Annotated in this window: 58 protein-coding genes and 1 other annotated feature (2 of these 59 only partly in view); of the genes, 22 read left to right on the forward strand and 36 right to left on the reverse strand. The window is 45.1% G+C overall.

The window, feature by feature from the left end:
- Together BLL41_RS10140 and BLL41_RS10145 are read right to left on the reverse strand one after the other, a co-directional pair.
- Positions 1 to 75, reverse strand: the beginning of a protein-coding gene (locus BLL41_RS10140; protein ID WP_071577738.1) for a purine/pyrimidine permease. It extends 1,248 nt beyond the left edge of the window; 75 of the gene's 1,323 nt are visible here — the first part of the coding sequence; it begins with the start codon at positions 73 to 75; its stop codon lies off the left edge, out of view.
- 19 nt (positions 76 to 94) lie between these two features.
- The gene (locus BLL41_RS10145; protein ID WP_071577739.1) at positions 95 to 412 is read right to left on the reverse strand and encodes a YwdI family protein; all 318 of its coding nucleotides are present in this window, start codon (positions 410 to 412) and stop codon (positions 95 to 97) included.
- Between the two features lie 166 nt (positions 413 to 578).
- Here BLL41_RS10145 and BLL41_RS10150 point away from each other — a divergent pair, with 166 nt between their 5' ends.
- On the forward strand, positions 579 to 1,949 hold the full coding sequence (locus BLL41_RS10150) for an aldehyde dehydrogenase (protein ID WP_071577740.1): 1,371 nt from the start codon (positions 579 to 581) through the stop codon (positions 1,947 to 1,949).
- Positions 1,950 to 1,974: 25 nt separating this feature from the next.
- Here BLL41_RS10150 and BLL41_RS10155 read toward each other — a convergent pair whose 3' ends face one another.
- Together BLL41_RS10155 and BLL41_RS10160 are read right to left on the reverse strand one after the other, a co-directional pair.
- Entirely contained in the window at positions 1,975 to 2,652 is a 678-nt protein-coding gene (locus BLL41_RS10155; RefSeq protein ID WP_071577741.1) for a uracil-DNA glycosylase, read from the reverse strand.
- Between the two features lie 13 nt (positions 2,653 to 2,665).
- On the reverse strand, positions 2,666 to 3,472 hold the full coding sequence (locus tag BLL41_RS10160; protein WP_070548035.1) for a glycosyltransferase family 2 protein: 807 nt from the start codon (positions 3,470 to 3,472) through the stop codon (positions 2,666 to 2,668).
- 191 nt (positions 3,473 to 3,663) lie between these two features.
- Between BLL41_RS10160 and BLL41_RS10165 the strand changes: the two genes are divergently transcribed.
- The gene (locus BLL41_RS10165) at positions 3,664 to 4,479 is read left to right on the forward strand and encodes a bifunctional hydroxymethylpyrimidine kinase/phosphomethylpyrimidine kinase (RefSeq protein WP_071577742.1); all 816 of its coding nucleotides are present in this window, start codon (positions 3,664 to 3,666) and stop codon (positions 4,477 to 4,479) included.
- A gap of 88 nt (positions 4,480 to 4,567) precedes the next feature.
- Here the strand turns inward: BLL41_RS10165 and BLL41_RS10170 are convergent, their stop codons facing one another.
- The 3 genes from BLL41_RS10170 to scrA all read right to left on the reverse strand — a co-directional run bounded on the left by BLL41_RS10170 (position 4,568) and on the right by scrA (position 7,731).
- A complete protein-coding gene (locus tag BLL41_RS10170) occupies positions 4,568 to 4,816 on the reverse strand; it encodes a hypothetical protein (protein ID WP_071577743.1) in 249 nt (82 codons plus the stop codon).
- Between the two features lie 93 nt (positions 4,817 to 4,909).
- Positions 4,910 to 6,349 carry a sucrose-6-phosphate hydrolase gene (gene sacA / locus BLL41_RS10175; protein WP_071577744.1) on the reverse strand — a complete coding sequence of 480 codons (1,440 nt, stop codon included), beginning with the start codon at positions 6,347 to 6,349 and terminating at the stop codon, positions 4,910 to 4,912.
- Positions 6,346 to 7,731 (reverse strand): PTS system sucrose transporter subunit IIBC, encoded by a 1,386-nt coding sequence (gene scrA, locus BLL41_RS10180; protein WP_069838465.1) that lies wholly within the window; start codon positions 7,729 to 7,731, stop codon positions 6,346 to 6,348. The genes sacA and scrA overlap by 4 nt, the downstream gene beginning before the upstream one ends.
- Positions 7,732 to 8,032: 301 nt before the next feature.
- Between scrA and BLL41_RS10185 the strand changes: the two genes are divergently transcribed.
- The gene (locus tag BLL41_RS10185; protein WP_071577745.1) at positions 8,033 to 8,803 is read left to right on the forward strand and encodes a formate/nitrite transporter family protein; all 771 of its coding nucleotides are present in this window, start codon (positions 8,033 to 8,035) and stop codon (positions 8,801 to 8,803) included.
- Positions 8,804 to 8,841: 38 nt separating this feature from the next.
- Here the strand turns inward: BLL41_RS10185 and sacT are convergent, their stop codons facing one another.
- The gene (gene sacT / locus BLL41_RS10190; RefSeq protein ID WP_071577746.1) at positions 8,842 to 9,672 is read right to left on the reverse strand and encodes a sac operon transcriptional antiterminator SacT; all 831 of its coding nucleotides are present in this window, start codon (positions 9,670 to 9,672) and stop codon (positions 8,842 to 8,844) included.
- Positions 9,673 to 9,711: 39 nt separating this feature from the next.
- On the reverse strand, positions 9,712 to 10,014 hold the full coding sequence (locus BLL41_RS10195) for a hypothetical protein (protein ID WP_003222155.1): 303 nt from the start codon (positions 10,012 to 10,014) through the stop codon (positions 9,712 to 9,714).
- 530 nt (positions 10,015 to 10,544) lie between these two features.
- Here BLL41_RS10195 and vpr point away from each other — a divergent pair.
- Complete coding sequence (gene vpr / locus BLL41_RS10200; protein ID WP_071577747.1) at positions 10,545 to 12,965, forward strand: serine protease Vpr; 2,421 nt, start codon at positions 10,545 to 10,547, stop codon at positions 12,963 to 12,965.
- 37 nt (positions 12,966 to 13,002) lie between these two features.
- Here the strand turns inward: vpr and BLL41_RS10205 are convergent, their stop codons facing one another.
- The 4 genes from BLL41_RS10205 to BLL41_RS10220 all read right to left on the reverse strand — a co-directional run bounded on the left by BLL41_RS10205 (position 13,003) and on the right by BLL41_RS10220 (position 17,573).
- Positions 13,003 to 14,004, reverse strand: coding sequence for an LLM class flavin-dependent oxidoreductase (locus BLL41_RS10205; RefSeq protein ID WP_071577748.1), 1,002 nt, complete (start codon positions 14,002 to 14,004; stop codon positions 13,003 to 13,005).
- 174 nt (positions 14,005 to 14,178) lie between these two features.
- Positions 14,179 to 14,928 (reverse strand): oxygen-insensitive NADPH nitroreductase, encoded by a 750-nt coding sequence (nfsA, locus tag BLL41_RS10210; protein WP_071577749.1) that lies wholly within the window; start codon positions 14,926 to 14,928, stop codon positions 14,179 to 14,181.
- Between the two features lie 105 nt (positions 14,929 to 15,033).
- A complete protein-coding gene (locus BLL41_RS10215) occupies positions 15,034 to 16,218 on the reverse strand; it encodes an FtsW/RodA/SpoVE family cell cycle protein (protein WP_040081457.1) in 1,185 nt (394 codons plus the stop codon).
- Between the two features lie 209 nt (positions 16,219 to 16,427).
- The gene (locus BLL41_RS10220; RefSeq protein WP_071577750.1) at positions 16,428 to 17,573 is read right to left on the reverse strand and encodes a GNAT family N-acetyltransferase; all 1,146 of its coding nucleotides are present in this window, start codon (positions 17,571 to 17,573) and stop codon (positions 16,428 to 16,430) included.
- A gap of 229 nt (positions 17,574 to 17,802) precedes the next feature.
- Here BLL41_RS10220 and ywcE point away from each other — a divergent pair, with 229 nt between their 5' ends.
- Entirely contained in the window at positions 17,803 to 18,066 is a 264-nt protein-coding gene (gene ywcE, locus BLL41_RS10225; RefSeq protein ID WP_003227411.1) for a spore morphogenesis/germination protein YwcE, read from the forward strand.
- Positions 18,067 to 18,107: 41 nt separating this feature from the next.
- Here ywcE and qoxD read toward each other — a convergent pair whose 3' ends face one another.
- The 4 genes from qoxD to qoxA are packed head-to-tail and all read right to left on the reverse strand — an operon-like array spanning position 18,108 to position 22,054.
- Positions 18,108 to 18,482 carry a cytochrome aa3 quinol oxidase subunit IV gene (gene qoxD, locus BLL41_RS10230; protein ID WP_003227410.1) on the reverse strand — a complete coding sequence of 125 codons (375 nt, stop codon included), beginning with the start codon at positions 18,480 to 18,482 and terminating at the stop codon, positions 18,108 to 18,110.
- 1 nt (position 18,483) lies between these two features.
- A complete protein-coding gene (gene qoxC / locus BLL41_RS10235; RefSeq protein ID WP_003227409.1) occupies positions 18,484 to 19,098 on the reverse strand; it encodes a cytochrome aa3 quinol oxidase subunit III in 615 nt (204 codons plus the stop codon).
- 13 nt (positions 19,099 to 19,111) lie between these two features.
- Positions 19,112 to 21,061 carry a cytochrome aa3 quinol oxidase subunit I gene (gene qoxB, locus BLL41_RS10240; RefSeq protein ID WP_071577751.1) on the reverse strand — a complete coding sequence of 650 codons (1,950 nt, stop codon included), beginning with the start codon at positions 21,059 to 21,061 and terminating at the stop codon, positions 19,112 to 19,114.
- 27 nt (positions 21,062 to 21,088) lie between these two features.
- A complete protein-coding gene (gene qoxA, locus BLL41_RS10245) occupies positions 21,089 to 22,054 on the reverse strand; it encodes a cytochrome aa3 quinol oxidase subunit II (protein ID WP_010886637.1) in 966 nt (321 codons plus the stop codon).
- A 513-nt stretch (positions 22,055 to 22,567) separates the two neighbouring features.
- Here qoxA and BLL41_RS10250 point away from each other — a divergent pair.
- Entirely contained in the window at positions 22,568 to 22,813 is a 246-nt protein-coding gene (locus tag BLL41_RS10250; protein WP_009968363.1) for a GlsB/YeaQ/YmgE family stress response membrane protein, read from the forward strand.
- A gap of 70 nt (positions 22,814 to 22,883) precedes the next feature.
- On the opposite strand, the gene galT is transcribed toward BLL41_RS10250, so the two are convergent.
- The 4 genes from galT to slrC all read right to left on the reverse strand — a co-directional run bounded on the left by galT (position 22,884) and on the right by slrC (position 26,757).
- The gene (gene galT / locus BLL41_RS10255) at positions 22,884 to 24,425 is read right to left on the reverse strand and encodes a UDP-glucose--hexose-1-phosphate uridylyltransferase (RefSeq protein ID WP_071577752.1); all 1,542 of its coding nucleotides are present in this window, start codon (positions 24,423 to 24,425) and stop codon (positions 22,884 to 22,886) included.
- Positions 24,426 to 24,428: 3 nt separating this feature from the next.
- Entirely contained in the window at positions 24,429 to 25,601 is a 1,173-nt protein-coding gene (locus BLL41_RS10260; protein ID WP_071577753.1) for a galactokinase, read from the reverse strand.
- Positions 25,602 to 25,684: 83 nt separating this feature from the next.
- Positions 25,685 to 26,068: a GtrA family protein gene (locus tag BLL41_RS10265; protein WP_071577754.1), complete on the reverse strand. Its 384-nt coding sequence runs from the start codon at positions 26,066 to 26,068 to the stop codon at positions 25,685 to 25,687.
- 17 nt (positions 26,069 to 26,085) lie between these two features.
- Positions 26,086 to 26,757: a transcriptional regulator SlrC gene (gene slrC, locus BLL41_RS10270; protein ID WP_071577755.1), complete on the reverse strand. Its 672-nt coding sequence runs from the start codon at positions 26,755 to 26,757 to the stop codon at positions 26,086 to 26,088.
- Positions 26,758 to 27,110: 353 nt separating this feature from the next.
- On the opposite strand from slrC, the gene slrA reads away from it, so the two are divergent.
- From slrA to BLL41_RS10285, 3 genes are all read left to right on the forward strand, one after another.
- Positions 27,111 to 27,269: a transcriptional regulator SlrA gene (gene slrA, locus BLL41_RS10275; RefSeq protein WP_014478351.1), complete on the forward strand. Its 159-nt coding sequence runs from the start codon at positions 27,111 to 27,113 to the stop codon at positions 27,267 to 27,269.
- A 442-nt stretch (positions 27,270 to 27,711) separates the two neighbouring features.
- The gene (locus BLL41_RS10280) at positions 27,712 to 28,020 is read left to right on the forward strand and encodes a DUF485 domain-containing protein (RefSeq protein ID WP_071577756.1); all 309 of its coding nucleotides are present in this window, start codon (positions 27,712 to 27,714) and stop codon (positions 28,018 to 28,020) included.
- Positions 28,017 to 29,558 (forward strand): solute symporter family protein, encoded by a 1,542-nt coding sequence (locus tag BLL41_RS10285; RefSeq protein WP_071577757.1) that lies wholly within the window; start codon positions 28,017 to 28,019, stop codon positions 29,556 to 29,558. Before BLL41_RS10280 ends, BLL41_RS10285 begins: the two co-directional genes overlap by 4 nt.
- Positions 29,559 to 29,587: 29 nt before the next feature.
- Here BLL41_RS10285 and BLL41_RS10290 read toward each other — a convergent pair whose 3' ends face one another.
- From BLL41_RS10290 to cidR, 7 genes are all read right to left on the reverse strand, one after another.
- Positions 29,588 to 30,190 carry a DsbA family oxidoreductase gene (locus BLL41_RS10290; RefSeq protein WP_071577758.1) on the reverse strand — a complete coding sequence of 201 codons (603 nt, stop codon included), beginning with the start codon at positions 30,188 to 30,190 and terminating at the stop codon, positions 29,588 to 29,590.
- A 90-nt stretch (positions 30,191 to 30,280) separates the two neighbouring features.
- Positions 30,281 to 31,531: an iron uptake transporter deferrochelatase/peroxidase subunit gene (gene efeB, locus BLL41_RS10295; RefSeq protein WP_071577759.1), complete on the reverse strand. Its 1,251-nt coding sequence runs from the start codon at positions 31,529 to 31,531 to the stop codon at positions 30,281 to 30,283.
- Positions 31,532 to 31,549: 18 nt separating this feature from the next.
- On the reverse strand, positions 31,550 to 32,707 hold the full coding sequence (gene efeM, locus BLL41_RS10300) for an iron uptake system protein EfeO (RefSeq protein WP_071577760.1): 1,158 nt from the start codon (positions 32,705 to 32,707) through the stop codon (positions 31,550 to 31,552).
- Positions 32,704 to 34,149, reverse strand: coding sequence for a ferrous ion permease EfeU (gene efeU, locus BLL41_RS10305; RefSeq protein WP_071577761.1), 1,446 nt, complete (start codon positions 34,147 to 34,149; stop codon positions 32,704 to 32,706). The genes efeM and efeU overlap by 4 nt, the downstream gene beginning before the upstream one ends.
- A gap of 155 nt (positions 34,150 to 34,304) precedes the next feature.
- Complete coding sequence (gene thiE / locus BLL41_RS10315; RefSeq protein ID WP_071577763.1) at positions 34,305 to 34,973, reverse strand: thiamine phosphate synthase; 669 nt, start codon at positions 34,971 to 34,973, stop codon at positions 34,305 to 34,307.
- A complete protein-coding gene (gene thiM / locus BLL41_RS10320; protein ID WP_071577764.1) occupies positions 34,970 to 35,788 on the reverse strand; it encodes a hydroxyethylthiazole kinase in 819 nt (272 codons plus the stop codon). Before thiM ends, thiE begins: the two co-directional genes overlap by 4 nt.
- Positions 35,789 to 35,795: 7 nt before the next feature.
- Positions 35,796 to 36,701: a cidABC operon transcriptional activator CidR gene (gene cidR, locus BLL41_RS10325; RefSeq protein ID WP_003227377.1), complete on the reverse strand. Its 906-nt coding sequence runs from the start codon at positions 36,699 to 36,701 to the stop codon at positions 35,796 to 35,798.
- A gap of 105 nt (positions 36,702 to 36,806) precedes the next feature.
- On the opposite strand from cidR, the gene BLL41_RS10330 reads away from it, so the two are divergent.
- The 4 genes from BLL41_RS10330 to BLL41_RS10345 all read left to right on the forward strand — a co-directional run bounded on the left by BLL41_RS10330 (position 36,807) and on the right by BLL41_RS10345 (position 39,386).
- Positions 36,807 to 37,193 carry a CidA/LrgA family holin-like protein gene (locus tag BLL41_RS10330; protein ID WP_003227375.1) on the forward strand — a complete coding sequence of 129 codons (387 nt, stop codon included), beginning with the start codon at positions 36,807 to 36,809 and terminating at the stop codon, positions 37,191 to 37,193.
- Positions 37,175 to 37,852, forward strand: coding sequence for a CidB/LrgB family autolysis modulator (locus tag BLL41_RS10335; protein ID WP_019259828.1), 678 nt, complete (start codon positions 37,175 to 37,177; stop codon positions 37,850 to 37,852). Before BLL41_RS10330 ends, BLL41_RS10335 begins: the two co-directional genes overlap by 19 nt.
- 100 nt (positions 37,853 to 37,952) lie before the next feature.
- Positions 37,953 to 39,155 carry an MFS transporter gene (locus tag BLL41_RS10340; RefSeq protein WP_071577765.1) on the forward strand — a complete coding sequence of 401 codons (1,203 nt, stop codon included), beginning with the start codon at positions 37,953 to 37,955 and terminating at the stop codon, positions 39,153 to 39,155.
- Between the two features lie 33 nt (positions 39,156 to 39,188).
- Complete coding sequence (locus BLL41_RS10345; protein ID WP_015385004.1) at positions 39,189 to 39,386, forward strand: YwbE family protein; 198 nt, start codon at positions 39,189 to 39,191, stop codon at positions 39,384 to 39,386.
- A gap of 32 nt (positions 39,387 to 39,418) precedes the next feature.
- Here BLL41_RS10345 and BLL41_RS10350 read toward each other — a convergent pair whose 3' ends face one another.
- Positions 39,419 to 40,606: a class I SAM-dependent rRNA methyltransferase gene (locus BLL41_RS10350; RefSeq protein WP_071577766.1), complete on the reverse strand. Its 1,188-nt coding sequence runs from the start codon at positions 40,604 to 40,606 to the stop codon at positions 39,419 to 39,421.
- A 120-nt stretch (positions 40,607 to 40,726) separates the two neighbouring features.
- Between BLL41_RS10350 and glxA the strand changes: the two genes are divergently transcribed.
- The gene (glxA, locus tag BLL41_RS10355) at positions 40,727 to 41,107 is read left to right on the forward strand and encodes a glyoxalase GlxA (RefSeq protein WP_014665869.1); all 381 of its coding nucleotides are present in this window, start codon (positions 40,727 to 40,729) and stop codon (positions 41,105 to 41,107) included.
- Positions 41,108 to 41,143: 36 nt separating this feature from the next.
- Here the strand turns inward: glxA and BLL41_RS10360 are convergent, their stop codons facing one another.
- Complete coding sequence (locus tag BLL41_RS10360) at positions 41,144 to 41,821, reverse strand: DUF2711 domain-containing protein (RefSeq protein ID WP_071577767.1); 678 nt, start codon at positions 41,819 to 41,821, stop codon at positions 41,144 to 41,146.
- A gap of 70 nt (positions 41,822 to 41,891) precedes the next feature.
- Positions 41,892 to 43,232, reverse strand: coding sequence for a PTS cellobiose transporter subunit IIC (gene celB, locus BLL41_RS10365; RefSeq protein ID WP_071577768.1), 1,341 nt, complete (start codon positions 43,230 to 43,232; stop codon positions 41,892 to 41,894).
- A 228-nt stretch (positions 43,233 to 43,460) separates the two neighbouring features.
- Between celB and epr the strand changes: the two genes are divergently transcribed.
- From epr to sacY, 3 genes are all read left to right on the forward strand, one after another.
- A complete protein-coding gene (epr, locus tag BLL41_RS10370; RefSeq protein ID WP_071577769.1) occupies positions 43,461 to 45,398 on the forward strand; it encodes a minor protease Epr in 1,938 nt (645 codons plus the stop codon).
- 432 nt (positions 45,399 to 45,830) lie between these two features.
- On the forward strand, positions 45,831 to 47,210 hold the full coding sequence (sacX, locus tag BLL41_RS10380; RefSeq protein ID WP_071577771.1) for a SacY negative regulator SacX: 1,380 nt from the start codon (positions 45,831 to 45,833) through the stop codon (positions 47,208 to 47,210).
- 52 nt (positions 47,211 to 47,262) lie between these two features.
- Positions 47,263 to 48,105: a transcription antiterminator SacY gene (gene sacY, locus BLL41_RS10385; protein ID WP_071577846.1), complete on the forward strand. Its 843-nt coding sequence runs from the start codon at positions 47,263 to 47,265 to the stop codon at positions 48,103 to 48,105.
- A gap of 53 nt (positions 48,106 to 48,158) precedes the next feature.
- Here sacY and BLL41_RS10390 read toward each other — a convergent pair whose 3' ends face one another.
- Entirely contained in the window at positions 48,159 to 49,019 is an 861-nt protein-coding gene (locus BLL41_RS10390) for a glycosyltransferase family 8 protein (RefSeq protein WP_071577772.1), read from the reverse strand.
- Between the two features lie 109 nt (positions 49,020 to 49,128).
- Positions 49,129 to 49,842, reverse strand: a complete 714-nt coding sequence (locus BLL41_RS10395) for a YwaF family protein (RefSeq protein ID WP_071577773.1) — start codon at positions 49,840 to 49,842, stop codon at positions 49,129 to 49,131.
- 150 nt (positions 49,843 to 49,992) lie between these two features.
- Here BLL41_RS10395 and ywaE point away from each other — a divergent pair, with 150 nt between their 5' ends.
- The 3 genes from ywaE (at position 49,993) to ywaD (ending at position 53,525) form a co-directional block, all read left to right on the forward strand.
- On the forward strand, positions 49,993 to 50,508 hold the full coding sequence (ywaE, locus tag BLL41_RS10400; protein WP_071577774.1) for a tyrZ transcriptional regulator YwaE: 516 nt from the start codon (positions 49,993 to 49,995) through the stop codon (positions 50,506 to 50,508).
- Positions 50,503 to 50,718, forward strand: a binding site (T-box leader). It overlaps the preceding gene by 6 nt.
- Positions 50,719 to 50,759: 41 nt before the next feature.
- The gene (gene tyrS / locus BLL41_RS10405) at positions 50,760 to 52,001 is read left to right on the forward strand and encodes a tyrosine--tRNA ligase (protein WP_083427983.1); all 1,242 of its coding nucleotides are present in this window, start codon (positions 50,760 to 50,762) and stop codon (positions 51,999 to 52,001) included.
- A gap of 156 nt (positions 52,002 to 52,157) precedes the next feature.
- A complete protein-coding gene (gene ywaD, locus BLL41_RS10410; protein WP_071577776.1) occupies positions 52,158 to 53,525 on the forward strand; it encodes an aminopeptidase YwaD in 1,368 nt (455 codons plus the stop codon).
- A 30-nt stretch (positions 53,526 to 53,555) separates the two neighbouring features.
- On the opposite strand, the gene ywaC is transcribed toward ywaD, so the two are convergent.
- The 3 genes from ywaC to BLL41_RS22600 form a co-directional block, all read right to left on the reverse strand.
- The gene (gene ywaC, locus BLL41_RS10415; RefSeq protein ID WP_003244564.1) at positions 53,556 to 54,188 is read right to left on the reverse strand and encodes a GTP pyrophosphokinase YwaC; all 633 of its coding nucleotides are present in this window, start codon (positions 54,186 to 54,188) and stop codon (positions 53,556 to 53,558) included.
- A gap of 141 nt (positions 54,189 to 54,329) precedes the next feature.
- Positions 54,330 to 55,265, reverse strand: coding sequence for a 1,4-dihydroxy-2-naphthoate polyprenyltransferase (locus BLL41_RS10420; protein ID WP_071577777.1), 936 nt, complete (start codon positions 55,263 to 55,265; stop codon positions 54,330 to 54,332).
- Between the two features lie 159 nt (positions 55,266 to 55,424).
- Positions 55,425 to 55,553 (reverse strand): hypothetical protein, encoded by a 129-nt coding sequence (locus BLL41_RS22600; protein WP_071577778.1) that lies wholly within the window; start codon positions 55,551 to 55,553, stop codon positions 55,425 to 55,427.
- A 154-nt stretch (positions 55,554 to 55,707) separates the two neighbouring features.
- Here BLL41_RS22600 and BLL41_RS10430 point away from each other — a divergent pair, with 154 nt between their 5' ends.
- Together BLL41_RS10430 and dltA are read left to right on the forward strand one after the other, a co-directional pair.
- Entirely contained in the window at positions 55,708 to 55,857 is a 150-nt protein-coding gene (locus BLL41_RS10430; RefSeq protein WP_003227330.1) for a teichoic acid D-Ala incorporation-associated protein DltX, read from the forward strand.
- A 17-nt stretch (positions 55,858 to 55,874) separates the two neighbouring features.
- A protein-coding gene (dltA, locus tag BLL41_RS10435; protein ID WP_071577779.1) for a D-alanine--poly(phosphoribitol) ligase subunit DltA crosses the window boundary here: on the forward strand, positions 55,875 to 57,321 show its 5' portion. It continues 65 nt past the right edge of the window; the window shows 1,447 of its 1,512 coding nt (coding positions 1-1,447); its start codon is at positions 55,875 to 55,877; its stop codon lies beyond the right edge, outside the window.

Here is a 57,321-nt window from a genome sequence, read left to right on the forward strand (position 1 = left end):
AACCGCCACCGGAACAACAATCGCCGCAGCAATGATAAACGCTGTCCATTGCAGCGCGCCAAGAACCAATTTCACGTAAGCTCAACCTCTCTCTTTAAAAATCAAATAAAGACTCTCCGTTTCCGTCCTCTTCCTGCTTCTCTTTTTCTTGCTTTCGATATTTGTTTAACCCCGCGCTCCCCATCATTTTTTCCATCATCAGCTGGTCTGTCGATGGCGGCGCGGCAGGACTTGGCGCAATGCTCGGCTGTATGCGGGGCGCGCTCGCGGTCTCCGGCTGATCAAGCACGACATCACACAGTGAACGGACAACCGCTACATAACGCTTCAGCTCCTCATCCCGTTCAGCCGTTTTTGCTTTTTTCAGCTCTTCTTCCATCTTTTGAATCAAAGCAGATATATGAATGTTCATGAAGCACCCTCCAAAAAATAAATGTTATCTTCCTGCATTTTATCAAATTCCTGCCGCGAACGCAGAAATGAGTTTGTTATTTTTTCTGACAAACCTTGCGCAATTGACAAGCAGAAGAGTTTTTTCACATAATAAATCACCATACCTTACAAAAAGGAGAGACGGAATGAACAGCATCCCCTCTATCATCAGCAAGCACAAAGCCTATTTTGCAGCGAGACATACGAGACCGCTTGAATCGAGACTGAACATTTTGCAGAAGCTGAAACAAGCCGTCAAAACTCATGAAGCCGATCTCATAGCCGCTCTCTATCAGGATCTCCACAAATCTGAGCAAGAAGCGTACTCAACAGAAATCGGAATCATCTTGGAGGAAATCAGCTTTGTCATGAAACGGCTGAAAAAATGGTCCAAGCCTATACGAGTCAAAACGCCACTGACTCATCTAGGCTCCAAGAGCATCATCATCCCTGAGCCGTATGGAACCGTTTTGGTGATTGCGCCTTGGAACTATCCCTTACAGCTGGCGCTTTCCCCGTTGATTGGAGCCATTGCAGCGGGGAACACAGTCGTTCTCAAACCGTCAGAATATACGCCGGCTGTTTCCGCTGCACTTTCGAAACTCATCAGCAGCGTTTTTCCGACCGATTATGTCGCTATGGCAGAAGGCGGGCCCGACGTCAGCACGGCATTATTACAGCAGCCCTTTGACTACATTTTCTTTACAGGCAGCGTAGCCGTGGGAAAAGTCGTCATGGAGGCCGCCGCCAAACAATTAATTCCCGTAACCTTGGAGCTCGGCGGAAAAAGCCCCTGCATCGTCCATAAGGATGCTGACATACGGCTTGCCGCAAAACGCATCGTCTTCGGGAAATTTACAAATGCGGGACAAACCTGCATCGCACCAGATTATATATTTGTCCACGAGAACATCAAAACGAAGCTGGCAGAAGAAATGAAGCGTGCAATCAGAGAATTTTACGGCCCTCAGCCGGAACGGAATCCGCAGTACGGCAAAATCGTCAGTGAACGGCACTATCAGCGGCTGCTCAGCTTTCTGAATGATGGCATCCCGCTCACAGGCGGACAATCAGATCCTGATCACCACAAAATTGCGCCGACCATTCTCGAACAAGTGAGGGATGACTCTCCAGTGATGCAGGAGGAGATTTTCGGACCGATTCTTCCGCTCTTTACATACCGAGATATCGGGGAAGTCATTGAGAAAGTCCAATCGCGCCCGAAGCCGCTCGCCCTGTATCTCTTCACCACAAACAAAGAAACTGAGCGCGCTGTTTTAGAGAATCTGTCGTTTGGCGGAGGCTGTGTCAATGATACGTTAATGCATGTTGCGACGCCGTATTTGCCATTCGGCGGCGTCGGGGAAAGCGGCATCGGCAGCTATCACGGGTTTGACAGCTTTAACACATTCACGCACAAAAAAAGCGTCGTCAAACAAACGAACCGCTTCGATTTCGCATTTCGTTATCCTTCCTCCAAAAACGGGCTGCGAATGATTCGAAAAATACTCAAATAAAAAAGCGCAGATCACCTGCGCTTTTTTACAAATCCTTAATACACCAATCAATCGGCGCCTCTCCCATTTTCTCCAAATAGGCATTCGCCCGGGAAAACGGTCTGCTCCCGAAAAATCCGTTTCTCGCTGAAAACGGGCTGGGATGCGTCGATTCAATGATAAAATGCTTGGAGGTGTCGATCCGTTCTTTTTTCATTTGAGCATGCCGTCCCCACAAAATAAAGATAACCGGCCGCTCCCTTTCATTCAGCACGTCAATAATTCGGTCCGTCAGTCGCTCCCAGCCTTTTCCCTTATGGGAATTCGCCTGTCCGCGCCTTACTGTCAGCACAGTATTCAGCAAAAGAACCCCTTGCTTTGCCCAGCTGACAAGCGACCCGTGATTCGGGATGCTGCACCCGATGTCCTGCTGCAGTTCAAGAAAAATATTTTTTAACGAAGGCGGCTGCTTTACACCGGGTTTGACAGAGAAGCTTAAACCTTGAGCCTGTCCCGGCCCGTGATACGGATCTTGACCCAGAATGACGACCTTGACATCATCATATGATGTATAATGCAGCGCATTGAAAATATCCCGGCTGTCCGGATAAATCGTTTGCTCCGCATATTCCCGCTTCAGCATTTCTCTAAGCTCTTGATAATACGGTTTCTCAAACTCTTCCTTTAGCTGACTCCACCAGCTGTCTTGTAAAAGCTGTTTCAAGATTCAGGCCCCCTTACGAACGATGAAGTCTGGAATAGACAGGCTCGCCATCCCAAACCATTTCACTTTTTGCTTCCCGCCTCTTCATCTCAGGCTCTTCAAGCAGGACGGCAAAGTTTTTCGTCGGCAGCTCCCCGAGTCCGTGCTTTTCACTTAACCGATCCAAATATTGCTTCCGCTTAGCGCCAAGGTCCGCAGACTGATTGTCTCCCGCGTCACTGAAGGCATAAATCACACTGGCGCAAGGGACACGCTTCACCCGGTAATCCTTGGCCACGCGTAAATAAAAATCCCAATCCCAGTAATTGTGCACATCAGCATCGAAATACCCGATTTCATCATGCAGAAAACGTCTGTACATGCTGCCCGACGGCACGTATGTAGAAAACACTCTCATATCCTCATAGTCAGCGGTATAAGCAAACAATTTCCGTGACACTGGATACCTTGTTCCGTTTTTCTCTTCAAACGAAACTATTTCCGCATCAGAATGAACGAAGTCTGCCGTTTCTATTTCCTTTGCCATTTTCTCGACATGCCCTGGCGTAAAGAAATCATCGTCATCACACAGCATAATGCAATCGCCAGACGCCTCTTTTACACCGGCATTTCTCGCAGCCACATGCCCCGAGTTCTTTTCTAAATTGATGACAGCAATCGGCAGCTCCGGATACAGTGCTTTGACCGGCACGACCGATTCCCCCGCATCATTCACAATAATAATTTCATACGGCTTCAAGGTCTGGCGGGAAATCGACTCCAGAAGCTCACACAAAGCCGGAATCCGATTATAGGTCACAATTACGATAGAAATCTTCATGATGCTCTCCTTCTCATTTTCATAGTCATGTACTATTAAAACATATATTGGACGGGAGATCAGTGGGAATATCCTACTGAAACCGGATAAGGTGTTAATGAAAATACTAGATGAATTGCTAAGCCTTCTATATTGTGATACAGAGAAAATCTAACTATAATGAAAGACAAAACACGATGGAGGTTCAAGACATGTCTATGCATAAAGCACTCACCATTGCCGGCTCAGATTCCAGCGGCGGTGCTGGGATTCAAGCTGATTTAAAAACATTTCAAGAAAAAAACGTATACGGGATGACCGCCTTAACGGTGATCGTTGCGATGGACCCAAACAACAGCTGGGACCATCAGGTATTCCCGATCGATACTGATACAATCCGCGCCCAGCTTGCAACAATTACGGACGGCATCGGTGTGGACGCCATGAAAACAGGAATGCTGCCAACCGTTGACATAATCGAGCTTGCGGCAAAAACGATCAAAGAAAAACAATTAAAAAATGTGGTAATTGACCCGGTTATGGTTTGCAAAGGTGCTAATGAAGTCCTTTATCCAGAGCATGCCCAAGCCCTGCGTGAGCAATTGGCTCCGCTAGCCACTGTCATTACGCCAAACTTGTTTGAAGCCAGCCAGCTCAGCGGCATGGATGAACTAAAAACAGTTGACGATATGATCGAAGCCGCGAAAAAAATTCATGCACTCGGCGCTCAATATGTCGTCATTACAGGCGGAGGCAAACTCAAACACGAGAAAGCCATTGATGTTCTCTATGACGGAGAAACAGTGGAAGTCCTTGAAAGCGAAATGATCGATACGCCTTATACACATGGCGCAGGCTGTACATTCTCAGCAGCCGTGACAGCGGAGCTTGCCAAAGGTGCGGAAGTCAAAGAAGCCATTTATGCAGCTAAAGAATTCATCACAGCTGCCATTAAAGAATCCTTCCCGTTAAATCAGTACGTCGGACCTACGAAGCATTCTGCTCTGCGCCTGAATCAACAATCATAAAAAAGCGGCTGCCTTACAGAGAGGCAGCCGCTTTTAAATCACCGAAGACTTTTCACAGAAAAAACTGCCGATCCCATCGGCAGCCTGTTTATTTGATTTTTAAATTGTTTGCAGATTTCCTCAAAAATGTTTCTATCGACTGAACAAAAAGTGCATATTCCTTCATTTGTTCATATGCCCGCGTGAGAATTTCCGCCGTTTCACTGTGCGGTGTTGTTCCGCCAAGCATTTTTTTCAGCTGAAGCAGCACATCCTTATATTCTTCCCGCTTATCTTCAACTTGGTCCGCAGCCTTTTCCAAACATGCCGGTGTTATCTTCTGTTCATGTATATTCAAGAAAACAACTCCTTTTACAGAAAAAAATAGTAGGTTATCGTTGAAGAATAGCACAGATGGCTTAGATTTCACATAAGAAAATAGAAGGATTTTCTACATAAGTGTCCAAATTCCGACATTCATTTCAGATTTCCCGGTCGAACTGGCTGTTACTTCATGATTTCCCGGGAAAGGAAAATATCTTGCACTAAAAACCTCTTCTCCGTTATTCATAAAGATTTCCACAGATGACGCGTCGAGAAACATGTGTACGGTATGCAAATCCTTGATGCGGCAATGTCTTGCTTCTGTTCTTTTTCCGTCAAAGCTCTTTCGTTCCAGCGTTACAATCCCCTCGTCTTTATGGAAGGAAAACGAAGCCGTTCCGCGGATACTGATTGAAAAACCGGACTCCGTATGAATGTCTTCCAGCAAGATCTCAGCTCTTTCAGGGTTTTCCACTGGAAGTGTGCCAGATGATTCGTGCATGTGGATTTGTAATTTCTTCTCGTTTCTGCGCATGGCTTTCAGCTCAGGCAGCGGCTGCTGAATCAGCTTCTGGCCTGATAGCGTCAGCTGTCTCGGCAGCGTCATGCAGTGAATCCAGTGATAGTCAATCGTTGGATGAGATCCTTCATCCTGGTCAGGCACAGCCATCCAAGCAAACAAAATTCGTCTGCCCTGATCATCTTCAAGTGTTTGCGGCGCGTAAAAATCAAAACCTTGATCAAGCTCCCTAAAATCACCATGCTTCAGTTCAGGCTTGTTATAATCGAGACGCCCGACAAAATAACCTGATTGATATACGTTCTGATAAAGGTAACCGTCAGCCTCAAGCCCTTGAGGCGAAACAATCAGCACGTCGGAACCTTGAAGAGTAAACAAATCAGGGCATTCCCACATGTACCCAAAATCCTCCAGCCCGTTGAAGCCTGCGCCAGTTATCGGGCCAAGAAATCGCCACTCTGTCAGGTTATCAGAAGCAAACAATACAGCCTGTCCTTTCAAATTTTCCGTTTGCGCACCAATCACCATATACCATGTACCTTCATGCTCCCATACCTTCGGGTCGCGAAAATGGGGCGTATATCCTTTCGGGAGGCGGGCGACAACACCCTTTTTCTCAAAGGTCAGCCCGTCGTCAGAAACAGCAAGGCATTGATACGTTTCCCGATTTCCATCCTGATCCCTGACATTTCCTGTGTAAAACAGATAGAGCTGATCATCTTTCGGGACAGCGCTGCCCGAGTAGCAGCCGTTTTTATCGAACCAATCACTCGGAGCCAGCGCAATCTCTTCCCGCTTCCAATTCACAACATCCTGTGTCGTATAATGCCCCCAAAATTTCGCGCCGTGCCCCGTCTGAAACGGCTGCCACTGAAAGAATACATGATAGGTGCCCTTCCAATAAATCACGCCATTCGGGTCATTCAGCAGCCCAACCGGCGGCATGATGTGAAAATGCTGGCGATGCGGATCGCTGTCAGCGATAGATTCTTTTTTCTCCACTTCATCATAAGCCTGGCGACGAAGCTCCTGGTCATGTGCTGTCATTTTTTTCTCCCCTCATCCTCATTAATCTTCATGACAAAAGCTGCAATGAACGCTGACACTGCCGCAATGGCCATCCCAATCAGATAGTTGATCAAGTTGCCCATGCCAAACGGCGCAGCAATGGCGATCATCGGAATACCCGTTAACCCATAAGCGTTTGCAGCAACATGAGTAAAGACGACATAAGCACCGCCCAATGCGCCTCCGATCATCGCGGCGATAAACGGTTTTCGGTAGCGAAGATTAACTCCGAATATGACGGGCTCAGTAATGCCAAGAAAAGCGGAAAATGCAGCCGGAAGCGCGATTTCTTTTGTCTTTGCCTTTTTCGCCATAAAGAAGACGGCAAGGCCTGCCCCGCCCTGTGCGACATTTGCCATTGACCAGATCGGCAGCAAGTAGTTTTTTCCTATATCTGCAATTAGCCCCGCCTCAATCGCATGGAAGCTGTGATGAACACCTGTCAGTACGATGAGTGAATACGTGCCCCCGAAAATCAAACCTGCAACAAAACCAGCATGGTCATACACATAAGTTAAAGCAACCGTAATCCCGGAGCCAAGCGCTCTTCCCAGAGGGCCAATCGCGATAAAAGCAACAAACCCGGTGACAATTACAGTAACAAAAGGTGTAACAAGCAAATCTACCGCATGCGGAACCACTTTTCTTGTCCATTTCTCTACCTTGCTCATTACATAAACCGCCAGCAGAACAGGGATGACAGTTCCCTGATAGCCTAGAAGCGCGATATCCAATCCGAAAAGATGCATATAATCAGGTGTCGCTTCAGCCAAACCCCATGGATTCAAAAGGTTTGGATGAATCATGATTCCCCCAATGACTGCTCCCAAGTACGGGTTGCTGCCAAATTCTTTTGAAGCGCTTACTCCGATTAGAATCGGCAAGAAAATGAATGCTGCACTTGAAAACATATCAAGCAGCTGAAAAACTGCAGAATCCTTGCTCATCCAATGAAACGCATTGATCATACCCAGCAATCCCATTAACAGGCCGCTGGCCACAATAGCCGGGATAATTGGAACAAAAATATTAGAAAGCGTTTTCGCAAATCTCGCAGCGGGATTCAGCTTTTCTTTTGCCGCATCCTGATGATTGACGTGTTCCTCACGCTCAATATCAGCTTCTTTAGAAAAAGCATCGAATACTTTATTCACAAGGCCTGTTCCGAAAATGATCTGGTACTGGCCAGAGCTGCTGAAGGCCCCTTTGACACCATCAAGCTCTTCAACCTGTGCTTGATCTATCTTTGATTCATCTTTCATCACTAAACGCAGTCTTGTTGCACAATGAGCCGCGCTGATAATGTTATCTTTCCCTCCGAGAAGCTCAATGAGGCGTTTTGCAGTCTCTTTGTAATCCATCTGTTTCTCCCCCTTTTATTTAAACAAAAAAGACCTAAAATTCGCCAACGAATAAAGGACACAGCGATCCTTTTTTCATTTACGCAAATTTTAGGTCTTGCCTGCTTTACCAGTCACAATCCCGCTTATTCAGATTGAGAATACGCTTTCATCATAAAACATGACAGCGTTTTCGTCAACTGCTTTTTAGTTAAATAGTTTGATAAAACATGTAGACAAAAATTCGTAAAAAATACTTGTGAAATAGTTCACAATATCATGCTATACTATGCTCAATCATGAAAGAAAGCAGGAAAAGACCATGGAAACTCAAGCATTGCAAAAGGTTGAACAGTACGCTTTAAAAAAACAAAACATATTCGCTTCAAGCAAAATCCGTTATGTGCTTCGGTCCATTTTGGCCAGTATGTTTATTGGTTTTGGCATTACAGCCGCAAGTAAAACCGGCAGCTATTTCTTTATGGCTGATTCTCCATTTGCCTTTCCCGCTGCCGCTGTCACTTTCGGGGCCGCTATTCTGATGATCGCTTACGGAGGCGGAGATTTATTTACCGGCAACACCTTTTATTTCACCTATACCGCGCTCCGAAAAAAACTCCGCTGGCGCGACACCCTGTACTTGTGGATGTCAAGCTATGCCGGCAATTTAATCGGCGCCATTCTGTTTGCCATCCTGATCAGCGCGACAGGACTTTTTGAGGAGTCTTCCGTACATTCCTTTTTGATTCATCTGGCAGAACACAAAATGGAGCCGCCGGCTTCCGAACTGTTTTTCAGAGGATTGCTGTGCAATTGGCTTGTGTGCCTCGCCTTTTTCATTCCAATGGCTCTCAAAGGGGAAGGAGCAAAGCTCTTTACCATGATGCTTTTCGTTTTCTGCTTCTTTATTTCCGGCTTTGAACACAGCATTGCCAATATGTGCACATTCGCCATCTCACTTTTGGTCGAGCACCCTGATACAGTGACACTGATGGGAGCAGTCAGAAATTTAATTCCCGTTACGCTCGGGAATCTGACCGCGGGAATGGTCATGATGGGCTGGATGTACTACACACTCAATCCTGATCAATAAAAAAACTTCCAGAGATCACTCCCTGCAAGTCAAAGCGGTTATTCCGAGAGATCTTGAAGACGCTGGACATGCAGCGTGATATAGCCGGCCTCGGATTCCGGCAAATGTAAATGATATTCATTTTTCAAAAACTCCGCCAGTTCCAGCGCACATTGATAGGCAAATGAATACTTTTTTTGGATGAAATAAAGCATCTCCTCGTCCATATGATGGAGCGCTTCATTTGATTCCAACCGGCTGACCGCGTATCGCAAATGCGTGACAAGGCGTTGATAGGAAATGCTGTTTTCATCCACCTTTCGATTAAAGTATTGTTCTATTTTCTCTATCATTTCTTTGATCATGGTCGTATGCTTCAAAGCTGAATACATGCTCTCCGCATCCATCTTGGCCGTATGGATGTGAAGGGCAATATAACCCGCTTCATCTTCAGGCAGAGACACGCCCAATGTCTCTTTTACATGTCCGATCGCCCAAAGGCCGATCTCGTATTCTTTTTTATAGAGCGCTTTTATCTCATGCAGCAATTTATTCTGCACAAGCAGCCCATTTTGAACCCTTTCGATCGCAAAGGACAAATGGTCAGAAAGCGCGATATGAATGTGGTCGCTCAGCGGCGCCGCGAGCTCCCCTTCCGCATAGCTGATGATATCCTCAGCTATTTCTATATGCTCCTCCGGCAGTGTTTGCAGGATTTGTTTGAATTTTTCATTCTCATCGCGCACGACAAAGATTTTTTCCACTTTATTCATAGGGATGAGATCGTTTTTCTTTTTTTGAAAAGCGATTCCCGGTCCCATCACGATTTTTTCCTGATCATCCTCTTTTATTAAAGCCGCATTGTTGTTTAATACTTTATAGATTTTCAAGAGGTTATCTCTCCCGCCAATTTGCTTTTGACTGGGATTTTACCTCCTTTTGACCGCCATGTAAAGATGCGGGCCCGCTCTCTCCTGCTTTGGCGATTCCTTGAAGGCTTGCAAACACCTTCTTTTATAAAGCGCGGCGGCTTTCGCTTTCTGTTTTTCTTCCTCATTCACAGCCATTCGCCATTCATAAAACGAAACAAGTCCCGCGGCCTGCACCGCCGCCTTTCTTTGGTATGTACGCTGAGCCGAGTAGACCGCGGCAGCCGCAGTTTTTCTGTCCGGCGTCACCCAGTTCATCAAAAAGACCATCCACACCCGTAAAGATACAAGCAAACGTTTCATAGAAAAACATCCCTCCGCTTCTTTTTGGCAGGCAGCCTTTTTTAGCAGCCCGTTTTCTCAGCCGCAGCCCGCAGGAAAAGACGGCCGATTTCTTTTCTTGCAAACTAGCAGCTCTAGCAAAACTCATGACTCTATGATAGACCGTGGAAAGAGAATTCTTTGTCACAATATGAGTGAAAAAACCAACTAGTTTTTAGAAGTTTTGTTGAAAGCTGAAAGAATTGAAATGAAAATTGGAGAACCGCTTTGAAAACTTTATACACAAGTTATCCCAAAGATAAGAACAACTTAATCACAAGAGATATCCACATGTCCACAAACTCTATCTATATTTTGTATACGAACATTTATTCCCAACTATATATATACACAGGTTTATTCACTTATACACAGGGTTCTGTGTATAACTCCTTCCTTATACACAAACAAAATCCAATAAATGGTCCAAATGACACAAGGATTTTTTTGAATTTTCAAGAAATATATACTAGATCTTTCACATTTTTTCTAAATACAAAGGGGGAAACACATTGAAAAAGGGGATCATTCGCTTTCTGCTTGTCAGTTTCGTCTTATTTTTCGCGTTATCCACAGGTATTACGGGCGTCAAGGCCGCTCCGGCATCTTCAAAAACGTCGGTTAACCTAGAAAAAGCCGAGGTATTCGGTGATATCGACATGACAACAAGCAAAAAAACAACCGTTATAGTGGAATTAAAAGAAAAATCCTTGGCAGAAGCGAAGGAAGCTGGAGAAAGCCAATCGAAAAGCAAGCTGAAAACCGCTCGCACAAAAGCAAAAAACAAAGCAATCAAAGCGGTGAAAAACGGAAAAGTAAATCGGGAATATGAGCACGTATTCTCAGGCTTCTCTATGAAACTCCCAGCTAATGAGATTCCAAAACTTCTCGCGGTAAAAGACGTTAAGGCAGTATACCCGAACGTCACGTATAAAACAGACAATATGAAGGATAAAGACGTCACAATCTCCGAAGACGCCGTATCACCGCAAATGGATGACAGTGCGCCTTATATCGGAGCAAACGATGCATGGGATTTAGGCTACACAGGAAAAGGCGTCAAGGTGGCGATTATTGATACTGGGGTTGAATACAATCACCCAGATCTGAAGAAAAACTTTGGACAATATAAAGGATACGATTTTGTGGACAATGATTACGATCCAAAAGAAACACCAACCGGCGATCCGAGAGGCGGAGCGACTGACCATGGCACACACGTAGCCGGAACTGTGGCTGCAAACGGAACGATTAAAGGCGTAGCGCCTGATGCCACACTTCTTGCTTATCGTGTGTTAGGCCCTGGCGGAAGCGGCACAACGGAAAACGTCATTGCGGGCGTGGAACGCGCTGTACAGGACGGAGCAGATATCATGAACCTGTCTCTCGGAAACTCTTTAAACAACCCGGACTGGGCGACAAGCACAGCACTTGACTGGGCCATGTCAGAAGGGGTTGTCGCTGTTACATCAAACGGCAACAGCGGACCGAACGGCTGGACAGTCGGATCGCCTGGCACATCAAGAGAAGCGATTTCTGTCGGTGCTACTCAGCTGCCGCTCAATGAATACGCTGTAAAATTTGGTTCCTACTCTTCAGCAAAAGTGATGGGCTATAACAAGGAGGACGACGTCAAAGCACTCAATAACAAAGAAGTTGAGCTTGTCGAAGCGGGAATCGGCGAAGCAAAGGACTTTGAAGGAAAAGATCTGACAGGCAAAGTCGCCGTTGTCAAACGAGGCAGCATTGCATTTGTGGATAAAGCAGATAACGCTAAAAAGGCCGGTGCCATCGGCATGGTTGTGTATAACAACTTCACTGGAGAAATTGAAGCCAATGTGCCAGGCATGTCTGTCCCAACGATTAAGCTTTCATTAGAAGACGGCGAAAAACTCGTCAGCGCCCTGAAAGCTGGTGAGACAAAAACAACATTCAAATTGACGGTCTCAAAAGCGCTCGGTGAACAAGTGGCTGATTTCTCATCACGTGGCCCTGTTATGGATACGTGGATGATTAAGCCTGATATTTCCGCGCCAGGGGTCAATATCGTCAGCACGATCCCAACACACAATCCTGACCATCCATACGGCTACGGATCAAAACAAGGAACAAGCATGGCATCGCCTCATATCGCCGGAGCTGTTGCCGTTATTAAACAAGCCAAACCAAAATGGAGCGTTGAACAGATTAAAGCTGCCATCATGAATACCGCCGTCACTTTAAAGGATGGCGATGGGGAAGTATATCCGCATAATGCCCAAGGCGCGGGCAGCGCAAGAATCATGAACGCGATCAAAGCCGATTCGCTCGTCTCACCTGGAAGCTATTCATACGGAACATTCTTGAAGGAAAACGGAAATGAAACGAAAAAAGAAACGTTTACGATTGAAAATCAATCTTCCATTAGAAAGTCATACACACTGGAATATTCATTTAACGGCAGCGGCATCTCCACATCCGGGACCAGCCGTGTTGTGATTCCGGCACATCAAACCGGGAAAGCCACTGCAAAAGTAAAGGTCAATACGAAGAAAACAAAAGCTGGCACCTATGAAGGTACGGTTATCGTCAGAGAAGGCGGAAAAACGGTCGCTAAGGTACCTACACTGTTGATTGTGAAAGAGCCCGATTATCCGAGAGTCACATCTGTCTCCGTCAGTGAAGGGTCTGTACAAGGCACCTATCAAATTGAAACCTACCTTCCTGCGGGAGCGGAAGAGCTGGCGTTTCTCGTCTATGACAGCAACCTTGATTTTGCAGGCCAAGCAGGCATTTATAAAAATCAAGATAAAGGTTATCAGTACTTTGATTGGGACGGCACGATTAATGGCGGAACCAAACTTCCGGCCGGAGAGTATTACTTGCTCGCCTATGCCGCGAACAAAGGCAAATCAAGCCAGATTTTGACCGAAGAGCCTTTCACTGTTGAATAAGAAGAAGCCCTGCCAAATCGGCAGGGCTTTTTAAAGATCAGTCAGCAAACGCCTCCTGCAATAAGCGATACGATCGGAGCTTATCTTCAAAATGATGCGTGATGGTCACCACCATGATTTCCTCTGTTTCATACGCTTTACTCAAAGCTAGCAGCTGCTCCTTAACCTGTTCTTTCGTACCAACAATCATTCGATTTCGATTATCAGCAATTCGTCTCTGTTCATAAGGGGAATACGTATTTTTCCGAACAGCTTCATACGAAGGAACTCCCTCTAAAGGAATACCCTGCTCTCCCGCCAAAAGCGTAAAATCAAGCACAGACCCAAGCTCCTCTGCCTTCTCCTCCGTGTCAGCACAAAGAACAAAAACAGCAACTGCCGCTCGAGGCGTATCTCCTAACACAGACGGTTTGAATCGTCTCTTATACTGTCTGACAGTACCCTCTCCGCCTTCTCCATTGATAAAATGGGCAAACATATAGCCGGCGCCAGATTCAGCTGCGAGCAGCGCGCTTTCTCCAGATGAGCCGAGCAGCCACACATCCGGAGCAGTTGAAATATGCGGCGCAGCCGTCAAATTCGGAAAACGGTGTTTGTCATCCGCCAAATCATGCAAATACATAGCCAGCTCCTTGATTTGCTGCGGATACTGATCAGCATTGCGCTTTCCGCCGTCATTCAGCGCCCATGATGCAATCGGCATTCCCCCCGGTGCTCTGCCAAGCCCCAGATCAATTCTTCCCGGCGTCAGCCCCTCCAGCACACGGAAGTTTTCAGCTACTTTATAAGCACTGTAATGCGGCAGCATGACTCCTCCTGATCCAACACGGATTCGCTTTGTTTTCGCCGCTATATGACTGATGAGCACCTCAGGACTGGACCCTGCCAGCCGTTTTGAAAAGTGATGCTCAGAAACCCAAAATCTCTTATATCCAAGATCCTCAGCAGCTTGGGCGAGTGCAACGGTTTGCTGTAAGGCCGTTTCTGCATTGCTGCCCTCTGATACTGGAGATTGATCTAATATACTTAATGAAACCATCCTTACCACCTCATCCTCATCGTATCACTGATCTCCTATTTTTTCTCCAAAGCCGCTCACACTGCTTATCAGTGTCCCCTATCATTCGCCATTTATTTGTGAAAGCATGTCCCTATTTGTCGGAATATGTTACACGTGAAACATAAAAACCCCTCCAAGACGGAGAGGTTGGCTTTAGTTTTTATTAAAGCCCTTTTCTTTCACGTAGTCATTTAAATACGTACGCGGCTTCTGCTTCATAAAGTTCAGTATTTGATCGGACCACGTTTCATCCCGCTGCCCGTTTGTTCTTTCTCTATAGTAATCAGAAATGGTCTTGTCATACGTGTTCATAGTATGACGGAAATCGTCTGTGTTCACATTATACGTATTCTCATGATAAACGGCCTGCTTTGGCAGTCTTGGTTTTTTGCCGGATAGGTTCGCTGGATGGCCTACTGCCAGCCCGAAAAGCGGGAGCACATGGTCAGGCGTTTGCAGCACCTCTGTCACCTTGTCCAGTTCATTCCGAATGCCGCCGATATAGCAAATGCCAAGCCCCATAGATTCAGCCGCAATGCTCATATTTTGCGCTGCCAGCGCCGCATCAATCAAGCTAACCATAAACATTTCCGTATTCTCGAGCAGCTCAGAAATATGTTCACCTTTTTCCTCAGCCAGTTGTTGATGGCGGTACAAATCCGCACAAAATACAAAAAAGTGCCCGTTCTTCTCAACGTAAGGCTGATTCCCAGCAAGCACAGACAGCTCACGTTTTTTCTCAGGATCAGAAACCCCGATAATCGAATATGCCTGCACATAGCTGGATGTAGACGCAGCCTGCGCACTTTTCACTAATGTATCAATTTCTTCAGCTGTCAAAAGCTGATCAGTAAAAGACCGGATTGACCGATGATTCAAAATGGTTTCGATTGTGTTATTCATCACAAGAACCTCCTTATCTCTTTTTATCATATCCGAAAAAAAGTGATCTCAAAAGTGAAATGCTCTGCACAAAAAAAGACAGCCTCTGAAAAGGCTGCCTTCATCTTAAGAATTAAAGAGATAACTTCTGTATTTCGTCAGCTGCACACTCGCATTATATACAATCCCAAATCCGATTAACGTGGACAGTGTCGAACTTCCCCCATAGCTGACAAACAGCAGCGGAATCCCGGTAACAGGCATAATGCCGATGTTCATTCCGATATTCTGGAATGTGTGGATCACAATTAACGCCGTATAGCCAACGCAAAAGAAAGAAGCGAAACGGTTAAACGGATGTATTTTGTCTATCAGAACGACAAGCCTGTAGATTAAAAAGAAGAACATGATGACAACAATCGCACAGCCTATAAAGCCGAAGCTTTCACCCAAAATAGCGAAGATAAAGTCGGTCTGTCCTTCTGGTACATACACCTTCAAATTGTGTACTCCATTTCCGACAATGCCTCCTGAGCCGATAGCCATAACAGCCTGATCAACCTGCCAACTGCTATTTGCATCTTCCTGAGTTGTTCCATTTGTATCAGAAACCCAAGATGTTACCCTCTTTATTTGATACTCTTGAATTCCAACTGATTTAGCAGCATCAGGAAAATTAATCATCACTAACAAGATAAGAGAAATAAGTAAGATACCAGAACCACCAATGATTGCGATCAGCTTCCAGTTTACTCCTGACATAAAAATCATGACAATCACAATAAACATACATATCCCAGCTGTACCAGCATCCTGAAGAAGGATAAGTCCGATCGGCACTACCGATACACCTGCAATCTTAAGCAAAAGATGCACATCATCTCTGAGCGTTCGGATTTTTTTAGGGCTTGCTTTTGAAATCACTGAGGCTACCATCATCATGAGCCCGATTTTCATAAATTCAGAGGGCTGTAACGTTACAGAACCAAACTGAAACCAGCTTTTTGCACCGTTTTTCACTGGTGCAATAGACTCAGGACTGACTCTCAATATCAAAAGAAGCAAAATCCCGAATAAAAATACATATAAACTCAGTTTTTCAAGCTGCTCCAAATCGAAATACAGCAGCACCGAAATGGCAATAGCCCCCAAAGCATAATAAATAATTTGTTTCGTCCAGGCATTATCTCCATACTGCCCAAACTGACCGGCAGCATAAATCGCCAATACGCTTATAATAAAAAACACACCAAATATAAAAATCAAATCCCCCTGGTAAAAGGGGCTTTGCTGTTTCTTATATCGACTCATTCTATCCCGCCTTACATTTTCATCGGAAAATCACTAATGTTTATTATACATGAACCACGTTCAAGATGACACGTGAAGCTCGTTTCCTTTTATGTTTTTTGCGCATCTACAGCGCTTTTTCAGCTACACGAAATATGACGTATCATAAACCAAAACGTTTCGAATGACACAAAACTTTTCAAATGAAAAAAACCCCCTTATAAAAGGGGTTAAAAGAAATCCATAAGAAATGGAGGTTTTAATTGAAATTCGTCATCAAGCCGTTTGATTTCCGATACCGGTCCTTTTATCATGCCTGTTTCAAAAAGGAAACGAGCACTCCTGGCGCCTAGGAAGAAAGCGGTTAAAGAAGATATGCTCCATTCTATTAGATAGTCAGATGACTCTTTCTGAACGATCTGCACCTGCTGGGACTCGACTCGGAAAGTCTGTTGATTCCACGGCGCCCATTGATCCGTTACCTTAAAGTCAAAGGGAGCTGTCAGCCGAGATTTTGGATATTCCCGTAAAAAACCTTCAACGTCAACGATACGCGCCATACTATAAGGATATATCTCTTGTTTGACTCGGGGTTCTCCTGTTAAAAAATCAAGATCTTCCTCCATCCGTACAGTCAGTTCCGCTTCATTTAGCATCGAATCATGCTGGCAAATAAAATTCCATAAACCTCTCTGGGCCTCCCTGTTTAAATAAACAAATTCCTTAACTCGCATCGTTTTATTTTTGATGTCATACACAAGATATCCACAAGGCACTCCATTTTCAGAGATATACATAGCCTTCATACCATCGATCTTCTCTGTCCAGTGCTCCTTTGAACGTTTCATTAGCCCATTATGCTTCGTTCTATACTGATTATAAATGGCATTCACTGCATCTGTTTCATTCTCTTGAAGCCTCCTCATGTATCCAGAGGTATCACCTAGCTTTTGCAATTGTTCTTTAAGGTAAGTCAGACGTTTTTGATAGAAACAAAGTTCCCAGCCAAATTTGCGGTAAAAGGAGATTAGGAACGGATGCAAAAAGCTGATGGTTTGGTTTTCTTTCTTCATGACCATGAGAGCGTTTCGAATAAGTCCCTTTACTGTTCCTTTTCTTCTGTATTCAGGCCAGGTTGCCACCCCAGCAATACCCCCCATCTTCATCTCCTGCTCCCCAAGCATGACAGAAAAGGGAATAATGTGAAGCTTAGAGAAGAGTTTGTCTTGTTCCTTTATTCCGATGATGTAATGGTTCTCTAAAGCTTTTACTTTCTCTTCTCGTTCCTCATCACTGAGTTCTTTCTGAAAAGCATATTCAGACATGCGGATCACTTCTCGCCAATCTTTTCTTTCAAGCTTTATTACCTGATACATCTGCATCCCCCTTCTTTTAAAAAAGAAAGCTCCGTACATTCTCCTATCTTACAGCGTTTAAAAATAAGACGATAGGTCTAACTCATTTTTTTAAAAGCGTGTATCAATTTCTGGAAAACATGGTATAATAATTGTAACAGAATGTTCAAAAAACAATCACAAAACAGACAAAACTCAGTTCCTCTATTTCATTTTTGTAAACGTTATCACAAAATGAAAGGAGACGGGTATGATGGACATGTTTTTTGCTTACTTACTGGTTGCCAGCGCAACGCCTCTCTTTATTTGGCTTGATAACAAAAAAGTCGCACTCTCAGCTATTCCGCCAATCATCTTAATGTGGGTATTCTTCTTCTTTTACGCAACAGAAAGCCTTTCTCCACTAGGACACACTCTCATGATTATCTTGTTTGCCGTCAACGTCATTGTCGCTCATATCGCAGCATTTATCATTTACGGTCTTCCGTATCTTCGCAGAAAGCGAAGCAGCTGAAGACAGCAAAAAACCCTCTTCTAACGAAGAGGGTTTTTGTATTATTCGTTGTGGCCTGAATGCTCTGAGTGTTCAGCGCCTCCAGGAGGATTTCCGTCCATATGGTCACCATGGTGATAGTGAGCCGCGAAAATCCAGATGGATCCAAGTACGATAACAATCGCGCCAAAGAATCCGAACAGCGTGTTTCCGACTTGGATTGTGCCGTTTTCGCTCTCTGTCATGTGCATGAACATGAGAAGCTGCAGCGCCGCCTGAATGAAGGCGAAACCGAAGATAATCCAAAGTTTTGCTGATGAGCTCAGGTCAGTATACACTGCAACCCATAGAGCCAGCAGGGTCAAAACGATAGACAGGATAAAACCTACAATGTGTTTCCATGGAAAGTGACTGTGTTCAGCAGATTTGTTTGCCATTTTACAGACCCCCCAATCCCATGAGATAGACACCTGTAAAGATGAAAATCCATACAACATCTAAGAAGTGCCAGTACAAGCTTGAGATAAAGATTTTAGATGAAGTTTGCGGAGTTAAGCCGCGTTTCTTCAACTGAATCAGAATTCCTGTAATCCAGAAAATACCGATTGTTACGTGAGTTCCGTGAGTTCCAAGTAAAACAAAGAATCCAGACCAGAACGCACTTGTACTGAGAGCCGCTCCTTCATGCACATAGTGAACAAACTCGTTGATCTCGCATCCGACGAAGCCGGCACCGAGAAGAAGAGTGATAATTGTCCAAATGACAACGCCTTTTAAACTTCCGCGGCGCATTTCATGAACAGCGATCCCGCAGGTAAAGCTGCTGATCAGCAGCAAGAACGTCATAATCATTACCAGATTGACTTCAAATAGTTCGTCTGGCAAGACACCTCCAGCTGTTCTGTTTTTAAGAACGAAGAAGGTTGCAAATAGTGTTGAGAACAACACAATTTCTGCCCCTAAAAAGATCCAAAACCCGAGAATATTAAGTCTGCCGGTTTCAGATTGATATTCCATAGGCGCGTTAGAATTGCCGTGTTCTGCATGTTCCATAACTCACGCCTCCTTATTCGGAAATCTTTCTTTCCGTCTCTTTTATTTCATCAACACTAATGTAGTAGCCATTGTCGTATTCGAATGAACGCAGAACCATGCAGAGCAGGACTCCGATCAATCCGACTACGCCCATCCAGTACCATTCAAAGACAAGTCCAAAGCCAGCAAGACCGAAGGCAACAGACATAAAGAACGGTCTGCCTGAGTTGCTTGGCATATGGATTTTCTTGAATTTGCTTTCAGGGTATAATTCAGTTTTTTCTTCTTTCATATGCAGGAATGCATCTTGAGATTTGACTTCAGGAAGCACCGCAAAGTTGTAATGCGGCGGAATCGCAGAAGAAGTCGCCCAATCAAGCGTACGTCCTACACCCCATGAATCTCCGCTGATTTCACGAGTAGAGTAACGGAAGCTGTAGTAGATGTTATAGCAAAGGATTAAGAATCCTACACCCATCATGAAAGCCCCGACAGTTGAGATAAAGTTCAATGTTGTCCAGCCGTCGTTTGGTCCGTATGTGTAAATACGGCGAGGCATGCCTTGAAGCCCCAAGAAATATTGAGGGAAGAAACATACATTGAAACCGATCATAAAGATCCAGAAGAACCATTTTCCGATTCTTTCGTTCAGCTTGTGGCCGAACATTTTTGGATACCAGAAAATAAATCCGGCGAAACAAGCAAATACAGTACCCGCGATCAGCACATAGTGGAAGTGAGATACAAGGAAGTACGTATTATGGTATTGATAATCCGCTGCTGCCATCGCAAGCATAACCCCTGTAACCCCGCCGATAACGAAGTTAGGAATGAACGCAAGCGCCCACAGCATAGGTGTTGTAAAGCTGATTCGGCCTTTATACATCGTAAAGAGCCAGTTAAAGATTTTAACCCCGGTTGGGATTGAGATTGCCATTGTCGTAATTGAGAAGAATGAGTTAACGGACGCACTGTTCCCCATTGTGAAGAAGTGGTGAGTCCAAACTAAGAAACTCAATACAGAGATGGCGATAATAGAACCAACCATCGCTTTGTAACCAAACAATTGTTTTCTTGCAAAGCTTGAGATGATTTCCGAGAAAATACCAAACGCCGGAAGAATAACGATATATACTTCAGGATGTCCCCAAATCCAGAACAAGTTAGCCCAAAGCATCGGCATACCGCCTGCTTCCAATGTGAAAAAGTGAGCGCCGAACAAACGATCAAATGATAAAAGTGCTAATGCTACTGTAAGTACAGGGAACGCAAACACGATAATAACCATTGTGATCAGTGTTGTCCATGTGAACATTGGCATACGCATTAATGTCATGCCTTTTGTTCTCATTTTTAAGATTGTTACCATAAAGTTGATCCCTGTCATCAGGGTACCGATACCGGCAATCTGAAGTCCGAGGAGGTAGTAGTTCTCACCCGGCCCAGGGCTCATGTCGTTACTTGCAAGCGGCATATAACTCGTCCAGCCTGCGTTCGGAGAACCTCCGATTACGAAAGAAATATTGAAAAGCATCGCACCTACAAAGAACGTCCAGAAGCTCAGGTTGTTCAAGTAAGGGAACGCAACGTCGCGAGCACCGATTTGAAGAGGTACAACAACGTTGATAAGACCGATTAAGAACGGCATCGCCATGAAGATGATCATGATTGTACCGTGAGTTGTAAAAATTTCATTATAGTGGTTTGAGTCTAAAAAACTGTTATTCGGAAGCGCTAGCTGGGCACGCATCATCAGACCGTCGACACCGCCGCGGAATAACATAATTACAGCAGATATAATATACATGATTCCGAGTTTTTTATGGTCAACAGTAGTTATCCATTCAGACCAAAGCCATTTCCACTTTTTGAAGTAAGTCAGTACAACAATGATGGCAATGGTTGAAAGCGCAATGGAAACTTGTGCGCCCAGAATTAATGGGTCACCAGTTACGAAAAATTCGTCCCATCTCATTTTCATGCGGGCTTCCTCCTTTCCTGATCAATATCATTCTTCTGTATCATCAGACTTCTTAAATTCGTTTTTCTTTACGTTTTCAAACGGATCTGTTTTAGAGTGCGGTGAAACGGCTTGATAGCCAAGGCGTTTGCGCGCCTCCATCGCATACTCAGCGTCTTGTCCGTGATCAACGTATTTCAAGTGAGTAGAAGAGAACGTTAATTCGTCCACATTTTCAGGAAGCATCAATTCATCATACTTCTCTTTTGTCAGCTTAGGAGCCTCGTTCTGAGTCTTTTTCACCCAGCTGTTAAAGTCTTTTTCTGTGACTGCATTCACATCAAACTCTTGGTCTGCAAAATGTTCACCTGTGAAGTTCGCGTTGCGGCCTTCGTAAGTACCCACTTTATCAGCCTGTAAGTATTGATCCATCAGCATTCCTGCCATCGCATATTTTTGCCCTCCAAGCTGAGGAATCCATAGCGAAGCCATTGAATCTGCAGATGAGATTTTGAACAAGATCGGGCGGTCGACAGGAATGTTTAAGTAGTTGACCGTTTCAATATCCTGTTCAGGGTAGCTGAATACCCATTTCCAGTCTACCGAAGTAGCGTAAACAACAAGAGGCTCTTTGTCTTTTGTTGCTTCAGGAGCTTTTTCTAACGAATATATCGTCTGTACGGTTGGCACAGAAAGTGCAATGACGATTAAAATTGGGATCACTGTCCAGACTACTTCTAAAAACGTGTTACCGTGAATTTCTGGGTTATAAGATCCATTATCTTTGCCTTTACGATCGCGGTATTTTACTAAAATAATGGTAAATAGAACAAAGACGACCCCGACGATAAACAGCATAAATCCGATAGATAACAGGATTAAATCACTTTGCTGTTCAGCTACAGGTCCTTTCGGATCTAGTACTGAAGCATTGCTGCATCCCCCAAGGACGAAAACCACAGTTAACAGCGCTAATACAAGCAACGGTTTTAATGCTCTGAACAAGAAGATCACCATCCTTCCTATTGATGTAATAAATCTGAAGTGCATACTTCCTCAAAATCTTTTCTCTACTTTGTTATGCTATCAAAAACTTCACTTATTAGCTTTATTTTTTTATAAACTTCATCCCATTTTCGCTTAAATGTCATAAAATCGACAAAAATTGCTCCAACTTTATTCACATCTATCGCTTAAGATGAAAAGTTTCTAGTTATTTCCGCATATAAGTAAAGAAAAGATGATGAAGAACTAATTCTGACAAATTAAGGTTTACCACAATAAAAAACTTAGGTCAATCAAAAGTTTCATTTTGTTAAACTTTCTAGATAGGAATTATTTTTTCCTTGTCTAGCATCTTTTCACACGGTTTCCATTTTAACGCATCAAATATTGAAAGAAAAGGCTCAATGAAGAGCCAATATGCTCTGAATTGCCCGCATTTTTTAAAGAGAGCATCCAGTTGTTTATCTTATACAAAAAAGAGGAATGATATAAGCAAATAATAAAAATAGGATGTGTTGCATGATGAGTTTTCTTATTTCACTTATCGTAGCTATTATTATCGGATGGCTTGGAAGCCTGTTTGTAAAAGGAGATATGCCCGGAGGAATTATTGGGTCTATGATCGCAGGTCTTATTGGCGCCTGGATCGGACACGGGCTGCTTGGAACATGGGGGCCGCACCTAGCCGGATTCGCCATTATTCCAGCGGTAATCGGCGCAGCCATTGTTGTCTTTCTAGTAAGCCTGTTAACCAGAAAAAGAGGATAAATGCAACAGCACCCGAAGCGTCAGCGCTTTGGGTGTTTGTTTTGCCATAAAAATCGAAAAAGCCTCAACCCTAGCGGTTGAGGCTTTTGACTGGTTTGGCGCCCAACTGATCGATGAACCTTCTGAAGGCCTGTTTTCCCTCTGTTGTCTGTTTAAATACACCGGCGTGTTCAAGAATGCGCGCGAATACATGTCCCAGCTCTTCCTTTATGACTAGATCTGCATTCTCTTTCGTTATGGTTCTTTTTTCCATCATCCGAAGAGCCCATTCACTATGTTTTGCCGTGAGCGGATTTTGTTCTAAGGCTGTTTTCGGATCAGCAGAGCATAGCGCCGCTGCCGTTTCTTTCATTTCCTCCTGTAAGCGGCCAGGCAATATCGCCAATCCCATGACCTCAATCAGGCCGATATTTTCTTTTTTAATATGGTGGACTTCCTGATGAGGATGAAATATTCCTAATGGATGCTCCTCATTCGTCCGGTTGTTCCTCAGGACGATATCGAGTTCGTACAGGTCTCCCCTGCGCCGCGCAATCGGTGTGACCGTATTATGGGGCGTATCACCTGTACAAGCGGCAATGCCGGCTTTTTCATCGGAATACGTTTGCCATGTGCGGAAGATATGATCAGCAGCTTCAGCGACACGATCCGGTTTGTCTCCTTGGAGCCTGAGCACAGACATCGGCCACTTCACTAAGCCCAGCGACACGCCGGGATAATCATTTAAGTCATAAACGTCTTCCGCTTCTGCACGTGCCATTGGAAAATCATGCGCTCCGCCTTGGAAATGATCATGGCTTAGGATGCTGCCGCCGACAATCGGGAGATCCGCGTTCGAACCGATAAAATAATGCGGATACTGCCCAAGAAATGACATCAGCCTTTCAAATGTTTTTTTACTGATCTCCATCGGTTCATGTTCACCTTTTAAGACGATGCAATGCTCTGGATAATAGACGTATGGCGAGAATTGCAAAAACCATTGTTCGTTTTCAAGGATGACTGGAATGATTCTGTGATTTTGCCGGGCTGGATGATTCACGTTTCCCTCAAACCCGACATTTTCTTTACACAGCAAACACATCGGATAATTTGTCTGCGCCTGCTCTTTTGCAGCCGCAATCGCTTTCGGGTCCTTTTCAGGCTTGGATAGGTTAATGGTCATTTCCAGCTCGCCATATTCGGTCGGCACCGTCCAATGAACATTTTTGGCGATTCTGTCTGTCCGTATATAATAGACATCCTCTGAATATTGATAGAATTCCTTTGTGGCCTGTTTTGGGCCGTATAATGCTTTTGTTTCTTCAAACTTGCGAATGACCTCGGACGGAGCAGGTACGAAACAGCCCATCAGCTTTGCGCTGAGCAGGTCACGGTACGTATCTGTATCCGCTTCCATTCGGCCTGTTTCCGCAGCCCATTTATAAATGGGAGCGAGCAAGTCCGGAAGGCTTTGTGACTGCTTAATGGCGGTGCTGGAGACCGGCTCGGGATGTGTGATGCCCAGCGCTTCATAAAGACGGTTTCTCGTATATTCCCGATCCCAGACCGAAATCAGTTTTCGTTCCAGGCCATACTCAAGCAGCTGTTCCAGATGTTCTACAATACTCATGTGTCACTCCCCCTTTAGTTCTCTTGCTCCTTCTCCGATATCAGCGACATAAAAATCCGCTTGGAGCCCTGTTTTTTCTTGATATCTGTCTCCAACTTTTTGAATAAAATCATCCACAAACGCATTTTTTACAATGCTGATGGTGCAGCCGCCGAAGCCCGCGCCCGTCATTCTTGATCCAATTACACCTTCGTGATCCCACGCCGCAAACACAAGCTCATCAAGTTCAGGGCATGTTACTTCATAGTCATCCTTCAATGAAAGATGGGATTCCTTCATTAACCGCCCGATTTCATCTATATTGTTCTCTTTGAACATATGGGCTGTCTTGATGGCGCGGTGATTTTCGTATACAGCGTGCTTTGCCCGTCGTCTGTTCGTTTCATTTTGGATCAGGCTGGATTGCGCATCGAAATCAGAAGGCGTGACGTCGCCCAGCGAGGCAATATCGAGGCCTTTTTGCAGATCAAGCAATGCATCATTGCATTCTTGGCGTCTCGTATTATAGCTTGAGTCTGCCAATGTCCTTTTTTTGTTCGTATTCGCGATAACCAGTGCAAGGCCAGAGACATCGAGCTTGCTATATTCATAGTCAAGCGTGTCGCAATTCAGCAGCATCGCATGATGTTTTTTCCCCATTCCAATTGCGAATTGGTCCATAATCCCGCAATTGACGCCGATAAAATGGTTTTCCGCATGCTGCGCCATTTTCACAAGCTCAAGCGCCTCTATTTCAGGGTAAAAATAGCTTTGGAGCACGACCCCCATCAGCAGTTCAATAGAAGCGGACGACGACAGCCCCGCCCCGTTTGGAATATTCCCTGAAAACACAATGTCAAAGCCATGGGGGACTGCATATCCTCTTTGCTGAAATTCATAAATGACGCCCTTCGGATAATTCGCCCAGTCGTCTTCTTTTTGATAGCGAATGTCGTCAAGGCTGCATTCCTTGATCCCCGCGTCTTTAAAGTTGTCTGAATACATCCGGACAACCCCGTCTTTTCTTTCTGCAACAGCAGCATATGTACCCATTGTCAGCGCGCACGGAAAGACATGCCCGCCGTTATAGTCTGTATGTTCTCCAATCAGATTCACTCTTCCAGGTGCGAAAAAAAACCGTAACCCCTCTTTTTCTCCGAATACACTTGCAAATATCCCCTTTAGCTCTTCCCGCATGTGCAATCACCTTTCTGGTTTTTATTTTTTTATTCCCTTTATTTCTTCAGAGAAAACGGTAGATCATATGCTGCTGTTCTCTGTCATACCCCTTCTTCTTTTGTTTTTTTGAAGACGAGCCATTTGCTCGCAACATAGTTGACGACAACAATGACTGCGTTGTCGAGTATTTTGGCCAAGGTTTCATTTGTATTGAACTGGCCGACAAGAATGATCATCATGCCTAAATCTATGCCGAGAGACAGGACCCGAACGCTGAAAAAAGCAGTGATCTCTTTCAGCAGGCTCTGCAGATCATGTGTTTTTTGCTGAAACACATATAATTTATTTGTTATGTAAGCAAACAGCACGGACAAAATCCAAGCAGCGACAGTGGCGGCTTTGTAATCCACATTCATAATCTCTACCAATATATAAAAGCTGGCGATGTTCACAATGGTTGTGAAAACCCCCATAATGACATACATAATCATTTCTCTATACTTCACTGATGTTCCTCGCTTTCTGAAAAACTTTTCAAAATTCTTGGCCTCTCGTGCTCTCTGTCTAAGGTAAAAAATGCCGAGAGTGCGTCTAAAAAGCTGCGGAAGGTGGCGGGCTGGCCCAATATATACGATTGTTTGATGATTCCGTCGAGGACTGCACATATTATTTTAGCCGTATATTTCGTATCAATACAGGCGTCAATCAGCTTTCTCTCCTTCAGCCAATTAATATATAACACATTTTCTTCCACCCACAATTCGTACAGCCGGACATAGGCCTTGCATTTCTGTAAGACTTTATATGTCGGCATGTTCATGGCAAACGAAGTAATGTCCCACGACGGTTTATTTATGTAATAGAAATAAAGCAGTTCTGCAGCGTGTTTTGCAGCCTCGTCCAATGTCAGCGATTTCATTGACTCCCGCTCCATTTGATCAAGGTACCCTATAATGATCTTTTTTTTCATCTGGCGTTTTTCAAGAAGATACAGCAGAAAATCCTCCTTGCTGACAAAATGAACATAAAACGCTCCTTTGCTGTATCCGGCGGCTCTGCTGATATCTTCTACAGAAACCGGATCATACGCTCGATCAATCAACAAATTCACGCCAGCGTCTATAAAACTTTCAAATGTTGCTTCTCTTTTAATTTGAAATTTGTTTTTTTTCATATTTTTCTCCTGGCGGTATGATTACCCTTATCTTACACCGGATCAATCTTTTGCGGTATTTATTTCTTTGAAAGGTTGTGCTATTCGGTTTCCCAGAGGTCATTTTTAATAGGCTAAATGATTTATTTTCATTTACATACTATCCAGTCAGTATTTAATTGTTTATTATTATAAATAAGATCCATTGGTTATATTAGTCATTTTTTTAGGGAATAGGTAGGTGGTTTTTCCTTCAGTTTGTGAACACCGAGCAACTATGTGTGAAATTTGTTGTACTCGCCTCATCATCGCGCCGGCTTGTCTTTTATTGCCCGCATGTTGCAGGAAAACATTTTATACAATTGGAGGTTACTATGAAAACTCATGTTAAAAAAGATTTGGACAAAGATTGGCATATGTTGATTCAAGAAGCTAGATCCATTGGATTAGGCATTCATGATGTGAGGCAGTTTTTAGAATCTGAAACAGCATCGAGAAAGAAAAACCACAAAAAAACCGTCCGCCAAGACTAATCCGAACAGGCGGATCTATTTTCCTCTGGCTTTTCTATCACCTGATCTGAGTTTTCACCATATCCTCTATTCGAAAGCACATTGCTGCGCTTAGCTTGAGGACAAACGGTGTGTCAGCTAACTACGACAGACAGCCGGTGATGCGATCACCTCTTGGCACATGCATTGTCATAAAGAGGTGATGCGAACATGATACCCGTGCTCTGGTAAACAGCAGCTTTGCTGAGAAAAAGCTGCATTCGGTGAGGTTTTGAAAGCAAACTCGTTTATACACGGCCGAGCTGGAAAACCTTCGCCTGCCTTTATACCGCTGTGTTCACCACTTCACGACTTCCTTCTTTTTTCATCCTCCGGATATTGTTCAACGCATAAATCAGACTTTCAGTACATACCTATTGGTGTACCTTTTTGCTTACGTTTAGCGATTAAAAGGAGGAAAGCCATGTACAAAGCTGATTACAAACAGATTGCTGCAACGCCGTCTTTCCAAGCTTTTTTAAAGCAGAAACGTGCTTTTATTGTTCCTTCTGCGATTTTCTTTTTTGTCTTTTATTTTTCACTACCTGTTTTGACATCTTATTTCACCTTTTTGAATGCGCCGGCCATTGGAGCTGTTTCATGGGCTTGGCTGTTCGCCATCGCCCAATTCGCCATGACTTGGATACTGAGTACAGTGTATTCCCGCAGAGCAGCTCATTTCGATCGGTATGTGAGCGCTTTAAAAGATGGTCTGAAGGGTGAACAAACATGAATATAACTGCTTTTTTATTATTTTTGGCGATTGTCGGCCTGACGCTTATTATCACGTATTTTGCCGCGAAGAAGACAAAAACGACAAGTGAGTTTTATACGGCGGGCGGTGGGCTCACCGGTGTTCAGAATGGACTGGCAATTGCAGGTGACTACATGTCTGCCGCCTCTTTTCTTGGGATTGCCGGAATGATTGCGTTATATGGATTTGATGGTTTCTTTTACAGCATCGGTTTTCTTGTGGCTTATCTCGTTGTCTTGTACATCGTGGCGGAACCGCTTCGGAATCTTGGAAAGTATACGATGGCAGACATGATTGCCGCTCGATTTAAAGAAAAGAAAATCCGCGGTGTTGCAGCTCTCAATACCATTGCCATCTCTACTTTTTATATGATTGCCCAGCTCGTTGGGGCGGGCGCGCTGATCAAACTGCTTCTTGGGCTGGATTACACCGCGGCGGTTCTCATCGTCGGAGTGCTGATGACCATTTATGTCGTGTTTGGCGGCATGATCGCGACAAGCTGGGTTCAAATCATTAAAGCCGTTTTGCTGATGGCCGGCACACTCGTGATTTCGATCATCGTGTTTTCAAAATTCGGCTTTAGCCTTAATACCATGTTTGAACAGATGAAAACGGCTACTCCGCTTGGCGCTGATTTCTTGAATCCCGGGAATAAATACAAGGTGCCGCTTGAGACCTTATCGTTAAACTTGGCACTCGTGCTGGGAACCGCCGGGCTTCCGCATATATTGATCCGGTTTTATACCGTTAAAGATGCCAAGACAGCCCGTACATCTGTTGTGTCAGCAACATGGATTATCGGTGTGTTTTACATTATGACGGTGTTTCTGGGCTTCGGCGCTGCTGCATTTGTCGGTTTTGACGCGATTACGGCAGCTGATCAAGCGGGAAATATGGCGGCTCCGCTTTTAGCAAAAGCGCTCGGGGGAGACTTTCTATTCGCGTTTGTATCAGCCATTGCCTTCGCTACCATTTTGGCTGTCGTGACAGGATTGGTGCTGTCTGCCGCCTCAGCATTTGCCCACGATATTTACAGCCAGATCATCAGAAAGGGAGAGGCTACTGAAAAAGAACAGATGAAAGCGGCCAGATGGGCTTCTGTCGCCGTGTCAGTGCTCTCGATTCTCCTAGCGATTTTTGCACAGTCCTTAAATGTGGCGTTCCTTGTTGCCCTTGCGTTTGCGGTAGCCGCCAGCGCAAATCTCCCGCTGATTGTGTTTACGGTCTTTTGGAAACGATTCAATGCTTCAGGAGCTTTATGGGGGAGTCTGACAGGCCTGATCAGCGCGCTTGTGCTTGTGTCGATGAGCCCTAGTGTGTGGGACCCGGCCGGAGGTGCTATTTTCACCGGCGATCCGCTCATCCCGCTGTCTAATCCAGGGATTATTTCCATCCCGCTTGGCTTCCTCGGCGCGTGGCTCGGAACGATGCTGTCGTCTGATAAAACAATTAATGAAGATACGTTTGCAGAAATACAGGTGAAGGCGCATACTGGCATTCATATGGAGCAGGAGTAAAAAAGCTCTCTTTATCGAGAGCTTTTCCCTTACTTTTTCTTCTGCTCGTCAGAAATCGCTTTTTCAAATACATCCTTGCCGGCAGCACCCGGAATTACAGTGTCGCCGATAATAAAGGTTGGAACGGCTGTGATGTCAGCCTCTTCATAGGCATGCTTCAAGGCTTGGCGCTGCACGTCCTGATATGTTCTTGTTTCCAGTGCTGATTTGAATGATGCACCGTCTAATCCCACTTCCTCGGCGAGCTTCGTCAAGATGTCAATGTCGCCGATATTTTGGCCCTCTTGGAAAAACGCCTGAAAGACACGGGTGTTGTATTCATGTCCTTTATTGTATTCCTTCGCAAAATGGAAGCCTTCAAACGCGAGGTCTGTATACGGATGGGGCGAGACGTTTGGAAAATTGATCTCGACTCCTAATTTCTCCGCCATTGGCTGAATGGATGTCTGCCACATGTATTGTTTGGACGGATCATTGACCGGGTCAAGCTGAGGGGATGGGCTTGGGCGCAGTTCAAACGGCATCCACTCGACTTCAACATCCTTTCCTTTTATCGCTTCTTCAAAAGCGGATTTTCCAACGAAACAAAATGGACAAACGTAATCTGAATAAACTTTGATGTGTACTGTCATGATAATTCTCCTTTCGTATAAATTGATTCTAAACTGTAACAATTAAAGTTACAACTGTTTTTTAAATAAAGAAGCCGATTTAGGCTTCTTTTATGATTCCAGCAAACGCTGGGCAATATATTCTCCTTTTTTGCAGCCGCCTGGGCATGCATATAAAGCAGAACCGATTGTTTGTGTATATTCGTTTAACGCATCCTTTGCTGAAAGAGCCTTCAGCATCGGGATAAACTGATTGTCTGGATTTTTTTGAAAACTGATAAACAGGAGACCTGCATCCATATAGCCGGTTTTCGGATCAAGTCCTTCTGTGTAAGAGAAAGCTCTTCGCAAAATTTGTTTTCCAGTAGATTTCGCTAGACTGACGTGTGAATTAGACGGAATTTGATTCAGCTTCACGGGATCTGTTTCCTTTTTCTGTCCGAAAGGCGCCCCTGAGCTTTTTCTGCGGCCGAAGGTATCCTCTTGGTCCTTAAGGGAAGAGCGGTCCCATATCTCAAGGAACATTTTGATTTTCCGAAAAGCCATATAGGTGCCGCCCGTCATCCAGTCAGGCTCACCGGACTGAATCCACACGATTGAGTTCATCAAGCTGTCATCCTCCGTGCTCTGATTGCCTGTTCCATCTTTGAACCCGAAGAGGTTGCGCGGTGTTTCGCCATTTTTTCCTCCGCTTAAAAAGCCTTTGTTCACAAAACGGACCTCACAAGTGCCGACCGCTTGATTTAGCAGGTTGCGCAGCGCATGAAACGCCACTTGTTCATCGTCTGCACACACTTGAATGCAGATGTCTCCGCCTCCCTGCTTTTCATCCAGGTTGTCATTCGGCATCGCTGGAAGAGCGGCCAGGTGCTTCGGTTTTTTGCTTTTCAGCCCGAAGCGGTCCTTTCCGTCTTTTTCAAAAAAGCCAGGTCCGAATCCGAATGTGACCGTTAAGTTGGAAGGGGGTAAATCAACAGACTCACCTGTATCCTGCGGCGGCAGATATTGATTTCTCTGCTCAGCCGACATTTTCTTGCCAGACGTCAGCATCTGTGTGAGACTTGTCCAGTTTCTAAATAACGTAATGATGTCGCTTTTGTCTTTTGCTGTTACATCCAGTGCAGCAAAATAGACATACGTCTGATGGGCAGTTGTGATTCCGGCCTGATGCTTTCCGTAAAACGGAACAATCTGCTCCTCCTCTTTTTCATCCTTTTTCGATGGCTTAGCCGCGGTCTGAACAAGCGGAGCGAGTCCGCCGAGTCCGCTGGCACCGATCGCAACGGCTGCCCCCGCCATTGCTCCCCATTTTAAAATGTCCCGTCTGTGAATTTGTTCTGGCTTTTTTTGTTCATCGCTCATGATGTTACAAAACTCCTTTTATAGCACATTCGCAATCTTCGACATGGTTTCAGAAAGAGTCGTCAGCTTAGTGCTCAGCTCTCTGATTTGCTTTTCACTTAATTTATCATAAGACGTATAGGACTGATCATTTGTTTTGTATTTTGCCATTAAAACTTCAAATTCGCTGAACTCCGTATCCAGTTTTTCCGTCAAGTCGGAGTGATCTTTTACAAGCGCGCTTTTCACTGTTTGATAAACGGCTTCGGAGCCTTCCACATTTGCCATAAGGTCGACTAAATCGATTCGTGAGTAGCGCTCTTCTTCTCCCGTGATTTTCGAAATCCCGGCTTCGTTCAGAAGCTCCATCGCGCCTGCTACAATTTGTTCAGGTGTTAATTTCAGTGATTGAATTGAACCGTCAAGCTCTTTTACATCCTTGAGAAGCTGGTCAGCTGTTGCCTTTTCCCCGGAAATATCTTGATCCTTCCAAATGGCCTTCTCAAGCTTATGGAAGCCTGTCCATTTGTCTCCTTCTTCAACATCGTTTTCTCGTGCATCAATTTTCGGGTCAAGATCTCCAAGGCTTTCAGCGATCGGTTCGATTCGCTCGTAATAAACACGCGCTTTCGCATATAACGTTTTAGATTTTTCGATATCGCCGGATTTCACAGCGCTTGTAAATGCTTCAGTCGCTTTGACAAGCTGGTCACTCTGCTTTTTGACATAGCCTTTATACTCATCCGCTGCTTTTGCCAGCTGATCGCTAGCCTTTTTGCCGCTCTTCTTCGCTTCTGTCAGGTCTTCTAAGGACGCTTTCAGTGACTCGGATTCTGTTTTGATTTTTGCTGTATCCGGTTTGTCTTTTTGCGCTTCTGTGTAGATTGGCTGAAGATGCTTTTCGATTTCTGTATATTCGAATGGATAGTCGCTGCGAATATCGTTTTCAAAGGAAAGCCAGTAGCTGTTTAACTCTTTTCCCTTCTTTTCAATCTCTTTTTGGTCTCCATTTTCCGCTGAGTCATTCAGCTTGGAAATGATGGTTTCCATTTTATTTACCGATGCGGAGATCTCTTTCGTGACCCCGCTTTTTTCAGATGAAGCTTTTTCTTTGGTTGAAGATGTGTCGTTGGCTCCGCAGCCCGCGCACAGCGCAAGGATGCATCCGGCTGATACAGCGATTTTTGTGAAATTCATTTTGTCAGTTCCTTTCCATTTGTAAAATGTTTTGCCGCTTCTGAAACAAGCGCAATCAGTAAAAAGAGTAAAATCAGCAATTGCGGAATCGTGCTGTAAACGGACGGATAAATTCCTAACACCGATACAGACGGCAGCCAGCTTTCTGCATCAGACGGAAGAATGCCCGCAAGCTGAAGGCTGTGAACGCCGGTTCCGAGAAATTTCACGCACATATACAGGACAACCGCCATTGATAGAAGAAAGAACGGCTTCAATGGAATGCGCATTCCGAGCTTGATCATCAGAACACCGACGATAACGAGAACGATAAGCCCTGCGGCAGTTCCGCCGATCAGTTCAGTGAGCGGGAGCTTCCCGACAAGCCCGATGAAAAAGATGACCGTTTCGAGACCTTCTCTTACAACGGCCAGAAATGCAATGAGCGCAAAGGAAAGCAGGTTTCGTTTTTTCAGTGCCTGAGACTTCTGGATATTGATTTTTTCTCTCCATTTATCCATTGAGGCGTTTCTGTGCAGCCACACCCCGACATACAAAAGCATGACAGCGGACAATACGCCGGTAACACCGCCAAGCAAGAAATTGTTTTCTCCGAATACACTGGAGGAGAACAGAACCGTGACACCGATGCCGGCTGCTAAGGAAACAACCATGCCGGCGGACGCCCCGCCCCAGATCCATGCCGAGGAGCGCGTGACCCGCGCTTTTTTTGTCATGGTTAGCAGCGCTCCGATGACAAGGAGGGCCTCCATTCCTTCACGAATCGGGATCAGCGCCGCGTCCCACCAGCTGTAGCTGCTTGAAGCGATCGGCTCGAGCAATTGAATCATTTCGTCAATTTGCTTTGATACCTTTTCAGGATGGCTGCCGATCTCAGCTTTCATCAGCGCCAGATTTTCCTCTGATGTCGTATACGCTTCTTTCGATTGGGATACGACGTCTCCCTCTACGGCGAGCCAGGATGTAACTAAATTGTCGATTGCGGATGACGCTTCATCCAATTGTTTTTTTTCTATGAACTGTTTCGTGTCTTTCAAGCTGTGTATATAGGCTGTTAATGACGCCCTTGATTGACCTGAGGATGTCTTTTTCAGCACGACAGCCTGCTGATAGGTTTCTAAATGAGACGAAAGCTCTTCAAGCTGTGTTTTGAGCTTGTCTGCGTCTTGATTGATAAAAGAAAGAGAAATCATTGCGATATTCGCGTCCATTTCGCTGTGAGAAGAAAGGTTTTCCTTCTTAATAGAAGGATCTTCTTTTTTCCACTTCGCCTTGAAGGTCTCAAACGTTTGTTGTGCCGAGTCTATATCTCCGTCTTTTACGGATTTGATCATTTGCTTGTTTAATTGAATTAATGCAGCAATCGGATCATCTTCCGCATGTGCCGCAGTACCGAAAACCATCAACAAGCTGAATAAAATAAGTGCCAGCCCCCGAGCCATCATGTTCCTCCTATAACTGAAAATGATTATCATTGTATAACATAATCATAGCCAGTTCCTGTCCTTTGTCAATTAAAATTTGAAGGTCTGAAAACCTTGATGGAAAGCAAAAAAGCTGTCCTTTTACAGAACAGCCTTTTGAAGAAGATGAACGATTATCTTTCTGTTTTATATGTTTGAATTTCCTCATGAAACTTGCGCGCAGCACTCTCAGGATCCTCCGCCTGACTGATGGCGCTGATCATACTGACACCATCGGCACCCGCTTGGATAACAGGTGCGGCATTATCTATTGTGATTCCGCCGATGCCGATAATTGGAATGCTGATGCCTTGGCGGCGGACTGCTTCGATAAGAGATACCCCCTGTACCGCTCTCGTATCCTTTTTCGTTTCAGTCGGATAGATCGGCCCGAGCCCGACATAATCCGCTCCGTCTTCTTCGGCTTGCTTCACCTCGGACATCGTATGGGCGGAAACGCCGAGAATCATATCACCTATAGCAGCTCTTACCTCTTTCGCGTTTGCGTCTTCCTGGCCGATGTGGATACCGTCAGCTTTCAGCTTCAGGGCTAATTGCACATCATCATTGACAATGAACGGAACACCAGCTTCACGACAGGCTGCCTGCACTTTTTCAGCAAATTCAACCCGAGCCTCTCCAGTCAGTGCATCCCCGCCCTTTTCACGGAATTGGTACAGGGTGGCACCGCCTTTTAACGCTTTTTGTACAACTGTGACAGGATCGGCTTTCGTATTGTTTGACCCCATAATGAAGTAAACAGATAATAACTCTTTCATCATTTCCCGAGAAATACGAGTCATGAGACAGTCACCCTTTCAATTGTCGCCCATTCTTGGACGTCTTGTTCAGTTACAGACGAAAGCTTGTTCAGCAATTCAATCTGAAAGCTTCCCGGACCTTTGTCAGCTGTTTGCTGTGCGGCAAGCTGAGCTGCTACTCCATACGAGGAAATAGCAGCGATAGCAGCAACCAATGGTTTCTCTTCCACAGCGCAAAACGCACCGACAACGGAAGTCAACAGGCAACCGGCGCCTGTTACTTTTGTCAGCAGCTTGTGGCCATTATGAAGGGTATATACGTTTGATGTGTCGGCAATGACATCGACTTCACCAGTAATCGCAATGACCGTGTTTAGCTTTTGTGCCGCTTGCTGAGCCAGCCAGATGATGTCGCCTCCGCCTTCACCCGCATCAACACCTTTGATCAGCCAATCCGTCACACCAACGGTATGGGCAATTTCCGCCGCATTTCCTCTGATTGCAGCAAGGCGCACCTCACGAATGATGTCACGTGCCGATTCAGTTCGGAACGGTGTTGCTCCGGCACCGACAGGATCAAGAATGACGGGGACGCCATGTTCATTGGCTGATTTTCCCGCGATGATCATCGCTTCGACTGACTCCTTGCTCAGCGTTCCGATATTCAAAACGAGTGCACCCGCAATCTTCGCCATATCGGCGACCTCTTCTTTCGCATACGCCATAACTGGCGATGCGCCGAGCGCGAGCAGGCCGTTTGCTGTGAAATTCGTTACGACATTGTTGGTTATGCTATGCACCAGTGGGCTGTGCCGGCGGACAGCAGTAAGACATTTTGCTGCTGATTGTGCATCCATGTTTGCATCATCCTTTACTATCTTTTTTCGGGTCCCATAAATACGATTTCGTATGTTCGAGCCAAGCTCTGGCGGCAAACGACAAGTACCGGTCCTTTCTCCAAATAATGGCAAGATGCCAAGGGATGACCGGATCGACAAGCGGAATGACTTTCACTTTTTCCGGGTCAAGGCCGCGGCAGATCCGTTCCGGCAAAAGCCCGATCCCAAGGTTGGCGGATACCATCTCACTGATAAAATCCCATTGTGATGTTTCATAAATGATATGGGGCCGGAATCCAGCCTTGATACATTCCGTCATAATTCGGTTGTGCAGGACAAAATCCTCCCTGAAGAAAATAAAAGGCTCGTCCTTCAACTCACGCAGCTGGCATTCTTTCTCATCAGCAAGCCGGTGGGAAGGGTGAACGACAAGCATTAAGGTTTCTTTTACGATTGTAAACGAATGAAAGATGTCTTCGTTTGCTGGAAGAACCACAACGCCGATATCAAGAGAGCCGTCCCCGACACCTTCTTGGACTTTTATAGAACCGTCTTCGACTAGCTGAAAGGTGACATTCGGATAGTTTTCACGGAAATCGCCGAGCACTCTCGGGAAAAACCCCGATCCGATCATCGGCGGCAGTCCAATCCGTACGTGCCCTTTCTTGACTTCCATAATATCATTTAATTCTGACGTCAGGTTTTGAAATGATTTAATTATTTCCTGCGCCTGCACATACATGCTATGGCCGGCATCAGTCAGTTCCACCTGCCTGCCGTTTCGGTAAAACAGTTCAATTCCGAGCTCTTCTTCTAAATTTTTGATCATTTTTGATATCGTCGGCTGAGAAACATAAAGGGACTGGGAAGCCTTCGTAAAACTTTTTAAACGGGCGACTTCCAAGAAATATGTTAAATGGCGGATATCCATGCGCTTCACCCTTTCTATAGACAAAAGGAATACTTCTTATTCTTAATATATATTTTACCTATAGCGAGACCTTATGTACAATGAGTATATAAGGGAGGCATCAATATGAAAAAACTGTTGCTAACCGTTATTCAAATCGCTCTGTTATTTATATTTGCTCGGCTGATTAATTGGGTGACAGCCCTTCTTCATATAAATATTCCCGGCAGTATAATAGGGATTGTGATTCTTTTCACATTATTGCACTTTAACATTATCAAGCTTGAATGGATAGAGCTTGGTGCAGCGTGGCTTCTCGGGGAGCTGCTTTTATTTTTTATCCCGTCTGCCGTCGGAGTGATTGAATACGGAGACATTATGTCGAAATTTGGTGTCAGCATTCTGCTTGTTGTCATCATCAGCACGTTTGTCGTGATGGTGTCTACAGGAACGCTTACACAACTAATTGCAAAAAGAAAGGAGAAAAAGCATACGTGTTCATCGGAATTGTAAGTTTGTTTTTAACGGTTTTGGTGTATTTAGGAGCAAAAAAGGTCTATCAACGCTTTCCGCGTGTTTATACGTCGCCGCTATTGGTGACGCCCGCTGTGTTAGTCGGTCTGCTGCTGCTGGTGAATGTCCCGTACGAGTCCTATAATCTCGGCGGCGAATTGCTGACCGATATGCTACAGCCGGCTACCGTGGCTTTCGCGATCCCGCTATATAAATATTTCCCTGTTTTAAAGAAATACGCAGTGGAAATTATTTTGAATGTGGCTGTCGGTTCATGCATCGCGATTATTTCTACCGCTCTTATTGCGAAATGGCTTCACCTCGGCACCGGCTTAATTGACAGCCTCGTCCCGAGATCAGTGACAACGCCGATCGCCATGAACGTATCTGAAATGATCGGCGGAATGCCTGCCGTCACCGCCGTGTTTGTAATTTTAACGGCTTTGCTCGGCACGGTGATCGGTCCGATGGTCATCCGCTACTTCCGTATTGATAACGAAATCGCCCGGGGCGTGCTGCTCGGCACAAGCGCGCACGGAGCGGGAACATCAAAGGCATTTGAGCTTAGCTCTGTGTCCGGTACGATTTCAAGCGTATCGATGATCTTAGCTGCGATTATGACGCTTTGTGCGGCGCCGTTTTTACTTTCATTTATGTAAAACTGTCCTTTCAAGGGCAGTTTTTTTATGTGCTTCCACTTATTGAAAAGCTGGCGAATTCCAATATAATGTATTTGTGGATACCAAAGGAGGCACCCTGATGCACAACTTGCAGGTGAGACGGCATTATGCCGCGTTAAAAGGATTTTATTTGTTCGCTTTTCTCGGTACGGGCAGCATGATTCCCCTACTCAGTATGTATTTAACGAAAGAACAGCATTTAAGCGGATCACAGGTCGGCTTGATCATGTCACTGGGCCCGATTGTGATGATTTTCTTTCAGCCGTTTTGGGGCATGCTGAGCGACTATACACAAAAAACGAAAAGCCTGCTGGCGGTTTGCACATCAATCACAGGCATCATTGGACTAGGCTATATTGCATTTGACAGCTTTCCTTTTTTTATTTTGATTGCGGCCTGTTTTGCAGCCTTTCAAAGCACGATTATCCCACTTTCGGACAGCATTTCACTAAGGTACACACAAGAAACAAACGGCAATTATGGCGGAATCCGCCTGTTTGGTTCTCTCGGCTTCGGCGTCGCGGTGTTTGTCATGGGACAAGTGACGAACCAGCTGTATCCCATTCATGTGATCTTTATCTTCGGCTGTGCCTTTCTATGCATTGCCGCCATATTGGCTTCTCAAATGCCCGGCCAGCAGAAAACGAAAACAAAGGTCAATATCCGCAAAGGATTCCGGGAGCTTATCAGCAACAAAACCTTCCTCATCTTTATGATCATCACTTTTACGACATTTGCTCCAAACTTAGCAAACAATACGTATTTCAGTCTTTTTCTGGACAAAAGCGGCGCGTCTCTTTCCGCTATCGGCATTTTATTTTTCATCGGCGTCATTTCGGAAATACCATTTATGCGATTTGCCCAAACATTTATAGATAAAATAGGGCTGCTCAACGTCATTATGCTGTCAGGCGGGGTTTCATTATTCAGGTGGGCGCTCTATTTCACGGCGCCTTCATTATGGATCATTTATGCGACGGTCTTTCTTCAGGGAGTGGCCATCGGTTTATTTATCCCGGCAGCGCTTCAATATGTGAAAAAGATTACTCCAAGACACGTTGAAGCGACAGCGCTGACCATGTACGCCGCCATCGGCAACGGGTTCGGCAACTGGTTCTGCACATTTGCGGGCGGGTATATTTTTGACTACGTATCGATTTTCGCAGTCTACTTGCTTTTTGGCATTCTGAGCATAGCAGGCTTTTGCTTGACATTATATTTAATGAAGGCTGAAAAAAACAAACATACACTTCATCAGCCGGCTGTTACTTTTAAACCATAATGACTATAATGAACAAAAGAAAGGATGTGCGTTATGAACGGGCAAGAGCGAAACAGCATTTCGAAAGGGTTGCAGGTTGATATTGTATTGAAAGCTGATCAAAAAACAGGAAAACTGACGCGAGGGACAGTGAAGGACATTTTGACGAAATCAAGCTTTCATCCGCACGGCATTAAAGTCCGGCTTGAAGATGGCCGCATCGGCCGCGTCCAGCAGATCATTTCTACATAAAAAAGCTGCCCCCGAAAAGGGCAGCTTTTTCGTTATTTCTTCTGCAGAAAGACCACTTTCAGGTAGTTGCCCTCCGGAAACGCCGAAATCGTTTTGAAGTCCTCCGGCAGTGTAAATTCCTCTATAATCGTGTAGCGTTCATTTGTTTCTTTAAAGGCGGCATCGATAAAGCCTTTGAACTTCTTCATGCCAAAAGCGCTGCTGTTTGTAGAGGCAACAATGACACCCTTGTCAGCTGTGATGGCGATCGTTTCCTTCAGCAGGTTTTTATAATCCTTGGCCGCGCTGAAGGTGCGTTTTTTTGTACGCGCAAAGGACGGCGGGTCGAGGATAATGAGATCAAAGCGCAGATCCTTTTTTGCAGCATATGAAAAATAGTTAAACACGTCCATCACTTTAATGTCGTGCGCTTCGTAATCCAGCTTGTTCACGCTGAATTGCTCGATCGTTTTGGCCAGGCTTCGGTTTGCCACGTCCACGCTTGTTGTTTTCTCCGCTCCGCCAAGCGCTGCCGCCACGGAGAATGCACCCGTATAAGAAAACGTATTCAAAACGGTTTTCCCTTTTGCATAGCGGTCTCTGATTGCCTTGCGCACGTGTCTTTGATCCAAAAAGATGCCCGTCATGGCGCCCTCATTCAGATCCACCGCGTATTGAATGCCATTCTCCTGGATGATGATCGGGAACTCGCCTCTTTTCCCTTTCACGAAGTCATCATCTTCAACGTATTGTCCAGCTGTGTCGAAGCGTTTTTTCTCGTAAATCGCTTTATAATCAAGATTCATCTCATCCAAAGCGGAAATCAGCATATCTTTAAAGGTGTAAATGCCCTTGCTGTACCATTGTACCAGCAGGTAGCCGTCATAATAGTCGATAGTGACGCCCCCGACACCGTCGCCCTCACCGTTGAACAGGCGGAAGGCCGTTGTATCTTGAGTTTCGAATAATTTGGCGCGCGCTTGGGCCGCTTTTGTTAATTTGCTGAGAAAAAAGGCATGGTCAATCTGTTCATGTTTATTGCGGGTAAGCGTCCAGCCAACCCCTTTGTTTTGCAAGCCGTAATAGCCCCGCGCGAGAAATTCGCCGCTCTCAGACACGATATCAACGAGGTCTCCTTCTTTCATGTGCCCCGCACTCCCTGCGAGAGCTTCTTTTTCGATAAGGGGATAGCCTTTTTTGATTTTGGCAGCGTGTGCTTTTTTTAGGGTGAGTAGCTTCATATATGTCGTCCTCTTTCTGTTTGCTTTCTCTTATCGTACCACAAAACGCCAAGATGTCTGCATTGACAGAAAGGAAAGGTTTTTCTACGATAGACAAAAAGAGTTACGAGGAGGAGCAGCATGCCAAAACGAATTGACCATACAGGCATCATGGTAAGAGATATTAACGCGTCTATCACATTTTATGAAGAGGTACTTGGCATGAAATTGAAGGATCGCATCACACACACGAACGGTGTAATCGAGCTTGCTTTTCTCGGCTTTGAAGACGGCCCGGAAACAGAAATCGAACTGATTCAAGGCTACAGCAGTGAGCTTCCCTCCGAAGGAAAAGTGCACCACATTGCCCTGCTGACGGATGACATTGCTGCTGAATATACAAAAGCGGAAAGAATGAACGCAAAATTTATTGACGAGGAGATCACAACACTTCCAAACGGATACCGTTATTTCTATATCGAAGGCCCTGATGGTGAGTGGATTGAGTTCTTTCAGCGGTAAAAAAAAGAACGTACATTTTGTGATGTACGTTCTTTTTTATCTATACCAACTGATATACGTCGACTCATCGCAAACCATCGCTTCCAAGCCCCTACGCTGAACCAGGTCATTAATGTTTTTATCTTTTGCTAAAAAGACATTAATGAATGAGTCATATACACTCATAAACACAAAGTCCATTTTCTCATCAGTCAAAACGAGCTCTGCCGCGGCTTCATCAAGAACCGTCCGCAAGTTCGCCTCAGTTATGTCCAAAACGCCGCGGTTTTCCACAATCGGTTCTGCGTAATAAAACCGCTTGGATCCGTTTACACCTAACACCTTTATCAAACTCGGAATATGAAAATTTGAAATATGATCCTCACTGGGATAATAGAGGTCTCCATTTATGTTTTCATGTAACGCCTCAGCCAAATCCTCTCTCGCGCACTTGTCCCTTAAGGCACCTATAGACGTCATTAAAGCCAGCGCCAGCTCAGCATGTGTTTGAAAGCCGCAAGAAGACATAACCTTCTTCCAGGAAACAGCCTTGCCTTTTCCTCTTATTTCATCATCGTTTGGATAAATATGCTCGTAATCATTTTTTCTCTTTGCTTTCTCCCATCCTTCAGGCATTTGGATAAAAGGAGAAAAGATAAGAGCAGCTGATGAGTATTCAACTGGTACTTGTTGTAAGATTGGTGATTCGTCATCTAACCATATATAATCTAGCATGCGCACCTCCTTTACATTTTCTAACATTCCCTTTCATTTGAAAGATGATGATCAGCCTATGACAGGCTGATCATCTATCACATACATTTTTATCCCCAGATTCAACCGCACTCTCTTCCCGCCATTTTTGATGGTCCCATATTCTGAAAAACGGATAGTAGATAGCACAGGTGATCAGCAGATTCACCAGCTGCATAACAGCGCCCGAGACCTTGCCGCCTGTCGCCAGGTAGCCTGATATGATCGGCGGCATCGTCCATGGCACGGCGATTCCGGCCGGTCTTGCCACCAGCCCGGTGCTCATGCCGATATAAGTTGCGGTAATCGTGAGGAGTGGAGCGAGGATAAATGGAACAATGAGAAGCGGGTTCATGACAATCGGCATGCCGAAAATGATCGGCTCGTTGATATTAAAAAGCGCGGGCCCAATCCCTAATCGGCCAAGCTGCTTCATTTGTTTGCTGCGAGACCGGACAAGCATCGTCAAGACAAGCGCAAGCGTCGCTCCGCTTCCGCCGACATTGATCCAAATTTGAAAAAACTGAGTCGTAAAAATACTCGGCAGCGCCTCGCCCGCTTGGAAGGCGAGACGGTTGGCATCCATCGCGCCGTACCAAATCGGCGCCATGATCCCGCCAATGATGGAAGCCCCGTGAATCCCGCACGACCAAAGCAGCATCTGCACAAATTCCGCAATCAGGCTTCCGCCGAGACTGCCGCCAAGGATGGAAAGCGGTGTGCCAAGCAGGTCTCCTACGACATTGTGAAGGCTCTGAAAAGGTGTCATTTCAATCAGAAGGCGCGCCAGCCATACGAGAAACACAATGATAAAGCCGGGAATCAGCGCGACAAACGATTTGCTTACCGCAGGCGGCACACCGTCTGGCATTTTGAAGACGATATTCTTTTGAATAATATATCGATAGATTTCTGTTGAAAACAAAGCGATCAGCATGGCGACAAATAAGCCCTTACTGCCGAGCAGCGTGATCGGGATTCCGCCCCCTACCATGATGGGTTCCGTTGAGCCATCCGGTGTAAACGGCACCTCAAACGGTGTTGCCAGCAGAAATGCGGCAATTGAAATCGCTCCGGCAGAAAGGGCATCGACACCATAGCTTTCTGCCAGCCGATAGGCGATCCCAAAAGCGGCAATCATCGCCATAATATCAAACGAAGCGTTAACAGGATATCCGAGCTTATCGGCCCACTCGTTTCCAAACATACTCGCCATGAAATCAGCATACCCCGGAATCGGCAGGCTCGTTAAAATCAAGAAGACAGACCCGATAATAATCAGCGGCATGGTCAGGATAATTCCGTCACGCAAAGCGCTGAGATGCCGCTGCCCGGCAATTTTCCCGGCGACAGGCATTATTTTCTCCTCCATCACCCGAGTGAATGTGCTCATCTTAAAAGCCCCCTTTTCTCATTGCTTTGTGAACAACCTCCGCAATGTTTTCTTTATCTTATTTTGAAAACGCTTACAAATTCATTTGGAAAATTTCCTCTTCCTGCGGAAAAAATCTGCATTTTGCTAAACCACCCTGCCCATGAAAATTTTTTTCCTTCTTACTATTAATCTCTCTTTTTTTCTCCGATATATATATCAAACATCATAGAAAAAAGGAGATTAATCATGAAAAACATGTCTTGCAAACTTGTTGTATCAGTCACTTTGTTTTTCAGTTTTCTCGCCATAGGCCCTCTCGCTCATGCGCAAAACAGCAGCGAGAAAGAGGTTATTGTGGTTTATAAAAACAAGGCCGGAAAGGAAACCATCCTGGACAGCGATGCTGATGTCGAAAAGCAGTATAAGCATCTTCCCGCAGTAGCAGTCACAGCAGATCAGGAGACAGTAAAAGAATTAAAGCAGGATCCTGATATTTTGTATGTAGAAAATAACGTATCCTTTACCGCAGCAGACAGCACGGATTTCAAAGTGCTGTCAGACGGCGCTGACACCTCTGACAACTTCGAGCAATGGAACCTTGAGCCCATTCAGGTAAAACAGGCCTGGAAGGCAGGACTGACAGGAAAAAGTGTCAAAATTGCCGTCATTGACAGCGGAATCTCCCCCCATGATGACCTGTCGATTGCCGGCGGGTATTCAGCTGTCAGTTATACCTCTTCTTACAAAGATGATAACGGCCACGGAACACATGTCGCAGGGATTATCGGAGCCAAGCATAACGGCTACGGAATTGACGGCATCGCACCGGAAGCACAAATATACGCGGTTAAAGCGCTTGATCAGAACGGCTCGGGGGATCTTCAAAGCCTTCTCCAAGGAATTGACTGGTCGATCGCAAACAGGATGGACATCGTCAATATGAGCCTTGGCACGACGTCAGACAGCAAAATCCTTCATGACGCCGTGGACAAAGCATATGAACAAGGCGTTCTGCTTGTTGCAGCAAGCGGGAATGACGGAAACGGAAAGCCAGTGAATTATCCGGCGGCGTACAGCAGTGTCGTTGCGGTTTCGGCAACAAACGAAAAGAATCAGCTTGCCTCCTTCTCAACAACTGGAGATGAAGTTGAATTTTCAGCGCCGGGAACAAACATCACGAGCACTTACTTAAACCAATATTATGCGACAGGAAGCGGGACATCCCAAGCGACACCGCACGCCGCTGCCATGTTTGCTTTGCTAAAACAGCGTGACCCTGCCGAGACAAACGTCCAGCTTCGCGAGGAAATGCGCAAAAATATCGTTGATCTTGGAACCGCAGGCCGTGATCAGCAATTTGGCTACGGCTTAATCCACTATAAAACACAGGAAACAGATTCAGCTTACACGGCTGCAGAGCAAGCGGTGAAAAAAGCGGAACAAACAAAAGCACAACCCGATATCGACAAAGCGCGGGAACTCGTCACCCAGCTTCATGATTCCGATGCCAAAACATCCCTGCAAAAAAGACTGGATAAAGTACAGTCATTCAGAAATGTAAAAGATGCGAAAGACAAAGTCGCAAAGGCAGAAAAGTATAAAACACAGCAAACCGTTGATACAGCCCAACCTGCCATTAACAAGCTGCCGAACGGAACAGACAAAAAGAACCTGCAAAAACGGTTAGACCAAGTTAAACGCTACATCGCGTCAAAGCAGGCGAAAGACAAAGTTGCGAAAGCGGAAAAAAGCAAAAAGAAAACAGATGTGGACAGCGCACAATCAGCAGTTGGCAAGCTGCCGGCAGGTTCAGAAAAAACGTCGCTTCAGAAACGCCTTACCAAAGTAAAAAGCACCAATTTGAAGACGGCGCAGCAATCCGTATCTGCTGCCGAAAAGAAATCAACTGATGCAAATGCGGCAAAAGCACAATCAGCCGTGAATCAGCTTCAATCAGGCAAGGACAAAACGGCATTGCAAAAACGGTTAGACAAAGTGAAGAAAAAAGTGGCGGCAGCTGAAGCAAAAAAAGTCGAAACTGCCAAAGCAAAAGTAAAGAAAGCGGAGAAAGACAAAACAAAGAAATCAAAGACATCCGCTCAGTCTGCAGTGAATCAATTAAAAGCATCCAATGAAAAAACAAAGCTGCAAAAACGGCTGAACGCCGTCAAACCGAAAAAGTAACCCAAAACCCTTTAAAACCTGCATACCAGGTCTTAAAGGGTTTTTTACCTTCTTAGAACACCACACACAACCTTTTTCCCATCCATCGCACAGGCTTTTCATACTATTGCTATACAGCCATGAACAGCATAAAATGAACGTTATTACAGTTATCACCACATATGGCGGGATTGTGACTGGGCAGGCAGGCAAGACCCAATGATGCAAAGGGAGTATTAGTGCCTAAAAAAGCAGGGCATTTTAACTCTTCTTTTCGTGTTGGTCTCATAACGGCGCCTTGGACAACAATCCCTATACTAATGCTCCGTCACCGACGCGGGCATTTTTGTTATTTTCAGCCGGTATTTCTCACTTTTTTCATTTTGATTGTCAACTTTTCATTTGATACGATGAACAAGCCGACTTTTCTTCAGCAAAGGAGGTTTTGATTGCTTGCATAAAGAGATTGCAAAAGACTTACTGCTGCTAGCAGGAGGAAGAAACAATATTATCAGCATCAGCCATTGTACGACTCGTCTTCGTTTTGATGTAAAGGACGAGACGAAAATTGATATACGTGCCATTGAGAACCTGCAAGGTGTGCAGGGCACCTTTTTCCGATACGGACTATTCCAGATTATTTTCGGAGCAGGCGTCGTCAACAAAATATATAAAGAAGTCGTTCAAGTGTGGGAGGCCGTGCCTTCTGAAGAGCCTGTGCACCTGAAAAAAGCCAGCCGGAAGCTGAACCCTGCCGCAGCTTTTGCGAAAACACTGTCTGATATTTTTGTGCCGATTATTCCGGCCATAACAGCAAGCGGCCTGCTCATGGGGCTGATCGGCATGATTAAGGTGTTTCACTGGTTCGCTGCCGACAGCCCATGGATTAAAATGCTCGACCTCGTGTCCAGCACAGCCTTTATTTTGCTGCCGATTTTAGTCGGCTTCAGTGCCGCACGGCAATTTGGCAGCAACCCCTATCTAGGGGCAGTGATTGCGGGGCTTTTGACGCATCCTGATCTGCTGGATCCATCTATGCTCGGCAGCAAAACCCCGGCTTCTTTAGATATATGGGGGCTTCATATCCCGATGATGGGCTATCAGGGTTCCATTATACCGATTCTTCTCTCCGTTTTTGTCATGAGCAAAATTGAGAAGCTATTAAAATCGATTGTGCCGAAGTCGCTTGATGTCGTGATCATTCCCTTTATTACGGTCATGGTGACAGGGTGCCTCGCGCTGATTGTGATGAATCCCGCCGCTTCTATCGTCGGCCAAATCATGACACAATCGATAGTCTATATTTATGATCACGCCGGCATTGCTGCCGGAGCCCTTTTCGGCGGCATCTACTCTACTATCGTCCTATCTGGCTTGCATCATAGCTTTTATGCGATTGAAGCAACGCTGCTTGCTAATCCGCATGTCGGTGTCAACTTTTTAGTGCCGATATGGTCGATGGCGAATGTGGCCCAGGGCGGAGCGGGGCTTGCAGTATTCCTCAAAACGAAACAATCAAGCCTGAAAAAAATTGCGCTCCCCGCTTCTCTGACCGCGTTTTTAGGCATTGTTGAACCGATTGTATTCGGGGTGAATCTCAAACTGATCCGTCCCTTTATCGGAGCAGCCATCGGCGGTGCTATTGGCGGAGCGTACGTGGTTGCGGTACAAGTTGTGGCAAATTCCTACGGGCTGACAGGCATTCCGATGATTTCAATTGTGCTGCCGTTCGGCGCCGCGAATTTTGTTCATTATATGATCGGTTTTTTGATCGCAGCCGTCTCTGCTTTTATAGCTACATTGTTTCTCGGGTTTAAAGAAGAGACAGAATAACTGGATTTATTCGTTTTCATTCATAAAACGGGGGATGAAAGGAAAAAAAGCTATGAAAATTAAAAGAATCTTAAATCATAATGCTGTCGTCGTGAAGGATCAAAAAGAAGAGAAGATTCTCTTGGGTGCAGGAATTGGGTTCGACAAAAAGAAAAATGATATTGTCGACCAGTCGAAAATAGAAAAAACCTTTGTCAGAAAAGATACAGCTGACTATAAGCAGTTCGAAGAGATTTTAGAAACATTGCCTGAAGACCATATTCAGATTTCTGAGCAAATTATCTCTCATGCCGAAAAAGAGCTGAACATCAAAATCAACGAGCGCATTCATGTCGCTTTTTCAGACCATCTTTCCTTTGCGATTGAACGCCTGAGCAATGGGATGGTCATTAAAAATCCGCTGCTGAATGAAATAAAGGTCCTTTATCCGAAGGAGTTCCAGATCGGCTTATGGGCCAGAGCACTGATTAAAGATAAACTGGGGATTCACATTCCTGATGATGAAATCGGCAATATTGCCATGCATATCCACACAGCAAGAAACAATGCCGGCGATATGACACAAACGCTCGATATTACAACAATGATCCGTGATATTATCGAGATTATTGAAATTCAGCTGTCTATCAATATCGTTGAAGATACCATCTCTTATGAACGGCTCGTGACCCATCTTCGCTTTGCCATTCAGCATATCAAAGCGGGCGAATCCATTTATGAGCTGGACGCAGAAATGATCGACATCATTAAAGAGAGGTTTAAGGATGCTTTCCTGTGCGCCCTTAGCATCGGCACCTTTGTGAAAAAGGAATACGGCTTTGAGTTTCCCGAAAAAGAATTGTGCTACATCGCCATGCATATTCAGCGGTTCTACCAACGGTCAGTCGCACGCTGAGGCAAACAAAAAAAACGCTTTTGATCATCTCAAAAGCGTTTTTTATATCTGGTTTATTGGTTGATCGCCGGGTTCCCAATCGTATTCCACTTCGTATACGACATGTAATGGAAATACTCATCGCGATACGGATGTTTTGTATTGGAGTTCCAAGGCTTTTCTCCGCCGCAGAAGTGCACGATTGCCGGGTTTTCTCTCGTTTCATTATATTGCTTCCGCCCTAACAGAGTCGGTGGGGTTTTCAGCTTTAACATGATATAGGTTTGCGCGTTCCAGCGCGGATGAAGTTCATACCACTGATCATACAAGATCGCATTCAGTGCATCTTGGTCGTGCAGCACAAGAAAGTCTTCGTCTGGGTGTTCATTGATAAAGTTGATGACTTTTTCTGTGATGTTTTGCTTTCTCCAAGACTCAAAATCAATAATCATGATACCTGAGTTAAAATACTTCCCTGTATCAGTGATGTTCATTTCTTTCAGGCGTTCATGCTGCCCCGCATCCTCAACAGCGGCAACGGTGTATGGCGCAATGTCCAAGTCCCATAGCTTTGAAATATCCTCTAGGACAAGCGCATCGCAATCGATGTAAATCATTCGTTTGATGCTTTCATCCTTAATTAAGTCGGGAATCGAAATGCGGTAATACGCGGCTTTTGTAATATGGCTGCTTTCTACCGCATGTTCATACATGTTGGTATCCACTTCTAAAAACTCAATCGGCACGCCGAATTTCAAAGTGGTTTCTTCCAGTCTTTTTTTGTTATCAGGCTGAATTCCGCCATCAATGACGTATAATTTAACCTCTCTCTCCTGATCCATATTGGTCAATAAAGAAACGAACATCCCACCTAAATGACGAGCATAATTATCATCTGCGCATGATACGATATGCATGATTTCATCTTTCCTCAATGGTATTCATCTCCCTTTTTGTTGTACAAGTTACATACCCTTTTTCAAAAAAATAAACACGTTCTCCGACATTTTTTTAATCAGAATGTGTGATACAACAAAAAAGGTGTCATTTTTTGAAGATGCGATAAAGCCAATAAAGAATGAAAAAGCTGGCAATCGTAATGGCTTCAGCCGAGACGATATACCACGGCCATGGCCCGAGAACATCCAAGAGAGAGGATCCGCCCGGTTTTTTCGTCAAATACATATAATTCGCGCCAAGCCAGCGATCAATCAGGTAAATGCAGACGCCGTACACATTAACAAGCAGGACAGTCACCCATAACGAGCGCTGGCCCATTCTGTAAGTGCCCATCACCGCCATCAGCAGACAGGATAAAAACACGGAACCGTGCGAAATAAAAAAGAGAATATATCGGATATGCGGAAAAGAAAACATGCCGAGGTCGGGAGTGGCAAGAGCCTGAATGGAACTGCCAATGCCGGCAAAAAACAAAAATACAAACAGCTTCCTGCTTTTTGTCACTAGCATAATGGCTGACAAATACACCGACAGGTCACTAAGCTGGAGAGGCAATGAAGTGCGCACTGACCACCTGTCCGTGGCGATCATCCATATTTGATAGCCGATTTGCGACCCAAGCAAAAGAAACACAATCAAAAAACGCAAAAACCGGCTGGCCTTAGGCCGTTTAATCCCATCTTGAAACAGAAACAACAGAACGGCCAAAAGAGCGATAATCGCTAGCGTCACCACATGCTCTGTCGAAAACAGATGAAACGGATCATGCTTATAGACGGATTGAACATATTTTTGCAAGACTGCACCCCCGTTTGCGGGTTTTTGTTTATTTTGGTGTTGTTTGGGCTTTTTTTATACAACCGATATATGGGCTTGAAGTTCACATCAGACTCTGTTACAATTCGTTTCATAGCTAATGATTCTGATAATTTAAGGCAGGCCTAAAAAATGGAACGTTCACATCAACATCAGCAGCTTCGGAAAGAAGAACACGAAACACTTTCTAAGCTCAAACAAATGCCCGTCGAGTCACTCAATTTGGAAGCCATTTCGATCGCTACCAATCTGTATCGATCTGCACAAAGGCTCCGTGTCAAAATGGAGACTGAGGTCCTTTCTTCCTATAATCTTTCTTGGACGGCTTTCTCCATCCTTTATGATCTATGGGTATGGGGAGCGCTCGAAACGAGAAAAATCGCTGAGCTGTCAGGCATTTCAACAGCCACAGCAAGCAACGTGATCAAAACGCTCGAAAAAAAGAGGTTTTGCCGTAAAAACATCGACACAAGAGATCGGCGACTCGTGTTTGTCTCCATTACCGACCTCGGCAAACAAGCGATCGAAGAACTCTACCCGGAGTTTCACAAAGGGGAAACAGAGCTCATTGCGGGAATGACAAAGGACGAACAGAAAACATTGACAGGGCTGCTTAGAAAGGTAGCTGAAAATCTTCATACAACATAAGCTTTGACGGGAATCCAGTAGCGGTTTGTCTCCCTGTTCCAGAGAGCCGGCGTAAGGTGCGAGCCGGCGCACAGGCAAACGTGAATTACCTCCCCGAGCTTTCTTTGTGAACCTTAAAAGTAGCAAAGAACGGGAAACCGTTATTCGAATGAGCGGAAGACGATGTCTTCAACCAGGGTGGTACCGCGTGCACTGAGCCACGTCCCTAATCGGGATGGGCTCTTTTTTGTGTTTGTAAAAAAGGAGGAAGAATGATGATAACATTTGAGCAGCTCACAGCATCACAGCAAAAAGAGGTAGAAAGACAGCTTCAGCTATACATGACAGGCGCCCACGAAGTCATACCGCCGGAGGAATTAAAGGCAAAGCTCGTGAAATCAATTTCGACAGGCACACCGCTTAAAATTAAGCTCGGATTAGATCCGTCTGCACCGGATGTACATTTGGGCCATACGGTTGTGTTAAATAAGCTTCGCCAATTTCAAGAAAACGGCCACATTGTCCAGCTGTTAATTGGGGATTTCACAGGAAAAATTGGTGATCCGACCGGAAAATCGGCAGCCAGAAAGCAACTGACTGATGAAGAAGTTCAGCACAATGCCAAAACCTACTTTGAGCAATTTGGAAAAGTGCTTGATCCAGAAAAAGTCGAGCTTCACTACAACTCGAAATGGCTGAAAACATTGAATCTGGAAGATGTTATTGAATTAGCAGGGAAAATAACGGTAGCCCGCCTGATGGAGCGCGACGACTTTGAAGAACGCATCGCCATGCAAAAACCAATCTCGCTGCATGAATTCTTTTACCCATTGATGCAGGGATACGATTCCGTCGTTCTCGAAAGCGATATTGAACTTGGCGGAACAGACCAGCATTTCAATGTCCTCATGGGACGGCATTTCCAAGAACGATACAACAAAGAAAAACAAGTTGTCATCCTGATGCCGCTCTTGGAAGGCTTGGATGGCGTCGAGAAAATGTCGAAGTCGAAACACAACTACATCGGCATTGACGAACATCCAAACGACATGTACGGGAAAACGATGTCACTGCCCGACAGCCTGATGAAAAAATACATCCACTTGGCAACAGACTTAGAGCTTGAAGAGAAAAAACAGCTGGTAAAAGACTTAGAAACCGGCGCCGTTCATCCGCGTGATGCCAAAATGCTATTAGCCAAAACAATCGTCCGAATGTATCACGGAATGGAAGCCGCAGAGACTGCCGAACAATCGTTCAAAACTGTTTTTCAGGAAAACAGCCTTCCTGATGATATTCCGTCTGTCCAATGGGAAGGCGAGAAAACAATCGCGATTGTCGATCTGCTCGTTACATTGCAGTTCCTCTCTTCGAAGAGCGAGGCGCGCCGCATGATTCAAAACGGCGGTGTCCGCATCGACGGAGAGAAAATAACAGATGTTCACGCCAAAGCAGAGATAAGAGAGAATATGATCATCCAAGTCGGAAAACGCAAGTTTTTAAAGCTCCAATAGTCTGATATTCCGAAACGCTTATGACCCTTCATTCATAAGCGTTTTTTTTGCAGGTATAAAGCACTGTCTTTTCAAAAACGCTCTCCATCTTGCAGGAAACTCCTTTAGCATCCCGAAATATTCCCCAACCATACATTTAGGGGAGGTTCATTTTTGATGAAAAAGCTTTTGACTGTTATGACGATGGCTGTTTTAACTGCCGGTACACTGCTCTTGCCGGCACAGAGTGTCACCCCTGCCGCGCACGCTGTACAAATATCAAATAGCGAGCGAGAGCTTCCTTTCAAAGCAAAGCGTGCGTACTCTACCATTTCTCAGCTAAGTGAAACAATCGGCCCCAGAATAGCCGGAACTGCCGCTGAAAAAAAGAGTGCCCTATTGATCGCCTCATCCTTGAGAAAATTAAAGCTTGATGTGAAGGTTCAACGATTCGACATTCCTGACCGCCTTGAGGGAACGCTGTCTTCAGCAGGACGCGATATTCTTCTCCAAGCGGCGTCCGGTTCAGCTCCAACTGAGGAACAAGGGCTGACGGCCCCGCTTTATAATGCAGGCTTGGGCTATCAAAAAGACTTTACCGCTGACGCCAAGGGCAAAATCGCCTTAATTTCCAGAGGAGACCTGACTTATTACGAGAAAGCCAAAAATGCCGAAGCCGCCGGAGCGAAAGCTGTCATCATTTATAACAACAAAGAAAGCCTCGTGCCTATGACGCCAAACCTGTCGGGAAATAAAGTCGGCATTCCGGTCGTCGGCATTAAGAAAGAAGACGGCGAAGCACTTACCCGGCAAAAAGAAGCCACTTTAAAACTAAAAGCATTCACAAACCAAACCTCCCAGAATATCATCGGAATCAAAAAACCAAAGAACATCAAACATCCAGACATTGTGTACGTGACGGCCCATTACGACAGTGTCCCTTTTTCGCCCGGAGCAAATGACAACGGCTCAGGAACCTCTGTCATGCTGGAGATGGCGCGTGTCTTAAAAAGCGTTCCATCTGATAAAGAAATCCGTTTTATCGCTTTCGGCGCTGAAGAGCTCGGCCTGCTCGGCTCCTCTCATTATGTAGATCATCTATCGGAAAAAGAGCTGAAACGAAGCGAAGTGAACTTCAACTTAGATATGGTAGGCACAAGCTGGGAAAAAGCGTCTGAGCTCTATGTCAACACATTGGACGGCCAATCTAACTATGTTTGGGAATCCAGCCATACGGCAGCTGAAAAAATAGGGTTTGACAGCCTGTCTCTGACACAGGGAGGATCATCTGATCATGTGCCATTCCACGAAGCCGGCATTGATTCCGCCAACTTTATTTGGGGAGACCCGGAAACAGAAGAAGTTGAGCCGTGGTATCATACCCCTGAAGACTCGATCGAACATATCAGCAAAGAACGCCTCCAGCAAGCAGGCGATCTTGTGACAACCGCTGTCTATGAGGCTGTGAAAAAAGAGAAGAAACCGAAAACCATTCAGAAACAAATGAAGGCGAAAGCATCTGACATTTATGAAGATATCAAATAAAAAAAAGACGGCACTTGGGTGCCGTCTTTTCTAATCCACTTCTTTCTTAATCCCCAGCATTTTCTCATCTAGATAATGGGCAATCTCCGCGGCTTCCTTCAGCTCATCTGTTAATTGCTTAGGAACGTCATTGTTCAATTTATAGTAAATTTTATGTTCAAGGCTCGCCCAGAAATCCATCGCGATTGTCCGGATTTGAATTTCTGCTTTGACGTATTCCACACGGTTCGTTAGATTCACAGGCATCTCAATGATTAAATGCAGGCTTCGATAGCCATTCGGTTTGGGTGTCTGGATATAATCCTTTACCTTTACGATTCTCAAATCTTCATGCTGCTTTAAGACGTTCACGACATTATAAATGTCAGAAATAAAGGAACAGATGATGCGCACCCCAGCAATATCGTGGATGTGCTCCTTCATTTCCTTCGTCGTAATCTCGCAGCCCTTTCTCATTAACTTATTCACGATGCTTTCAAAGCTTTTGACACGGGATTTTGTATGTTCAATCGGGTTGTGTCCGTGAATGAGGTTATATTCCTGGCTGATAATTGAGAACTTTGTATCGAGCGCATCTAGCGCAAATTTATAAACTAATAATTCATTTTTCCAATCTTCCATTACTGTTTTTAAATCGTCCATATGTGTTACAGATAAATCCATGTTCGTCATCTCCTTTAACGGAACTTTATCCGCTGTCCATGTACTAGACGTCCCTGTCTGCTACAAGGTTCTATGAATTTTTTTACAAAATGCGGTCGATTGTAACAAAAAAAGACCGCACGAAACGAGCGGTCTTTCTTTTTATCGGAAATAGCTGATCAATAATCCGATTGAGAGCAGGAATCCGAAAAATGTATTTGTTTGGGCTGTTGATTTCATTGCGACAATCATATTCATCGGCATTTCTTTCTGGACGAAGCCCTTCACTGCCTGAACCGGCTTAGGCACGCTCAAAAAGACGACAAACAGCCAAGGGCTTGCGGCACCGGTAATAACCAAGCCGACAACCCAGATATAAGCGACGGCAAACGACGCAGCTAACAGAGTAACAGCTCCCTTATGCCCCATCAAAATCGCCAATGTTTTGCGGCCGCCTTTTTTGTCCTCTTCAATATCGCGAATGTTGTTTGACAGGTTAATCGCGCCGACAAGAATTGCAATCGGGATCGAAATCAAAATGCTTTGCGTGTTGATCATATCTGTCTGAATGAAAAACGAAATCAGCACAAATACCGAACCCATGCAAATGCCTGAGAATAATTCACCGAACGGCGTGTACGCGATCGGCAGCGGCCCGCCTGTATACAAGTAGCCGATTGCCATGCCGACAAGGCCGATCAATGCGAGCCACCAGCTGCTGCTCGCGCAAATATAGACACCGAGCAAAATGGCAATCCCGTATGATGCGAGGGCTAATTGCAGAATCGTTTTAGGCTTCATTCCGTGGCGTACAATTGCCCCTCCGATTCCGACTGATTCTGCTGTATCTAACCCGCGTTTAAAATCGTAGTATTCATTAAATAAGTTCGTCGCGATCTGGATCCATAGGCAAGAAAACAGCATAGCCAAAAACAGCAGCAGATCAACCTTCACATAAAACATCGCCAAAACGGTTCCGAGCAGCACAGGCACAAACGATGCGGTTAACGTATGAGGACGGGTTAACTGCCAAAGGATCTGCCCCATGCTTTCTTTTTGCGGCGCTGTCTGACCCTCACCCTTATTTATTTGGTTCATCTTCCTCTTCCTTTCTATTAAAAGGCTTACTTTTTTCAGCCGGCAGCTTAATAAAAACTCCTTTTGCTTCCTTATCTATCATAATGACTTCTCCCCCATTTCACAAGATACCGCAAGAAGGCGTTTTCTTTCTTATTATACGCTTCCGCCCCGATTTCATTAGGTTTCTGCTTTCACTTGATCGAACAAGTACAGAAAAATTTTTTTAAGTACATTACGCTTTTTAAAAGTTAAAAAGATCTTTTGACTCCATTTATCTTTTCCTTTATTATGAATCAGCTCAAACATTCCATTCTTGCCCCTGCAGGTATAAAGATTCATTTTTAAAAACAGACGCCGATATATTAATTTGAGGGAGTTTAGGGAAAAAATGAAACTTTTTGAGCATCTGATCGTCAAATAATCATGTGATTGTCGAAAAAACGGGAAGGGAATTTTTGATATGCTGCAATTAATGAAACAGCTGTATGAAAAACCCGCTGTCAAGTGGACATGTCATACAGGCTTTTATTTGATGATACTGCTTGTTTTGTTTTTTATGTATGGTTTTCACACCGCGAATACCGGTTCATATATTTATAACGATTTCTAATTGGAGAGAGAATAACTATGAAACTTTTACATGCTATTCAAACACATGCGGAAACTTATCCGCAAACCGATGCCTTCCGCTCTCAAGGCCAGTCGCTCACGTATCAGGAGTTATGGGAGCAGTCTGACCGCGCGGCTGCCGCGATCCAAAAACGCATTTCTGGGGAAAAGAAATCTCCTATCCTTGTTTACGGCCATATGGAACCGCACATGATCGTTTCCTTCTTGGGAAGCGTCAAAGCGGGCCATCCTTATATTCCGGTCGATCTGTCCATTCCAGCCGAAAGGATTGCGAAAATTATCGAAAGCTCTGGAGCAGAATTGCTGATCCATGCAGCGGGACTTCCAATTGATGCAGTCAGCCAGCAGATTCAGGCAGTTTCTGCGGAAGAACTGCTGGAAAACGAAGGCGGCTCTGTCACCAAAGATCAATGGGTCAAAGAACACGAAACGTTTTATATCATTTACACATCCGGAAGCACAGGAAATCCGAAAGGCGTGCAGATTTCCGCTTCGAACCTTCAAAGCTTCACAGACTGGATTTGTGCAGACTTTCCAGTTAACGGCGGAAAAGTATTTTTAAACCAAGCGCCGTTCTCATTTGATTTATCTGTCATGGACCTATATCCGTGCCTGCAATCAGGCGGGACTTTACATTGCATAACAAAGGATGCTGTGAATAAGCCGAAAATCTTATTTGAAGAGCTGAAGAAGTCCGGGCTGAATGTGTGGACATCAACACCTTCCTTTGTGCAAATGTGCCTGATGGATCCGGGTTTTTCACAGGACCTGCTGCCTGATGCGGACACATTTATGTTTTGCGGAGAGGTTCTTCCGGTTTCCGTGGCAAAAGCGCTGCTTGAGCGTTTTCCGAAAGCAAAGATTTTTAATACGTACGGCCCGACTGAAGCAACAGTGGCTGTCACATCGGTTGAAATTACGGATGACGTGATCAGCCGCAGCGAATCGCTTCCAGTGGGCTTCGCCAAACCAGATATGAACATTTTCATTATGGATGAACAGGGACAGCCGCTTCCTGATGGAGAAAAAGGGGAAATCGTGATTGCAGGGCCGAGCGTAAGCCGAGGCTACCTTGGTGAGCCGGAACTGACGGAAAAAGCGTTTTTCTCTCATGAAGGCCAGTGGGCATACCGAACTGGCGATGCCGGCTTTATTCAAGATGGTCAGATTTTCTGCCAAGGGCGTTTGGATTTTCAGATTAAACTTCACGGCTACCGAATGGAACTGGAGGAAATCGAGTTTCATGTCAGACAGTCACAGTATGTTCGCTCTGCTGTCGTGATTCCTTATCAGCCAAACGGAACAGTTGAGTATCTGATCGCTGCTATTGTGCCTGAGGAGCATGATTTCCAGAAGGAATTCCAACTGACAAGCGCCATTAAAAAAGAGCTTGCCGCTTCTCTTCCGGCATATATGATCCCGAGAAAATTTATCTATCAGGACC

The organism is Bacillus sp. FMQ74 (genome assembly GCF_001875785.1).
Lineage (GTDB): Bacteria > Bacillota > Bacilli > Bacillales > Bacillaceae > Bacillus > Bacillus stercoris.

Bases quoted from the DNA above. Each gene is read 5' to 3' on its own strand.
- tyrS (WP_083427983.1), top strand. From the start codon at position 50,760: ATGATGATAACATTTGAGCAGCTCACAGCATCACAGCAAAAAGAGGTA.
- thiE (WP_071577763.1), bottom strand. From the start codon at position 34,973: ATGACTCGTATTTCTCGGGAAATGATGAAAGAGTTATTATCTGTTTAC.
- slrC (WP_071577755.1), bottom strand. From the start codon at position 26,757: ATGAAAAAAAACAAATTTCAAATTAAAAGAGAAGCAACATTTGAAAGT.
- BLL41_RS10260 (WP_071577753.1), bottom strand. From the start codon at position 25,601: ATGCGGGAAGAGCTAAAGGGGATATTTGCAAGTGTATTCGGAGAAAAA.
- BLL41_RS10285 (WP_071577757.1), top strand. From the start codon at position 28,017: ATGAATATAACTGCTTTTTTATTATTTTTGGCGATTGTCGGCCTGACG.
- BLL41_RS10280 (WP_071577756.1), top strand. From the start codon at position 27,712: ATGTACAAAGCTGATTACAAACAGATTGCTGCAACGCCGTCTTTCCAA.
- slrA (WP_014478351.1), top strand. From the start codon at position 27,111: ATGAAAACTCATGTTAAAAAAGATTTGGACAAAGATTGGCATATGTTG.
- glxA (WP_014665869.1), top strand. From the start codon at position 40,727: ATGCCAAAACGAATTGACCATACAGGCATCATGGTAAGAGATATTAAC.
- qoxD (WP_003227410.1), bottom strand. From the start codon at position 18,482: ATGGCAAACAAATCTGCTGAACACAGTCACTTTCCATGGAAACACATT.
- BLL41_RS10420 (WP_071577777.1), bottom strand. From the start codon at position 55,265: ATGAACCAAATAAATAAGGGTGAGGGTCAGACAGCGCCGCAAAAAGAA.
- BLL41_RS10360 (WP_071577767.1), bottom strand. From the start codon at position 41,821: ATGCTAGATTATATATGGTTAGATGACGAATCACCAATCTTACAACAA.
- BLL41_RS10220 (WP_071577750.1), bottom strand. From the start codon at position 17,573: ATGTATCAGGTAATAAAGCTTGAAAGAAAAGATTGGCGAGAAGTGATC.
- BLL41_RS10290 (WP_071577758.1), bottom strand. From the start codon at position 30,190: ATGACAGTACACATCAAAGTTTATTCAGATTACGTTTGTCCATTTTGT.
- BLL41_RS10330 (WP_003227375.1), top strand. From the start codon at position 36,807: ATGAAAAAACTGTTGCTAACCGTTATTCAAATCGCTCTGTTATTTATA.
- epr (WP_071577769.1), top strand. From the start codon at position 43,461: ATGAAAAACATGTCTTGCAAACTTGTTGTATCAGTCACTTTGTTTTTC.
- BLL41_RS10265 (WP_071577754.1), bottom strand. From the start codon at position 26,068: ATGTATGTCATTATGGGGGTTTTCACAACCATTGTGAACATCGCCAGC.
- galT (WP_071577752.1), bottom strand. From the start codon at position 24,425: ATGAGTATTGTAGAACATCTGGAACAGCTGCTTGAGTATGGCCTGGAA.
- BLL41_RS22600 (WP_071577778.1), bottom strand. From the start codon at position 55,553: ATGTTTGAGCTGATTCATAATAAAGGAAAAGATAAATGGAGTCAAAAG.
- scrA (WP_069838465.1), bottom strand. From the start codon at position 7,731: ATGGATTACAAAGAGACTGCAAAACGCCTCATTGAGCTTCTCGGAGGG.
- BLL41_RS10345 (WP_015385004.1), top strand. From the start codon at position 39,189: ATGAACGGGCAAGAGCGAAACAGCATTTCGAAAGGGTTGCAGGTTGAT.
- BLL41_RS10250 (WP_009968363.1), top strand. From the start codon at position 22,568: ATGAGTTTTCTTATTTCACTTATCGTAGCTATTATTATCGGATGGCTT.
- nfsA (WP_071577749.1), bottom strand. From the start codon at position 14,928: ATGAATAACACAATCGAAACCATTTTGAATCATCGGTCAATCCGGTCT.
- cidR (WP_003227377.1), bottom strand. From the start codon at position 36,701: ATGGATATCCGCCATTTAACATATTTCTTGGAAGTCGCCCGTTTAAAA.
- BLL41_RS10350 (WP_071577766.1), bottom strand. From the start codon at position 40,606: ATGAAGCTACTCACCCTAAAAAAAGCACACGCTGCCAAAATCAAAAAA.
- celB (WP_071577768.1), bottom strand. From the start codon at position 43,232: ATGAGCACATTCACTCGGGTGATGGAGGAGAAAATAATGCCTGTCGCC.
- BLL41_RS10150 (WP_071577740.1), top strand. From the start codon at position 579: ATGAACAGCATCCCCTCTATCATCAGCAAGCACAAAGCCTATTTTGCA.
- qoxC (WP_003227409.1), bottom strand. From the start codon at position 19,098: ATGGAACATGCAGAACACGGCAATTCTAACGCGCCTATGGAATATCAA.
- thiM (WP_071577764.1), bottom strand. From the start codon at position 35,788: ATGGATGCACAATCAGCAGCAAAATGTCTTACTGCTGTCCGCCGGCAC.
- sacA (WP_071577744.1), bottom strand. From the start codon at position 6,349: ATGACAGCACATGACCAGGAGCTTCGTCGCCAGGCTTATGATGAAGTG.
- BLL41_RS10185 (WP_071577745.1), top strand. From the start codon at position 8,033: ATGGAAACTCAAGCATTGCAAAAGGTTGAACAGTACGCTTTAAAAAAA.
- ywaE (WP_071577774.1), top strand. From the start codon at position 49,993: ATGGAACGTTCACATCAACATCAGCAGCTTCGGAAAGAAGAACACGAA.
- BLL41_RS10160 (WP_070548035.1), bottom strand. From the start codon at position 3,472: ATGAAGATTTCTATCGTAATTGTGACCTATAATCGGATTCCGGCTTTG.
- BLL41_RS10195 (WP_003222155.1), bottom strand. From the start codon at position 10,014: ATGAAACGTTTGCTTGTATCTTTACGGGTGTGGATGGTCTTTTTGATG.
- BLL41_RS10215 (WP_040081457.1), bottom strand. From the start codon at position 16,218: ATGAGTCGATATAAGAAACAGCAAAGCCCCTTTTACCAGGGGGATTTG.
- efeU (WP_071577761.1), bottom strand. From the start codon at position 34,149: ATGGCTCGGGGGCTGGCACTTATTTTATTCAGCTTGTTGATGGTTTTC.
- BLL41_RS10430 (WP_003227330.1), top strand. From the start codon at position 55,708: ATGCTGCAATTAATGAAACAGCTGTATGAAAAACCCGCTGTCAAGTGG.
- sacY (WP_071577846.1), top strand. From the start codon at position 47,263: ATGAAAATTAAAAGAATCTTAAATCATAATGCTGTCGTCGTGAAGGAT.
- ywcE (WP_003227411.1), top strand. From the start codon at position 17,803: ATGATGGACATGTTTTTTGCTTACTTACTGGTTGCCAGCGCAACGCCT.
- efeB (WP_071577759.1), bottom strand. From the start codon at position 31,531: ATGAGCGATGAACAAAAAAAGCCAGAACAAATTCACAGACGGGACATT.
- BLL41_RS10145 (WP_071577739.1), bottom strand. From the start codon at position 412: ATGAACATTCATATATCTGCTTTGATTCAAAAGATGGAAGAAGAGCTG.
- BLL41_RS10165 (WP_071577742.1), top strand. From the start codon at position 3,664: ATGTCTATGCATAAAGCACTCACCATTGCCGGCTCAGATTCCAGCGGC.
- efeM (WP_071577760.1), bottom strand. From the start codon at position 32,707: ATGAATTTCACAAAAATCGCTGTATCAGCCGGATGCATCCTTGCGCTG.
- BLL41_RS10340 (WP_071577765.1), top strand. From the start codon at position 37,953: ATGCACAACTTGCAGGTGAGACGGCATTATGCCGCGTTAAAAGGATTT.
- qoxB (WP_071577751.1), bottom strand. From the start codon at position 21,061: ATGAAAATGAGATGGGACGAATTTTTCGTAACTGGTGACCCATTAATT.
- BLL41_RS10205 (WP_071577748.1), bottom strand. From the start codon at position 14,004: ATGGTTTCATTAAGTATATTAGATCAATCTCCAGTATCAGAGGGCAGC.
- ywaD (WP_071577776.1), top strand. From the start codon at position 52,158: ATGAAAAAGCTTTTGACTGTTATGACGATGGCTGTTTTAACTGCCGGT.
- ywaC (WP_003244564.1), bottom strand. From the start codon at position 54,188: ATGGATTTATCTGTAACACATATGGACGATTTAAAAACAGTAATGGAA.